Raw genomic sequence first — 57,671 nt, forward strand, 5'->3', positions numbered from 1 at the left:
GCGGGTAAAGGGGACATTCGGGAAGAATCGCTTCGCAAGCTCTTTCGACGGCGTGTTGGCCGAGACCGTGTCATTGGCGGCGTTGAACACCTGGTAGCCGAGGCCGTCCTTCTCGATGCAGAGATGGCAGATCTGACCGAGGTCGCGGGCGTCGATATAACTCCAGGCGATGCGCTTGCGCATTTCGGGATGGGCGAAATAGGTGGGAAACTTCTCATATTCGTGCGGCTCGATGACGTTGCCGATGCGCAGCGCATAAATGTCGAAGCCCGAACGCTCGGCAAACGCGCGCGCCGTCTTTTCGTTGACCACCTTGGAAAGGCCGTAGGAATCCATCGGATTGACGTCGTAATCCTCCTCCAGCGGGAACTGGTGGAAGTCACGATGCCCCTCGGCAAAACAAACGCCGTAGGTCGTCTCACTCGACGCCACGATGATCTTCCGGATGCCGAGCTTCACCGCCGCCTCGATGACATTGTAGGTGCCCATCGTGTTGATGCGGAAGGTCTCGTTGTCGGGTTTGATCAGGATGCGCGGGATGGCGGCGAAATGCACGACGGCATCGAAGGGCTGGACGCCCCTGCCCGCGTCGAGATCGGGAAAATCGCGATGCATGGAGAGCGCGTTGAAGACCTGACCGCTATCGGTAATGTCGGCGATGAGATTGGTTACGCCGGGGCTATCCAGCGGCACTAGATCGAGGTTGTGGACCTCATAACCTGATTTGACGAGCCATGGCACGGCATGGCGACCCGCCTTGCCCGAACCGCCTGTGAACAGGATTCGTTTCTTCATGGAATATCCTCCGCGTCATTCGGAGGCATAGTTAGACGCTTCCGCGCGAAGAGCAAGCGAGCATCCTGCGTTCACCCCCGCCTCATCAGGCCGCCTGCATCCGGCGCCTGATCATTCATTTCCAATCACCGCCGAATCCGGCGATGATTTGCAGGGCCGTCACTTGACGACACTGACCTCGTCGATCTGCACGCCGGCCGATTGAACAACCTCTTGCGGAATCGCAGCGATGAAAAACATCGTGAAAACATACATTGCGAATATCGTCGCAACAAATGTGGCCTTTGGAATCATGCGAACTCTCCTCTCTACAAAGAGGAGTCTGAACTAAAATGAGCCAATCACAAACCGGTTTCTGAACGTGAGATGAACAAAATACTGTGACGGGCCTGTTTAACGATATTTTTACAACACCTGTTAATCCGTCGATCAGGCATCAAAACGAAAAAACCCCGCTGTCGCCAGCGGGGTTTTTCCTGAATTGCAGGTAATCCCAGGATTACTCGACGATCGAGGCGACGATACCGGCGCCGACGGTGCGGCCGCCTTCGCGGATGGCGAAGCGCAGCTTTTCTTCCATCGCGATCGGAACGATCAGCTCGACGGCAACCGTGACATTGTCGCCCGGCATGACCATTTCCGTGCCTTCCGGCAGCGTGACGATGCCGGTCACGTCGGTCGTGCGGAAGTAGAACTGCGGACGGTAGTTGGTGAAGAACGGCGTATGACGGCCGCCCTCTTCCTTCGTCAGGATGTAGGCTTCAGCCATGAACTTCTTGTGCGGCTTGACCGAACCCGGCTTGCACAGGATCTGGCCACGCTCGACGCCGTCACGGTTCACACCGCGAACCAGTGCGCCGATGTTGTCGCCGGCCTGGCCCTGGTCGAGCAGCTTGCGGAACATTTCAACGCCGGTCACCGTCGTCTTCGAGGTCGGACGGATGCCGACGATCTCGACTTCTTCGCCAACCTTGACAATGCCACGCTCGACGCGGCCGGTCACGACCGTGCCGCGGCCCGAGATCGAGAACACGTCTTCAATCGGCATCAGGAACGGCTGGTCGATCGGACGCTCGGGCGTCGGGATGTAGGAGTCGACCGCTGCCATCAGCTCGCGGATCGCGTCTTCGCCGATCTTCTTGTCGCTATCTTCAAGAGCGGCAAGCGCCGAACCCTTGACAACAGGAATGTCGTCGCCCGGGAAGTCGTAGGACGACAGCAGTTCGCGAACTTCGAGCTCAACCAGTTCGAGCAGCTCGGCGTCATCAACCTGGTCGACCTTGTTCAGGAACACGACGATCGCCGGAACGCCGACCTGGCGGGCCAGCAGGATGTGTTCGCGCGTCTGCGGCATCGGGCCGTCAGCAGCCGAGCACACCAGGATCGCGCCGTCCATCTGGGCAGCACCGGTGATCATGTTCTTCACGTAGTCGGCATGGCCGGGGCAGTCGACGTGCGCGTAGTGGCGGTTCGGCGTCTCATATTCGACGTGTGCCGTCGAGATGGTGATGCCGCGCGCCTTCTCTTCCGGAGCCGCGTCGATCTGGTCGTACGCCTTGAACTCACCGAAGTACTTCGTGATCGCTGCCGTCAGAGACGTCTTGCCGTGGTCAACGTGGCCGATCGTGCCAATGTTGACGTGCGGCTTATTGCGCTCAAACTTACTCTTTGCCATTTGAATGCTTCCTGTGAACGAAATGGTGGCCCCGGCGAACCGGTTTAGTGCCGCCGTTTAAGGCTTTCGGCGAAATTGCGCAAGACTTAATTACAGACGCCATTCTTGGCGTGACAGCGCATATGGGAGACAATTCGCCGCCTGCAAGGCGATTCGCCCAAGCCCCCTCAAAAATCGCTGAAATTCCAGAGAAAACTGCCTGCCTAACAGGAGAACAGCGCTGGACGCCAGGCGTCGAGCGCCCTCACCTGCCAGACTATCGCCGCCATTGTCGGCGTCCGAAACATCATCGGCATCGCCGCGGCAGCGGTCGCATCAACGGACTTCGGGAAAACTGGAGCGGGTAGCGGGAATCGAACCCGCGTATTCAGCTTGGAAGGCTGCTGCTCTACCATTGAGCTATACCCGCGGGATGGTCCGATCCGATGACGAATGGTGGAGAGAGTTGGATTTGAACCAACGTAGGCTGAGCCAACGGATTTACAGTCCGTCCCCTTTAACCACTCGGGCATCTCTCCAGTTTTCGTCCGGATCGTTCGACCAAGTTCGTCAGACTTCGAAGCGTTGCCGCCCGTCGTCTGCGCCGCGTATATGACCGGAGCATTTCTGTCTGTCAACACGATGACCACGGAAAAAACACGAAAATTTTCATTCGCCGCCGAAAGCCCGCATATGAAAGAAAGCCTATGCGGCAGCCAACGCCATAGCTATAAAGCCGCATGAGCAAAGACAAGAAATCCAGCGGCAAGGCCGCAGCAGACCCATCCGCCAAGGATACGCATTACGCCAATCTCAGGCGTGCGCACCGCGACGCCAAGCGCGAACGCGGCGAGATCCCGACACCTCAGCCGCAGAAGCGCAAGCGTGGGGCCGAAGATTGGAAGCCGCCGGCGCTGGCGCCCGACCAGGTCTATCTCTACGGCCTGCATACGGTACGCGCGGCGCTCGACAATCCCGAGCGCAAGAAGATCAAACTCTCCGTGACGCAGAACGCGCTCGCGCGGCTTGAAATCAACATCGAAACGCTCGGCATTGCCTTCGAGATCGTCCCGCCGCACGAGATCGACAAAGTGCTCGGCCCCGAGGCGATCCATCAGGGGGTCATGCTGGAGACACGGCCGCTGCCGGTGCGCCGGCTCGAGGCGCTGAAGGACAGCCCTCTCCTGCTCGTCCTCGACCAGGTGACCGATCCGCACAATGTCGGCGCGATCATGCGCTCGGCAGTCGCCTTTAATGCCGGGGCGGTGATCACCACCCAGAGGCACAGCCCGACCGAGTCGGGCGTGCTCGCCAAATCCGCCTCCGGCGCACTGGAACTGATCCCTTATATACAGATCACCAATCTCGCCGATGCGCTCGGCGAATTGCACAAGCTGGGTTTCGCCACCATCGGGCTCGATTCGGAAGGGCCGGCGCCGCTCGAAGGCACGTTTTCGGGCGACAAGGTGGCGCTGGTGCTCGGCTCGGAGGGCAAGGGGCTCAGGCAGAAAACACGCGAGACCGTGACCGCGCTTGCCCGCCTCGACATGCCGGGCGCGATCAAATCGCTCAACGTTTCGAACGCAGCGGCGATCGCGCTTTATGCGGCGCGGCTTTACTTAAAGGCATAGGCTGGACTTAAAGGCGGGCTTACGGGCCGCGGCAAAGGGATTGCCATGAATCGTTCTATGCTTCGGCTGACAATTCCAGCAACCGCGCTGCTGGCCTACGGTCCGGCTGGCGCGCAGGATATCGATCCCGATATTCTCAGAGCGCAAGCGGGAAGCTATCTGGTCGCGCCGGAAGGCGGAGGCGCCGGGTGCCGGCTGACGCTCGAAACCGACCTTGCGATCGGCGGCTATTCGCTCTCGGGCCAAGACAGCTGTTCCAAGTCATTGCCGGCGCTTGCTGAAGCCGCTTCCTGGAATTTCAGCGGCAATGGCGGCCTCATCCTGATTAATCCGACGCGCAAGATCGTCGCCCGTTTCGTCGAGAATGAAGGCTCGCCGATGAAGACGGAAGGCGAAACGCCTCTCCTGCTGGTCTCGGCTCCCGACGGGGTCGATCGTCTGCCGACCTTCAGCAGCCTTGCCGGGAAATGGGTAATGCAAAGACCGGACGGCGAAAAACTCTGCAGCGTGACACTCGAGGGCACTGCAAATACGGACGGCATTGCGCCGTTGTCAATCTCCGGAGACTGCGCCGCCAATGTCGCCCGGTTGAAACTCGCCATCTGGCATATCGACGGTTTCAGTCTGACGCTGATGAGTCATGACGGTGCGTCGCTTGACTTCCACATGCGCGCCGACGGCAATTTCGACAAGTCCCGGGAAGAAGGCGGCAAGCCGCTTTCACTCGTGCGCCGCGACGCGCGTTAGCTCTTTGTCTTTTGCATGTCGTTATCCCGGAACCGGTGTACACTTCCGGGCAACATGCATTAGGCAGCAGAAATCCACTTTTGCCTTGGAATGACCTTCTGGAGCACTATGATCGGGCGGCGATCGATCGTAGCGACCGGTCACAAGTAAGAAGGAGTGATCCCCGTCATGGCCATTCGACCGCTGATTTTCGGTATCCTGTTCATCGCGGCCTTTGTGGGAATCATCCTCAGCATCATCTGGGTGGACACCTCGCATCCCGTCCACCAGCCCGATCCTCTGTCGCCGACGGCGCCCGGCCCCGCGACGCCGGGACCGGTGCAATAGGCCGAGAGGAACGCGGACGGCGATTGTGCGTTAATCCCAACCGAACGAGGATTGAACGCTCATGCGCATAATGATCGCCGTCGTCGCCTTCATGGTCGCCTCCGTGCTCAGCATAGCGATGATCTCGCCTTCCGGCGCCGGCCAGCCCGGCAAGGGCGACAGGATCGAGGCCAGCGTCAACGAACCGGTCGCTCATTGAGCTGACGGTGCTGAGCGTTCGCAGCTGCGCTCAGCCGCGATAAAGCCAGAAGGGGATATCACGATCGCGATGGCGCCACTCGCGGCGTTCCTGCCACCGCTCGGCACGCCACCGCCGCCAGCGGCGGTCATCATCGCGCCAGTCGGAGCGGCGCCAATCGCGCCCATCGCGCCAGCCACGGTCGCCACGCCAGTCACGGTCGGCGCGCCAGTCACCGTCATCACGCCAACGATTATCTCGCCAGCTGTCGCGAATCTGGACAATATCTCCTTGCGCCGTCATCGCCGGCCGTCCGGCCGGCATGGCGGATGCAGGGGCGACGGCGACGAAAGCCGCAGCGGCGGCAATGGTTGCGGTAAGAATGATGTGTGCGAGCTTCATGGCTGCGTCCTCATTGATGGTGAGGAGACAATGCCCCGAAGCGGCTGAACTGCCGCTGAAGCAGCCCTTCAGGCAGGGTTCATCAATGGACAGCGTATCGGAGAATAGGGATGGTGCCCCCGCCAGGGTTCGAACCCGGGACCCCCTGATTACAAATCAGGTGCTCTACCAACTGAGCTACAAGGGCAATAGCTGCCCAACTAACAGATTCTGCGCTCCTGTAAAGGAAAATCCGATCCCTGCGGACGGTCCGGCTTGGCGGCAAAACGCCGGGCCGTGCAAAACGGCCTTGTCGCAACGGCCTTTTATCCTTTAGCTAGAGCAGCTTCACAAAGGGCATTGCATGGGCCGTTCATTTCAGACGCTTTCGTTTATCGCCTCGCCGACGATGGAGGCGCTCGCCGCACGCGAAGAGCTGATTCGCATCTATGGCGACGTGCCGCAGGACAAGGCGGACGTTATCGTCGCGCTCGGCGGCGATGGGTTCATGCTGCAGACGCTGCACAGCACCATGAATTCCGGCAAGCTGGTTTACGGGATGAATCGCGGCTCGGTCGGTTTCCTGATGAATGATTACAGCACGGAGCGGCTTCAGGAGCGCATCTGCGTCGCTGTCGAAAACGCCTTCCGGCCGCTGAAGATGACGACGGCCAATGCCGACGGCACCAATTCAACGGCCCTTGCCATCAACGAGGTCTATCTGTTCCGCCAGTCATATCAGGCCGCCAATCTCAGGGTCGTGGTCGATGGGCACGTGCGCCTGGAGGAGCTGATTTGCGACGGGCTGATGGTGGCCACCCCAGCCGGATCGACAGCCTACAATCTTTCCGCCCATGGCCCGATCCTGCCCCTCGAGGCGCCGCTGCTCGCCATGACACCGGTCAGCGCTTTCAGGCCGCGGCGCTGGAGGGGGGCGCTGCTTCCCAACAAGGTGACCGTCGATATCGACGTGCTCGAGCCGGTGAAGCGGCCGGTGAATGCGGTAGCCGACAATACTGAGGTCAAGTCGGTGCTGCATGTCCGCATCGCCCAGTCGGAGCATATGACGGCGCGCATCCTCTCCGATCCCGACCGCTCCTGGTCCGACCGTATCCTCGCCGAGCAGTTCAAAGATTGAGGCGATGGCAATGCGACGGATATTGATGACCACGATTTTCCTCGTCGGATGCTCGGCCGCCACCGCCGCTCCCGCTCAGGACCCCATTCTGCCGGCTACGGTGATCTTTGCCACCAGCACCGGCTACTGGGAGGACGACGGCAACGCACCTGAAATCGAGCGGGCGCCTTCCGCCACCGAGAATGTTTCCGCCCCTCAGGGAAAGCGCCATGGCTACTACAAGCTCTTTGCCGTGCGCCAGCCGGATCGGACCTCGAAGGTTTATCTGCAGCAAATTGCCCAGACGGAGACCGGCCCGGCGATCGCCTCAAACATCGAGCTGCAGGAGATCAGCGACCTGAAGCCCTACGTGACCGACATACGCCCGGAGAATTCGAGCGGCATCAGCAAGCAACCCGGCCTCTTCGCCACCATCTATCTGAAGACCGACCCGGCGGCCGAGCCGGACGGCTGGACGGTGCTGATCGACGAATTCGGTGACATCACCATCGAGAAGGCGACCAATTGAACAGCGAGACGCTGTTTGCACAGGCTTTGAAGATGAAACTCGGCTTTCGCGACGGGGTACTTTACGATGACCAAAGACCGGACTGGGACGCATTCGGTCCGCGGCCCGTCAGCTGGTCTCTGTGGTATCCGGCTGCCGATGATGCGCGGGAAAGCGATGTTCGGGAACGAAGCTGGTTTCGCAAGGCGGTGGTCGCCCGCGACGCGCCGATTCGGCCGGCAAACAGACCTTATCCGCTCGTCCTGCTGTCGCACGGCACCGGCGGATCTGCGGCAGGGCTGGAATGGCTGGCGCGGCGCCTGGTCGAACGCGGGTTTGTTGCGCTCGGCGTCAACCATCACGGCAATACCGGCATCGAGCCCTATCGGGCCGAAGGTTTTGCCTGTCTCTGGGAACGCGCGCCTGACCTAAGCCTGATGCTGGATCGCAGTCGCGAATGGCTTGGCGATCTCGCCGGTCGGATTGATACAGCCCGTGCGTTCGCGGCCGGATTTTCGGCCGGAGCCTATAGCGTCATGCTCCTTCTCGGCGCCATCGCCCAGTTCTCGCAGTTCGAACCGTCGAGGCTGAAACCGGGTGGTCCGCGCGGCCCAAGGGAATTTCCCGACCTTGCCGATCATATTCCCTCGTTGCTGCGCGAGAGCGATGTGTTTCGCCGGTCATGGTCCCGCATGTCGCGATCCTATCGGGACAACAGGATCAAGGCGGCGCTCCTCTGTGCGCCGGGGCGCTCCATTTTCGCTTTCAGCGAGGAAAGTCTGAAAACGATCGAGGCCCCTGCTCTTATCCTGGTAGGCGATGCCGACAGGGCGGCACCGGCCGAAGAATGTTCTGCATGGCTGCATGCTCGGCTGGCGCGCAGCGCGCTGAAGATTTTCGACGGCGGCCTCGGGCATTATGTCTTCGTACCGGAGGGTACGGGAATAGGCTTTGCCTTTGCGGCCGAGCTCTTCACCGATCCCCCTGATATCGCGCGCGCAGCCATTCATGACGAAACCGCCGATCTGTCGGCAGCGCTGTTTCAGGGCGGCGACATCCGCGCCATCGTCTGAACGAAGAAGGCCCCGTCTCCGGAGCCTTCTCGTCATTCGATCTCGCTGCTGCCTGTCAGTCGACATCCTCGACGACCGCGTCGGCGGCGCCGCTGATGCGGTGGGCAAGGGCCGCTTCCATGAATTCGTTCAGATCGCCGTCGAGTACGTCATCAGGAGCGGTGCTGGCGACGCCGGTGCGCAGGTCCTTGACCAGTTGGTAGGGCTGCAGCACGTAGGAGCGGATCTGATGGCCCCAGCCGATGTCCGTCTTGGAGGCGGCTTCGGCGTTGGCAGCCTCTTCCCGCTTCTTCAGCTCGGCTTCGTACATGCGGGCACGCAGCATTTCCCAGGCCTTGGCGCGGTTCTTGTGCTGCGAACGTTCCTGCTGGCAGGCAACGACGATCCCGGTCGGGATATGGGTAATGCGCACGGCCGAGTCGGTCGTGTTGACGTGCTGGCCGCCGGCGCCCGACGAACGATAGGTGTCGATGCGGCAATCGCTTTCATTGATGTCGATATTGATCGAGTCGTCGACAACAGGATAGACCCAGATCGACGAAAAGGACGTATGGCGACGCGCATTGCTGTCGTAAGGCGAGATGCGTACCAGGCGATGCACGCCCGATTCCGTCTTCAGCCAGCCATAGGCGTTGTGTCCCTTGATGAGCAGGGTGGCGGACTTGATGCCCGCCTCTTCGCCGTCGTGAACTTCAAGAAGCTCGACCTTGAAGCGCTGGCGTTCGGCCCAGCGGGTGTACATGCGCAACAGCATGTTCGCCCAGTCCTGGCTTTCGGTGCCGCCGGCGCCGGAATGAACTTCGAGATAAGTATCGTTGCCGTCGGCCTCGCCGGAGAGCATCGCTTCCACCTGGCGGCGCGCAGCCTCGGCCTTCAAGGCCTTCAAGGCGTCCTCGGCCTCTTTGACGACGCCTCCGTCGCCTTCTTCCTCGCCGAGTTCGATCAGTTCGACATTGTCTTTCAGCTGCTGTTCGAGCTGCCGGACGCCGTTGATGCCGTCATCGAGCTGCTGGCGCTCCCGCATCAGCTTCTGCGCTTCGGTGGCGTCATTCCAGAGGTTCGGATCCTCTGCCTTGTTGTTCAACCAGTCCAGTCGTCTTACTGCCTGGTCCCAGTCAAAGATGCCTCCTCAGCAGGGTGATAGCCTGCTTGGTTTCATCGACCACGTTTTCGATTTCGGCTCGCATTTTCCTGCTTCTCTGTCTCGGTCTTTCAAGTGCTGGTGACATAGAGACGCCAGCCGCCGATGTAAAGGCCCGCGGCAGGCGTTCAAAGATTACGACGACGGTCAGAACAGGCCGGGTGTGCCGGTCTGGACGGCCTGGTTAGCCTGCGGCGAGGTCTTCAGGATCTCCTCCGGCGCCATGGTGCTGTCCATGCCGATGACGGAGAAGCTGTCGGCCGGGCCGGTGCCAGGCTTGAAGGCCTCGATGATGGTGTTCGGATCGCCGTCAACGGCGGCCATACCGGTCTTGCGGTCGATCGGGATCAGGTTCATGCCCGGCGGAATGACGAACTTCGATTCCGGCGTGTCCTTGACGGCGGCCTGCATGAATTCGTTGAAGATCGGCGCGGAGAGACCGCCGCCGGTGCCGCCGCGGCCGAGCGGGCCCGGCGTATCGAAGCCCATATATAGGCCGGCGACCAGATCCGGCGTGAAGCCGACGAACCAGGCATCTTTCTCGTCGTTGGTGGTGCCGGTCTTGCCGGCGACGTCGCGGCCGCCCAGATCGATCTTGCCGGCGGCGGTGCCGCGCTGAATGACGCCCTGCATCATCGAGGTGATCTGATAGGCAGTCATCGGGTCGAGAACGGTTTCGCGGTTGTCGACGACATTCGGCTCTTCCTGGTTCTGCCAGTCGCCGGCATTGCAGCCCTCGCACAGACGCTCCTCATGCTTGAAGATCGTCTTGCCGTAGCGGTCCTGGATTCGATCAATCAATGTCGGCTTGATCTGCTTGCCGCCATTGGCGATGACCGAATAGGCCGAGACCATGCGCAGCACCGTCGTGTCGCCGGCGCCGAGCGACATGGAGAGAACCGGCAGCATGTGATCGTAGATGCCGAAGCGCTCGGCATATTCGGCGACGATGTTCATGCCGAGATCGTTGGCGAGGCGCACCGTCATCAGGTTGCGCGAATGCTCGATGCCCGAACGCAGCGTCGACGGACCGCCGGATTCGCCGCCGTAGTTTTCCGGCCTCCAGACCTGGCCGCCCGAGACGATTTCGATCGGCGCGTCCATGATGACGGATGCCGGCGTATAACCATTGTCCATCGCCGCCGCATAGACGAAGGGTTTGAAGGAGGAGCCCGGCTGACGCATCGCCTGGGTGGCGCGGTTGAATTCGGACTGGGCATACGAGAATCCGCCGACCATGGCGAGCACGCGGCCGGTCTTCGGATCCATGGCGACCAGGCCACCCTGCACCTTCGGCGGCTGGCGCAGGCGATAGGAGGTCGACGCCTCGTCACCGAGCTTCTCGACATAGACGACGTCGCCCGGGTTCAAGACGCCGGCCGGCGTTTTTGCGGTCTTGCGGGAGCCGTCCGCCGAACGGTAGGCCCATTGCATGTTCTTGGCGTCTATCGTGCCGCGCTGCCGGTCAGCCGCGACCTTGCCGCTGCCGTCCTTGGGCGGCTGCAGGCCGATGTCGACATTGCTATCCGATACGGCGAGCACGACGGCGAGGCGCCATTCCGGCACGTCGGACAGAGCGGGAACATCGGCAAGCGCCTTGCCCCAGTCACCGCTTGCATCGATCTGTTTGATGGGCCCATGGAACCCGCGGCGCTCGTCATAGGTCACGAGGCCATCCTGCAGGGCCTTGCGGGCAGCAAGCTGCATCTGCGGATCGAGCGAGGTGCGCACCGAAAGGCCGCCCTCGTAGAGGACCTTCTCGCCATATTGATCGATCAACTGACGGCGCACGGCTTCGGCAAAATAATCGGACGCGAAGAGAGAGGGACCAGTGCTGCGGGCGGTAACGCCGAGCGGCTGCTTCTTGGCGTCCGCGCCGTCGCTCTGGCTGACATAGCCGTTCTCGACCATGCGGTCGATCACCCAGTTGCGGCGCTCGAGGGCAGCTTCGGGATGGCGGAAAGGATGATAGTTGGCCGGACCTTTCGGCAGCGATGCCAGATAGGCGGCTTCGGCAACTGTCAGTTCGGTAACGGATTTGTTGAAATAGGTGAGTGCCGCGCCGGCGATACCATAGGAATTCAGGCCGAAAAAAATCTCGTTAAGGTAGAGCTCGAGAATCTTGTCCTTGCTGTAGGCCTGCTCGATGCGGAAGGAGAGAATTGCTTCCTTGATCTTGCGGTCGATCGTCTGGTCCGAGCTCAAAAGAAAGTTCTTGGCCACCTGCTGGGTTATCGTGGACGCGCCGACCGGGCGGCGGCCGGAACCGAAATTCTGCAGATTGACGAGGATCGCCCGGCCGAGGCCGGTCAGGTCGACTCCCGGATGGTTGTAGAAATTCTTGTCTTCAGCCGACAGAAAAGCAGCCTTGACGCGGTCGGGGATGGCCTGGATCGGCAGGAAGAGACGCTTTTCCTTGGCATATTCAGCCATAAGAGCGCCGTTGCCGGCATGCACGCGCGTCGTCACCGGCGGCGCGTAGCTGTTCAGAACGGCATAGTCCGGGAGGTCCTTCGCGACATTGGCGAGATAGATGGCAACACCCGCCGCCGCGACCAGAAACAGGACGCAGGCCATTCCGAAGAAATATCCAAGAAGTCTAACCATATTTTCAGCTACCGGTCTCTTCGATCTTCAATCGGCACAGACGCAACGATTGCACAGATCAAGGCAATTTGCACGTTGCGCGCGGCTTACTCCATGAGCGCTACCGCTACAAGCCGATTCCGCGCTTCAGGCTGTGAAACATAGGCCGGAGTAACGGCGTGAATGTGAGCAAAATAGGGCCCTGCCCGCCGCATTCATCGCTGCGGCCGCGTTTCATCGGAACTGTCACATCCAAGCAACGCCCCTACCCGCCGCCGATCCGCAGCGCGCGGCTGCGAAATTGATTCAAGCCGGACACTCAACTTTTTGTTTTTATAGGTATCGACCTTAATCAACCGGCCTGCGCCCCGGGCCGCGCGCCTCTTCAGAGATGCAAGCGACACCGTAACACTTCTGCACGCTCAACCGCCATTCGCAACCACGCCGCTGCGATACCGCTTGACGGCGTCGGTCAGCAGATCGGCCATCTTGCCGCGCCAGCTCTCATCGAGCAGCAGTTTCTCATCCTCGGCATTCGAGAGAAATCCAAGCTCGAGCAGGATCGACGGCACGTCGGGGGCCTGCAGCACGCGGAAGCCGGCGTGGCGGTGCGGATTGTTAATGGTACCGACCTGATCCTTGAAGGAATTCAGCACGCTCTCGGCCAACGAGATCGAGAAGGCCTGCGTCTCGCGCCGCGTCAGGTCGAGCAGGATGTCGGCGACCTCGGGAGGCTCGGCGACCGTCTCCTTGCCGGCGATCTGGTCAGAAAGGTTCTCGCGTTCGGCAAGGTCGGCGGCGAGCTTGTCGGAGGCCTTGTCCGAGATCGTATAGACGGTCGCGCCGCGGATATCCTTCTGCTTCAGCGTGTCGGCATGCAGCGAGATAAACAGGCCGGCATGGTTCTGGCGGGCAATCAGCACGCGCTGGGAAAGCGACAGGAACTCATCGTCATTGCGCGTCAGGAAGGCTTTGATGCCCGGTTCCTTGTTCAGCCGGTCGGCCAGAGCCTTGGCGAAGGCGAGCGTCACCTGCTTTTCCTCGGTCTTGGTATCGACGCCGATCGCGCCGGTATCAATGCCGCCATGGCCGGCGTCCACAGCGATGACGAAATCCCCGGGGGCGGTTTTCGCAGGCGCGGGGATGGCGCTCGTCGTCTGGGTCGCGGCTTCCCGAGCGTTCCAGGGCCGGTCGCTCCATGATTGCGTCTTGATCAGTTCGGCAAAGGCCTGCTTGTCGATCATCTCGGCCTCGAGCACCAGCCGATGGCCCTTGCCGGCCTCGTCGGCTTGCACCTTGGCGAGGGAAAGCTTCGCCGGCTGTGCCGCTGTCAGCACGATGCGGGCGCTCTCCTCGTCCATCTTGCCGTAGCGGATGTCCCTGAAGAGGCCGCGGGCGGCCAGATCCTTGCCCGGAAAGCCGAAGGCGGTCGCCGGCAGGTCGATGACGATGCGCTCAGGATTGGCGATATAGTGAACGGAGAACCGCGGTTCGCGGTCGAAATCGATCACAATACGTGTTCTGGCGTCGTCGCCGATGATGCGCGCGCCATAGGCGAGCAGCGGATCCCTCGTCTCGACCGAACTCGCCACATCAGGCAGAATACAACCGGCGACAAGCACCGCCGTCATCAGCCGCCTTACCACTGTCGATCGCCGCGTTGCGGACTGCGCCGCGATCCGAGCCCTCTTAAACAATAAACCGCCACATCCTATTTATAGCGCGATGGGCTCGACATGGCCGGGCGGACGCCCGAGAGCGAAACGCCTTTGTCGCCTGCCGAATCGCAATCGCTGGCCCCCAGCTTCTATGTGTTCCGAAATCCATCAATATTATGGCACATTTGGCTTTTCCCTTGCTATTGTGACAGAGAAAACATACAACGCATTTTAGGGTAGAAGTGTTGACGGGATAGAGTCGCCGCAAGGGCTGCCAGCCAGATCTGGACCTGGCGCCACATCGGTCATCGTCCGCCGTCTCATGGGCTTCAACCCGAGAACTGGATCCTGATTTTCCGGCTTCTGGTCGGAACTTCATTGGTGGATCAGCCACCACGCTCTCAGGGAGCAACCTCATCGGACCCGAAAAGGGTCTTCATATTTGTCGATCACGCTTGGTTGTTGATGGTTTCGCAGCAGGTTTTATCTGAAGTGTACAGGCCCCGGACCGAAACGGTTCCGGCTGCGGTCTGGCTGCTGCTCTCCTCTTCGCGCCAGGTGCGACTTTCATTATCCGGCGCGGCCACTTTGGACCGCATTCTTTCTGTTTCTACAGCAGTCGGGAATGCGCTCTCGCGGCCACGCCGAGGAGCACAGCTTACATGGCAGACAAAATGCTTATCGATGCGTCTCACGAGGAAGAGACGCGCGTCGTTGTCGTTCGCGGAAACCGCATAGAAGAATTTGACTTCGAGTCGCAGCACAAGAAGCAGATCCGCGGCAATATCTATCTCGCAAAGGTAACGAGGGTCGAGCCCTCGCTGCAGGCCGCCTTCGTCGATTACGGCGGCAACCGGCACGGCTTCCTCGCCTTCGCCGAAATCCACCCCGATTATTACCAGATACCGCTCGCCGACCGTCAGGCGCTGCTTCGCGCCGAGGCCGAGGAGCATCGCCGCGACGAAGACGTCGAGCATGTCGAAACCGCGCCGATGGTCGACCTTTCGACTCAGGACCAGCCGGATGTCGGCATCGTGCCGGCAGAGGCGCCGGAACCGGCTGCCGTAACGGAAGAGGCAACGGCAGAAGATGTAGCCGTAGCGGCAGAAGCCGCCGAGGAAGCGCCGGCCAAGAAGGCACGGCCGCGCCGCAGCCGCAAGAAGGTCACCGAAGCGGCTGCCGAAACGACCGCGACCGAAGACGCCGTTCCCACGGACGTCGAAGCCGAAGGTGCTGCGAGCGTCGACAACGACGATGACGGCTCGACCGGCGGCGCAATGGCCGCGATGGTGGAAACCGACTCGATCTCCGAAGACGTTGACACCAGCAAGCGTCGTCACGATGACGACGATGACGATGACGATCACGGCGAAGAGGAAGTCATCGAATCCGTTGGCGCCGAAGACGCGATGGAAGAAGTGCCGGACCGCGTGCAGCGCAAGCCGCGCAAGCAGTACCGCATCCAGGAAGTCATCAAGCGCCGGCAGATCCTGCTGGTGCAGGTCGCCAAGGAAGAGCGCGGCAACAAGGGCGCGGCGCTGACCACCTATCTCTCGCTCGCCGGCCGCTATTCCGTGCTGATGCCGAATACGGCGCGCGGCGGCGGCATTTCCCGCAAGATCACCAATCCGGCCGACCGCAAGCGCCTGAAGGAAATCGCGCGCATGCTCGAAGTGCCGCAGGGCATGGGCGTCATCCTGCGCACGGCCGGCGCCAACCGCACCAAGGTCGAGGTCAAGCGCGACTTCGAATATCTGATGCGCCTGTGGGAGAACGTGCGCACGCTGACGCTCGCCTCCACCGCGCCCTGCCTCGTCTACGAGGAAGGCTCGCTGATCAAGCGTTCGATCCGCGACCTCTACAACAAGGATATCAGCGAGATCATCGTTGCCGGCGAAGATGGCTATCGTGAAGCCAAAGACTTCATGAAGATGCTGATGCCGAGCCATGCCAAGGTGGTCCAGCCCTATCGCGACATCCACCCGATCTTCTCGCGTTCGGGCATCGAAGCCCAGCTCGACCGCATGCTGCAGCCGCAGGTGACGCTGCGCTCTGGCGGCTATCTGATCATGAACCAGACGGAAGCGCTGGTTTCGATCGACGTCAACTCCGGCCGCTCGACGCGCGAACACTCGATCGAGGACACCGCGCTGCAGACGAACCTCGAAGCGGCGGAAGAAATCGCCCGTCAGCTTCGCCTGCGCGACCTCGCCGGCCTGATCGTCATCGACTTCATCGACATGGAAGAAAAGCGCAACAACCGCGCCGTCGAGAAGAAGCTGAAGGAATGCCTGAAGAACGACCGCGCACGCATTCAGGTCGGCCGGATCTCGCATTTCGGCCTGCTCGAAATGTCGCGCCAGCGCATCCGCGCTTCGGTGCTCGAATCGACCACCCAGGTCTGCTCGCATTGCGCCGGCACCGGCCACGTCCGTTCGCAGTCCTCCGTCGCGCTCCATGTTCTGCGCGGCATCGAGGAATATCTGCTCAAGAATACGACGCATAACATTACCGTGCGGACCACCCCCGACATCGCGCTCTACCTGCTCAACCACAAGCGCCAGACGATCGTCGATTACGAGAGCCGCTTCGGCGTGGCGATCGTCATCGATGCGGACGGCTCGGTCGGCGCGCAGCATTTCGCCATCGATCGCGGCGAGGCCGTCGAAAATCCGGTCAAGATCGAAACGCTGTTCAACTTCGCAGCCATTCCCGAGGATGACGACGACGACATCGTCATCGAGGCGGATGAGGACGAAGACGAGGAACTTGAGGAAAAGCCGGCAGCGGCCGAACGCGCCGCCGCGGCGCGCTCGGAAGGTGACGGAGACGGCAACCGCAAGCGCAAGCGCCGCAGGCGCCGCCGCGGCCGCAACGGCAATGCCGAACAGCCCGTATCGGCCACGGGCGAAGCCGGCGATGAGGACGAGGACGGCGACGACGAAGGCGCCGAAGGCGATGAAACAACCGCAGTTGCGCCCGAGGCCCGTGCCGAGAGCGACGACTCGCAGCGCCGCAAGCGCCGTCGTCGCGGCAAGCGTGGCGGTCGCCGCAACCGCGCCGAAGACGGTTCCGAATTGGCGGCCGGTGATGCCGGCGACGGCAGCGGCGGCGATGAGGACGAAGGCGACGATGTCTCGAATGACGTCGCTCCTGCCGAAGCTGCAATCGTCGAGACGGCTGCCGAACAGCCCGGCGAAGACCAGGCCGCAGCGGCCGCCGTCGAGGGTGCGGCCGTCGTCACCGAGGAAGTGAAGCCCGCCCGTGGCCGCGGCCGTCGCAAGCCCGCCGCATCGCCGGTCGAGGAACCGGTAGTGGAAGCAGAATCAGAAGCAGCACCCGCCGAAGCCGAGCTGGAGGTGGCCGAAGCCTCCGCCGACCTTCAAACGCCCGCCCAGGAAGAGGCAAAGCCGGTTCGCGCCAACCGCGAATCCAACATCGCCTCCTCCGAGCCGACGGTGAAATCCAACCGCAGCGAAAATAGCGAAAGCGACGATGGCAAGCCGAAGAAAGCCGGCTGGTGGCAGCGCCGTGGCTTCTTCTGAACGCTGATTTTTGGACGTAAATGAGAAAATCCGGCCGCGGCGACGCGGCCGGATTTTGTTTAAAGCGGTGCCTCACTAGCAAAGTTGAACCCACAGGGCTCGCAGATCTCGCTGGAATGGGCTGGGAGCGACCTGGACGAGATTGGTTGCGACCAGCCGACGACAGGTAGCGATCGTCCCAGGTGGTCGCCCTCCCCACTCGAGCCGAGCGACAGCGATGCGTCGACGGCTGCCCCTCACCCTAACCCTCTCCCTGTTCTCACGGGGAGAGGGGACGTGCCGCCCCATGAGAGGTCGATGGGGGACGGAGAGCTTACGGCTTGTCCCCTTCGCCCCGCAAGTGGGGAGAAGGTGCCGGCAGGCGGACGAGGGCCCCCGATAGAACCACCTCCGCCGCGCGATCAAGCCGCCGGCGGATAGAGAAGATCGACGATGTAGCTGGCGTCGAAGCGGGAATCGAGCATGCCGTAAGTGGAGCGCCAGCCGCCGGCAAGCCGCGTCTCGATGAAGGCATCGGCAATGCGCCCTGCCCCAAGCCGATAAAGTTCGGCAGCACCGGCGGCGAGCGCCAGCTGCTCGACGAGCAGGCGCGCCGCGCCCTCATCCTGTTCGCAGAGCGCGATGGCGGCACGCAGCACGTCGATCGTCTTCTTGCCAGCCGGACCGAGATCGCGAGCCAAGCCGGCAAAGACCGTCTCGAACAGGTCCTTGCCGCGGTTGAGCACGCGCAGAACGTCGAGCGCCATGACGTTGCCGGAGCCTTCCCAGATCGCATTGACGGGAGCCTCGCGATAGTGCCGGGCGATCGGACGTTCCTCGATGTAGCCATTCCCGCCGATGCATTCCATCGCTTCATAGATCAAGGCGGGCGCGATCTTGCAACACCAGTATTTGGCGACCGGCGTCATGACGCGGGCATAGGCCGCTTCCTCGGCATTGCCGCGCGCCTTGTCGAAGGCATCGGCAAGACGGAAGGACAGCGCGGTGGCGGCGGCAACGTCGAGCGCCATATCGGCAAGCACGCGCGTCATGATGGGTTGATTGACGAGCATCTTGCCGAAAACGCTGCGGCCGCGCGTGTGGTGCACGGCCTCGGCGAGCGAAGCGCGCATGATCCCCGACGAGGCCAGTGCGCAATCAAGACGGGTCAGCGTCACCATGTCAAGGATGGTGCGGATGCCGGCATCGGAGGCGCCGAGCAGGAATCCGAACGTGTCTGAGAACTCCACCTCGCAAGAGGCATTGGAGCGATTGCCGACCTTGTCCTTCAGCCGCTGGAACTGCAGGCCGTTGGCCGAACCGTCCTCAAGAAGGCGCGGCACGAGGAAGCAGCCCATCCCCTCCTTGGTCTGCGCCAGCATAATGAAAGCATCGCTCATCGGCGCGGACATGAACCATTTGTGGCCGGAGAGCCGGTAGATGCCTTCGCTGACCTTTTCGGCGGCGCTTCGATTAGCCCGGACATCGGTGCCGCCCTGCTTTTCCGTCATGCCCATGCCGATAGTCACCGCGGACTTCTGCATGGCGGGGCGGTTGGACGAATCGTATTTGCGCGAGAGGATCTTCGGCGCCCAGTCCTTCTGCACTGCGGGCGAGGCCGAGAGCGCGGCAACGGAGGCGCTCGTCATCGTCAGCGGGCAGAGATGGCCGGATTCCAGCTGCGCCGTCAGATAGAAGCGCGCGGCGCGAACCTTGTGGGCCTCGTCCTTGGCGTCGGTATCGGCCTGCGGATCCCAGACGGAGGAATGCAGGCCGACCGACATGGAGCGGCGCATCAGCGCGTGCCAGGCCGGATGGAATTCGACGACGTCGAGGCGCTCGCCGCGCGGGCCGTGGGTGCGCAGCTGCGGGACGCCCTGATTGGCCATGCGCGCCAGTTCCTGCGCCTCCGGCGAGGTGACGTAGCGGCCCATGTTTTCCAGGTCCTCGCGGATGCCGCGCGGCAGCGCCGCCGTCAGATCGACGATCAACGGATCGGATCGATAGGCATTGATGCCGGACCACAGGCTCGGCTGGTTGAGTTCTGCGAGTTTGTCGTCAGTCCGGTTGGCGGAGGTCATTGTTCGCTTCTAGTGCAAGAACCCGGCAAGGGAAACCGGAAGTTATGATTCGCTTCATCCTGCTCTATCGGAATTCGGGCGAAAATGCATGGGGACATAAGCCTTTGCCCACAGCGCATGCTTGCCCCGGCGGACAGCACTCTTTATAGACCCGCCAGAGACAGCAAGAGGCAGGGTCATGGTCTTTTTCCCCCACCGCCACCTCATCGGCATCAAGGGCCTCACCGAGCAGGATATCGCCTATCTTCTCGACAAGGCCGACGAAGCCGTCAAGATCAGCCGCCAGCGAGAGAAGAAGACGTCGACGCTGCGCGGGCTGACGCAGATCAACCTCTTCTTCGAGGCGTCGACCCGCACGCAGGCCTCCTTCGAGCTTGCCGGCAAACGGCTCGGCGCCGACGTCATGAACATGTCGGTCGGCAACTCCTCGGTGAAGAAGGGCGAAACGCTGATCGACACGGCGATGACGCTGAATGCGATGCGCCCCGACGTTCTTGTCATCCGCCATTCGAGCGCCGGTGCGGCCGCCCTGCTCGCCCAGAAGGTCTCCTGCTCGGTCGTCAATGCCGGCGACGGCCAGCACGAACATCCGACCCAGGCGCTGCTCGACGCGCTGACGATCCGCCGCGCCAAGGGCAAGCTCTCGCGCATCATTGTGGCGATCTGCGGCGACGTGCTGCATTCGCGGGTGGCGCGCTCCAATATCCTGCTGCTCAATGCGATGGGGGCGCGAGTGCGCGTCGTTGCGCCTGCGACGCTCCTGCCCTCCGGCATTGCCGAGATGGGCGTCGAGGTGTTCCACTCGATGCAGGAAGGGCTGAAGGATGCCGACGTGGTGATGATGCTGCGGCTGCAGCGCGAGCGCATGTCGGGCGCCTTCGTGCCGTCGGTGCGCGAATATTATCACTTCTACGGGCTCGACGCCGAAACGCTGAAGGCGGCGAAGGAGGATGCGCTGGTTATGCATCCGGGGCCGATGAACCGCGGCGTCGAGATCGCCTCCGAGGTCGCAGACGGACCGCAGAGCGTGATCGCCGAACAGGTGGAAATGGGGGTCGCGGTGCGCATGGCCGTCATGGAGACGCTGCTCGTCTCGCAGAACCAGGGTCCCCGAACCGACGGAATGAAGGCATGAGCAACCCGATCGTCCTCAAGAACGTCCGCATCGTCGACCCCTCGCGCAATCTCGACGAGGTCGGCACGATCATCGCGAAAAACGGCGTCATCATTGCCGCCGGCAGCGCTGCGCAGAACCAGGGCGCGCCGGACGGCGCCGTCGTGCGCGACTGCGCCGGTCTCGTGGCCACACCCGGCCTCGTCGACGCGCGCGTCCATATCGGCGAACCCGGCGGCGAACACCGCGAGACGATCGCCTCGGCAAGCCGGGCGGCGGCGGCCGGCGGCGTCACGTCGATCATCATGATGCCGGACACCGATCCCGTCATCGACGACATCGCACTCGTCGAATTCGTCAAGAAGACGGCCCGCGATACCGCCGCCGTCAAGGTCTATCCGGCCGCTGCCATTACCAAGGGTCTTGCCGGCGAGGAGATGACCGAGATCGGCCTGTTAATGCAGGCGGGCGCCGTCGCCTTCACCGATGCCCATTCCAGCGTTCACGATACGCAGGTGCTGCGCCGGATCATGACCTATGCACGTGAATTCGGCGCCGTCGTCTGCTGTGAAACGCGCGACAAATATCTTGGCGCCAACGGCGTCATGCATGAAGGGCTTTTCGCCAGCTGGCTCGGGCTCTCCGGCATTCCGAGAGAAGCCGAGCTCATCCCGCTCGAACGCGATCTCAGGATCGCAGAACTGACACGGGGGCGTTATCACGCCGCGATGATCTCGGTGCCGCAATCGGTCGAGGCGATTGAGCTTGCCCGCAACCGCGGCGCCAAGGTGACCTCGGGCATCTCGATCAACAATCTGGCGCTCAACGAGAACGACATCGGCGAATACCGCACCTTCTTCAAGCTCTATCCGCCGCTGCGCCCGGAGGACGACCGGGTCGCCATGGTCGACGCGCTGGCGCGCGGCGCCATCGACATCATCGTCTCCTCGCACGACCCGCAGGACGTCGATACGAAGCGCCTGCCCTTCGGCGAGGCGGCGGACGGCGCAGTCGGCCTTGAAACCATGCTGGCGGCGGCCCTCAGGCTTCACCATAGCGGCCAGGTCAGCCTGATGCGTCTGATCGACGCCATGTCCACTCGCCCGGCTGAGATTTTCGGCCTGGATGCCGGCACGCTGAAGCCGGGTGCTGCCGCCGATATCACGCTGATCGATCTCGATGAGCCTTGGCTTGTCGCCAAAGACATGCTTCTCTCCCGCTCTAAGAACACGCCGTTCGAGGATGCGCGCTTCAGCGGGCGGGCGGTCGCGACATACGTCTCGGGAAAGCTTGTCCATGCACTTTAGGGACCGGCTGGACTGAGGACAGGCCATCGGAGGGCCGAGGGGGCATATGTTATCCAATCTCATGTCATGGCAGATCACGCTGCCGATCGCACTTGCCGCGGCCGTCATCGGCTATCTCCTCGGCTCCATTCCTTTCGGTCTGATCCTCACGCGCGCGGCCGGCCTCGGCGATGTACGCAGCATCGGCTCCGGCAATATCGGCGCAACCAATGTGCTGAGAACCGGAAACCGGAAGCTCGCCGCGGCGACGCTGTTGCTCGATGCGCTGAAGGCATCGGCGGCAGCCTGGATCGTCGGCTATTTCCTTGGTGAAGAGGCCGCTATCATCGCCGGCTTCTTCGCCTTCGTCGGCCATCTTTTCCCGGTCTGGATCGGCTTCAAGGGCGGCAAGGGCGTCGCCACCTATATCGGCACCCTTCTCGGCGTCGCACCGATCATGGTCGTGCTCTTCGCCGCCGTCTGGCTGGCGGTTGCCGTGACCACCCGCTACTCCTCGCTATCGGCGCTCGTCGCCATGCTCGTCATTCCGGTTGCCCTGTTGATCCTCGGCAATGAAAAGGTGGCGGCGGTCATGGCCCTCATGACTATCATCTCCTACTGGAAACATAGGGCCAATATCTCCCGGCTGATGGGCGGGACGGAAAGCAAGATCGGGGCGAAGGGATAATGGACGCGCCGAGCGCGGGATCAAAAGGCACGGTGCTGAGCGAAAGGCAGAGGATTGCCTGGCTGCGCCTGATCCGTTCCGACAATGTCGGCCCTGCGACCTTTCGCGACCTCATCAATCATTTCGGTTCGGCCGAGGTGGCACTCGCGGCGCTGCCGGAGCTTTCGGCGCGCGGCGGCGCAACCCGGGCAATCCGCATCGCCAGCGAGGCCGAGGCGCATCGGGAACTGGAGGCGGCGCATCGTTTCGGCGCCCGCTTTGTCGGCATCGGCGAGCCGGACTATCCGCAGGCGCTCAAACAGATCGACGGCGCGCCGCCGCTGCTTGCTGTCAAGGGCGCGCTTGCGGCCGCCAAGCGGCCGGCCGTCGGCATCGTCGGTTCGCGCAACGCCTCGATTGCCGGCGCTAAATTCGCGGCGATGGTGGCGCGCGACTGCGGCCGGGCGGGTTACACCATCGTTTCCGGCCTGGCGCGCGGCATCGACACGGCAGCGCACCGGGCAAGCCTCGAGACCGGCACGATCGCGGCCCTTGCCGGCGGCCTCGACAAGCCCTACCCGCCGGAGAATCTCAGCCTCATTGAGGAGATCGCCGAGGGCAACGGCTTGGCGATCAGCGAAATGCCGTTCGGCTGGGAGCCCCGCGCCCGCGATTTTCCGCGCCGGAACCGGCTGATAGCCGGCATCGCGCTCGGTCTCGTGGTCGTCGAAGCGGCGACGCGCTCGGGCTCACTGATCACCGCACGCCTTGCCGGCGAGTTCGGCCGCCTGGTGTTTGCCGTGCCCGGCTCACCGCTCGATCCGCGCTGTCACGGCACCAACGGCCTGCTGAAGGACGGCGCTTCGATCGTTACCGAACCTGCCGATGTTATCGAGGCCCTGGCGCCGCTGGCGCAGCTCGAGCTGTTCCCCTCGTCGAGGGCGGAGGAGCCGGCAGGCGATAGCAAGCCAATAACGATGCCGCCCGGCGATTCAGACCGGATGCGCATCATCGATGCGCTCGGACCGACGCCGGTCGAGATCGACGACGTCATCCGCCACACCGGCCTTCCGGCATCCGCCGTCTATCTCATTCTTCTGGAATTCGACATATCAGGCAGGCTGCATCGGCATCAGGGCGGCCTCGTTTCGCTTTCCGATTGAGCTTCGCGCGATATAAGAGAGCCGCCTCGGGAGTTGCAGCAGCCGCGTGTCGAATTCAACAGGCGCGCCATCTTAAATTGTATTCTACGCACGATCTTCCCTCGCTTGCACCGTACGCAAGAAGTAAAATTGTAGCAAACCCCTTGACCACAGCGATTTCCCTGTCCATGTCGGAGGGCCAGTATCCAAGTTGCGTTGCGTGTTGCGCTGGCTTCCACGCCGGCGCGGAGTCTTTTTTAGAGAATCATCATGAATGTTGTAGTGGTGGAATCGCCTGCCAAGGCCAAGACGATCAACAAGTATCTGGGTTCGGGATACAAAGTGCTCGCCTCCTTCGGCCATGTGCGCGATCTGCCTGCCAAGGATGGCTCGGTCCTCCCCGATCAGGATTTCGAAATGCTCTGGGAGGTCGATGGGGCCTCGGCCAAGCGGATGAAGGACATTGCCGACGCAGTGAAATCCTCCGACGGTCTGTTTCTGGCGACCGACCCGGATCGTGAAGGCGAAGCGATTTCCTGGCACGTGCTCGACATGCTGAACAAGAAGCGGGTGCTGAACGGCAAGTCGGTCAAGCGCGTCGTCTTCAACGCGATCACCAAGAAGGCGGTGCTCGACGCGATGGCCGACCCGCGCGACATCGACGTGCCGCTGGTCGACGCCTATCTGGCGCGCCGCGCGCTCGACTATCTCGTCGGCTTCAATCTTTCGCCTGTCCTATGGCGCAAGCTGCCCGGCGCGCGTTCGGCCGGACGCGTCCAGTCGGTGGCGCTTCGTCTGGTCTGCGACCGTGAATCCGAGATCGAGCGCTTCATTTCGGAAGAATATTGGAATCTCTCCGCACTTCTGAAGACGCCGCGCGGCGACGAGTTCGAGGCAAGGCTGGTTTCGGCGAACGGCAAACGGCTGCCGCCGCGCGCCATCGGCAACGGCGAAGATGCCGGCCGCCTGAAGGCATTGCTCGAAGGCGCGAGCTATATCGTCGACACGGTCGAGGCGAAGCCGGTCAAGCGCAACCCGGGACCGCCGTTTACGACCTCGACACTGCAGCAGGCCGCCTCCTCCAATCTCGGCTTCTCCGCCTCGCGCACCATGCAGATCGCCCAGAAGCTCTATGAAGGCGTCGATATCGGCGGCGAGACGGTCGGTCTCATCACCTATATGCGAACCGACGGCGTGCAGATGGCGCCCGAGGCGATCGACGCTGCGCGGCGCGCCATCCTCGACCAGTTCGGCGAACGCTATCTGCCTGAGAAGGCGCGCTTCTATTCGACCAAGGCGAAAAACGCCCAGGAGGCGCACGAGGCGATCCGTCCGACCGATTTCTACCGCTCGCCCGATCGTCTGCGCAAATTCCTCGACGCCGATCAGATCCGGCTCTACGAGCTGATCTGGAAGCGCGGCATCGCCAGCCAGATGGCGTCCGCCGAGATCGAGCGCACAACGGCTGAAATCACCGCCGACAACAAGGGCGAGAAGGCCGGCCTGCGTGCCGTCGGCTCGGTCATCCGCTTCGACGGCTTCATCGCCGCCTATACCGACCAGAAGGAGGACGGCGAGCAGAGCGACGACGGCGACGAGGATGGCCGCCTGCCGGAGATCAATGCGCGCGAGACGCTCGCCAAGCAGAAGATCAATTCGACGCAGCATTTCACGGAACCGCCGCCGCGTTATTCGGAAGCCTCGCTGATCAAGAAGATGGAAGAGCTCGGCATCGGTCGGCCCTCCACCTACGCGGCGACGCTGGCGACGCTGCGCGACCGCGACTATGTGACGATCGACAAGCGCAAGCTGATCCCGCAGGCCAAGGGTCGGCTGGTGACCGCCTTCCTCGAGAGCTTCTTCACCAAATATGTCGAATACGACTTCACGGCCGACCTCGAGGAAAAGCTCGACCGGATTTCGGCCGGCGAGTTGAACTGGAAGCAGGTGCTGCGCGATTTCTGGAAGGATTTCTTCGCGCAGATCGAGGACACCAAGGAATTGCGCGTCACCAACGTGCTCGATTCGCTGAACGAGGCGCTGGCGCCGCTGGTCTTCCCGAAGCGCGAAGATGGCAGCGACCCCAGGATCTGCCAGGTTTGCGGCACAGGCAACCTGTCGCTGAAGCTCGGCAAATACGGCGCCTTCGTCGGCTGCTCGAACTATCCGGAATGCAACTATACTCGCCAACTCTCCTCCGAAAACGGCGGAGAAGCGGAAGGGGCCGCCCTCAATGAGCCTAAGAACCTCGGCACCGATCCGACGACCGGCGAGGAACTGACGCTGCGTTCGGGCCGCTTCGGCCCCTATATCCAGCGCGGCGACGGCAAGGAGGCCAAACGCGCTTCGCTACCGAAAGGCTGGAAGCGGGAAGATATCGATTATGAAAAAGCGATGGCGCTGATTTCGCTGCCGCGCGATATCGGCAAACATCCCGAAACCGGCAAGATGATTTCATCAGGCATCGGCCGTTACGGGCCATTCCTCCTGCATGATGGTTCCTACGCCAATCTGGAAACCGTCGAGGACGTGTTCTCGGTCGGCCTCAACCGCGCCGTGACCGTCATCGCCGAAAAGGCGAACAAGGCGCCGGGCCGAGGTGCCCGTGGCACGCCGGCGGCGCTGAAGACGCTCGGTGATCATCCAGACGGCGGCGCCATCACCGTTCGTGACGGCAAATACGGCCCCTATGTCAACTGGGGCAAGGTCAACGCGACCCTGCCGAAGGGCAAGGATCCGCAGGCTATCACCGTCGAAGAAGCGCTGGCGCTGATCACTGAAAAGGCCGGCAAGGCCCCCGCCGGAAAGCCGGCAAGGGCAAAAGCCAAGCCGAAGGCAGCTGCGGCCGAAGCCAAGACCACCAAGACGGCCGCCAAGCCGAAGGCAACGAAGGCGAAAGCGCCGGCGAAATCGAAAAAGGGCTGAAGTGAGCAGGACACCGCGCGAAAGAACGAACCTCGCGGGCAAACGCCCGGGCAAGATCGGCCGCGCCGGCAAGGATGCTCCCGCCGTCGAGCCGCTGAACATTATCCACGGCGCGCTGCCCTCGCGCGAGGTGATCCTGCGCTTCATCGCCGATCATCCGCAGAAGGCTTCGAAGCGTGAACTCGCCAAGGCTTTCGGGCTGAAGGGCGACAGCCGCGTCGAGCTCAAGCATCTGCTGCAGGAGCTCGAACAGGAGGGCATGCTGCAGAAGAGCCGCAAGTCGCTCATCCGTCCCGGTGCCCTTCCGCCCGTTACCGTTCTCGATATCACCACGCGCGACAAGGACGGCGATCTCATCGGCCGGCCGGCGGAATGGCCGGAGGAGCAGGGTGTCGCCCCTGCCGTCGCCATTCGCCAGCAATCGCCGGCAGGCCGCCAGGGCAAGGGCAAGGCGCCCGTCGCCGGCCTCGGCGACCGTATCCTGGCAAAGATCTTCCCGGCCGTCGATCGCGGCGGGCCGGCCTATACGGCGCGCATCATCAAGGTGATCGACAGGCGCCGCGGCGCCTCGATGGGGGTTTTCCGCACCGCGCCCGGCGGCGGCGGGCGGCTGCTGCCGATCGAGCGGCGCGGCGAGGAGATGGTGATCGATCCCGATTTCACCGGGGGTGCCGCGGATGGCGACCTGGTCGAGGTCGAAATCGCCCGGCTCGGCCGCTTCGGCCTGCCGCGCGCCAAGGTTCTGTCCGTCGTCGGCTCCGTCGGCTCGGAAAAGGCGATCTCGATGATCGCCATCCATGCCCATGGCATCCCGCATGTCTTTCCCCCCGCCGTCATGGCCGAGGCGGAAGCGGCAAAACCGGCGACGATGTCGCATCGTGAGGACTGGCGCGACGTGCCGCTGATCACCATCGATCCGGCCGACGCCAAGGATCATGACGACGCCGTCTATGCCGAGCTCGACCCCTCCCCCGACAATCCCGGCGGCGTCATCGTCACCGTCGCGATCGCCGACGTCTCCTGGTATGTCCGGCCCAATTCGCCGCTCGACCGCGAGGCGCTGAAGCGCGGCAACTCGGTCTATTTCCCGGATCGGGTCGTGCCGATGCTGCCGGAGCGAATCTCCAACGATCTCTGCTCGCTGAAGGAAGGCGTCGACCGCCCGGCGCTTGCGGTGCGCATGAGCTTCTCCGGCGAAGGCCGCAAGATCGGCCATACGTTTCATCGCATCATGATGAAGAGCGCCGCCAAGCTTTCCTACCAGCAGGCGCAGGCGGCGATTGACGGCAAGCCCGATGACAAGACCGGACCGATGCTCGAGCCGATCCTGAAGCCGCTCTGGCACGCCTATGAGGTGATGAAACGCGGACGCGACCGGCGTCAGCCGCTGGAACTCGACATGCCGGAGCGCAAGATCCTGCTGAAGCCCGACGGCACGGTCGATCGTGTCTTCGTGCCGCCGCGGCTCGACGCGCACAAGCTGATCGAGGAGATGATGATCCAGGCGAACGTCGCCGCCGCCGAGACGCTGGAAAAGAAGCGCCAGGCCCTGGTCTACCGCATCCATGACGCCCCGACGCTGGCCAAGCAGGAAGTCCTGCGCGAGTTCCTGGCGACCCTCGGCATCTCGCTCGCCAAAGGCGGCAACGTGCGCGCCAATAGCTTCAACGGCATTCTGGCGAAGGCGGAGGGCACGGCGCACCAGACCATGGTCAACGAGATGGTGCTGCGCTCGCAGAGCCAGGCGATCTACAGCCCTGAGAATATCGGCCATTTCGGCCTCAACCTGATGAAGTACGCCCACTTCACCTCACCGATTCGCCGCTACGCCGATCTCATCGTGCATCGCGCGCTCGTCGGCTCGCTCGGCTTCGGCGAGGGCGGCATCACGCCGGACGAAGAAGCCGCTCTCGACGATATCGCCGCCGAAATTTCGACCTTCGAGCGCCGGGCGATGGCGGCCGAGCGCGAGACCATCGACCGGCTGATCGCCCATCACTTGAGCACCCGGGTCGGCGAGGAATTTGCCGGCCGTGTCTCGGGGGTGACGAAATCCGGGCTTTTCATCGTTCTGCCGGACTATGGCGCCGATGGTTTCGTCCCCATATCGACGCTCGGCAGCGACTATTTCATCTATGACGAGGCGCATCAGGCGCTCTCGGGTGAACGCACGGGGCTCGGCTATCGGCTCGGCGACAGCGTTACCGTGAAGCTTGCCGAGGCGATACCGCTTGCCGGCGCTTTGCGTTTCGAAATGCTGAGCGAGGGGCGCGAGATGCCGACGGCGATGCGCTCCTTCCACAAGGCCGGCCGCCGCGACAGAGGCGAGGTCCGCAAAAAGCCCGGCACGAGGCCGCCGCGCGGACGGCGTTAATGCATCTCCAGCATCGAGCCTGATTCAGGAGCCCTACGCTTTCGGGCTGAAAAGGAACATGCGATGGGCACACAGACCGATCCGACGGTCCGCTACGGGGGCACGCCCGAGAACGAACGTCCGCTCCGGCGCTCGATCCTGCGCGGGCTGATGAACCGCTGTCCGGCCTGCGGCGAAGGCAAGCTCTTTCGCGCTTTCCTGAAACCGGTCGATCACTGCGCTGCCTGCGGCGAGGCGATGCATCATCATCGCGCCGACGATCTGCCGCCCTATATCGTCATCCTCGTCCTCGGCCATGTCCTCGTCGGTGGTTACATGTTGACCGACATGGCCTTCGTTCTGCCGGTTTGGGTTCATCTCGCCATCTGGGCGCCGATCACCATCGTCACCGCGCTTGCCTCGATCCAGCCGATCAAAGGCGGCGTCATCGGCCTGCAATGGGCGCTGCGCATGCACGGTTTCGGCGGGGAGAGCGATGGCCCCGATGATTACGACCTTTCCCGGCGGCCGGATTGAATGCCTTCACCTTCCAGACATATTTAACGTGTAGTGGCTGCCCTCCACCGACCACTACCGACACGCGGGCGTCGTCGATCCTCAACGACTTGACATGGTAAGCTTTTCTTGTCTGAACAGGCTTTACATTCTGCAGGCGGTCACTCACATCGGAAATACTGCGAAACGCTGCTCGTCACCAGGATTTGGCACGTCCGTGTCTTTCTATGCGGAGCGACCGGCCGATTCGCTCGCGAAGCTTTCTAAGGATGGATAAATGTCTCAGCCGAGAAACGGCACACCGGGCGATGTCGAAGAAATCCATTGGCCTTCTCTGGTGGCAGCCATCTCGTCCATATCAGCCGTCGGCATCGCAATCGGTCTCGGACTTCCGCTGCTCAGCATCATCCTCGAAAAACGCGGCATCTCATCGACCCTGATCGGGCTCAATACCGCGATGGCAGGCATCGCGGCGATGGCCGCCGCGCCTGTTACCACCAAGCTCGCCCATACATACGGTGTTGCACCGACAATGCTGTGGGCTGTGCTGATTTCGGCGCTCAGCGCGCTCGGTTTCTATTATGCCCAGGATTTCTGGATGTGGTTTCCGCTGCGTTTCGCCTTCCACGGCGCAACGACGACGCTGTTCATCCTCTCCGAATTCTGGATCAATGCCGCCTCGCCGCCGTCCAAGCGCGGCTTCGTTCTCGGCATTTATGCGACCGTGCTTTCGCTGGGCTTTGCTGCCGGGCCGCTGCTGTTTTCGTTACTCGGCAGCGATGGCATCTTCCCCTTCCTGGTCGGCGCTGGCGCCATCCTGCTTGCCGCCATTCCGATCTACATCGCCCGCTACGAGAGCCCGATCCTGGAAGAAAAGCCGGAGCTGCATTTCATGCGCTACGTTTTCCTGGTTCCGACGGCGACCGCGGCGGTTTTCATCTTCGGCGCCGTGGAAGCCGGCGGGCTGTCGCTTTTCCCAATCTTTGCCGTGCGCGCCCATTTTACCGAATCGCAGGCCGCACTTCTGCTGACCATGATGGGCGTCGGCAACGTCATCTTTCAGATCCCGCTCGGCCTGCTTTCCGACCGCATCCCCGACAAGCGGCCGCTTCTCGCCGGCATGGCGCTGATGGGCTTCACCGGCTCGATGATGCTGCCGTTGCTGGTCGACAACTGGCTGCTGATGGCCGGACTCCTGCTTTTCTGGGGCGGCTGCGTCTCCGGCCTCTATACGGTCGGCCTCAGCCATCTCGGCTCGCGTCTGACCGGTTCCGATCTAGCGGCGGCCAATGCCGCCTTCGTCTTCTGTTATGCGATGGGAACCGTGGCCGGGCCGCAGGCGATCGGCGCAGCAATCGATGTCGCCGGAAATAACGGTTTCGCCTGGGCGATTGCCGCCTTCTTCGGCTTTTACGCCATGCTTTCCGGCATCAGATTGATGTTCATTCGAAAACGGACTTGACTTTTCGGGCGGGATTCGTAGTTTCGCGCCAGAATTTGCCGTGGAGCCCGATCCGGCTTCCACGGCTTTCATTTTCTTAAAGGCAGGACGACCATGGCCAAGGCTACAACAATCAAGATCAAGCTGCTGTCGACAGCCGACACCGGTTTCTTCTACGTCACGACGAAGAACAGCCGTACGATGACGGACAAGATGACGAAGACGAAGTATGACCCGATTGCTAAGAAGCATGTCGAGTTCAAGGAAACCAAGATCAAGTAATCACTTGGCCTAACGGATTTCAAAAAGCGCGCGCTCTCGGGTTGCGCGTTTTTTATTGTCCGGAACGATTGCGTTTGAGAGATGATAGCGCAAACAAGAAACGCCGCCCTTCCATTTTCGGGAAGTGACGGCGTTTTCCTGAAAGGGGGTCGGCCAGCATGCAAAACGGCACGAGGAACCGTTATGACTTGCCTACCAGCCGACCGACCCCACGACCCAGGAGATGCGGCGGACCTGAGCATCATGGGGTATCGGACAGCTCCTCCATGGGAGCGCTTCTGTTATGAAGCCGATAATTTGCGCAGAAATGAAAGAAAATCAACAAATTCTTAATGATGAATTTTCTCAGCTTGATTCTATGGTTAAAAGTCCAGTTTTGGCACACACAAAGATTTGACGCCTCTGCTTGCCTCAGAAGCCTAGTGCCGAACGCCCAGAAGATATTCGACAATATAACTTAATAACTTAAGCCGCCCTTCCCCTTACGTGAGGTGACGCCGCCGCACTCTATTTGACCCTCTTGTCAGCAGACATTCTTTTATAGTCCCCATTTCATTCCGAGCGCCGCCCGGCATTCCGGAAACTGTCGCACGCCGCAGTTATCCACAGCAACGCCTGGAGTCCATTTTTGGGCCATTGAGTTGCAAATTTTTAGGGCTGCGTCGCGTCGGCGAAGCTTAAAAATCGGTAATAATTCGCTTACGGCGGTGGAAAACCCGCAAACAGCCGTAGAGGGTGCGGGTGATTCGTCACGCAGCCGCGGCAACCACACGATTGCGGCCGGTATTCTTGGCTTCGTAAAGAGCAAGATCAGCCTGCTTCATCAGCTGGTCCGGAGTCAGGACCGAGCCCATCCGCGAGGCGATGCCGAAGGAAGCGGTGACTTTCAGCGCTTCTCCGGAGTGCTTCAGCATGAAAGGGGCACTCTCGACCGCAGCGCGCAAGCGCTCGGCGACAGCGGCAGCCACTTCCGGCGATGTGTCCGGCATGGCGACAACGAACTCTTCCCCGCCGTAGCGGCAGGCGAGATCGGCGCCGCGAATGGTCGAACGGACGCGGTTTGCGAATTCGCGCAGGACTTCGTCGCCGCCGTCATGGCCATAAGTGTCGTTCACCTGCTTGAAACGGTCGATATCGGTGATCAGCACCGAAAGCGGACGGCCCCGCGCCATCGAGCGATTGAAGAGCACGCTCAGGTGATTGTCGAGATAGCGCCTGTTGTAAAGGCCGGTCAGGGGGTCGGTCACGGCAAGCTCGATCGTCTGCTTGACGCTGGCGCGCAAACGGTCGTTATAGCGCTTGCGACGGATCTGCGTCAGGCTGCGGGCGACCAGCTCGTTCGGATCGACCGGACGGATGATGTAATCGTTGACGCCGAGATCGAGGGCGCGCACGACCATCTCATCAGCCCCCTGCTCGGTGATGATCAGGATCGGCAGGAAGCGTGTGCGCTCCAGCGACCGCAGTTGCGAGCAGAGGCGAAGCGGATCGTAATCGTCGAAATTGGCGTTGACGATGACGAGGTCGAAGACGTTCTCGGCTGCTTCGAAAAGAGCTGCCTGCGGATCGGAGAGGGCGAGCACATCGGCGACGGGCTTCAGCGCCCTGACGATGCGTTCCTGCGAATTGGCGCGGCCATCGACCAGCAGCACCTGGCCGGCCTCGTCGGCGCGACCCTCGCCTGTTCGCATCAGATCACCCATGCCCATCGTATGGGCGGTGTCGGCGCGGATGCGCAGCTCATCGCTCAACGTTTTCAGCCGCAGCAGGCTCTTTACCCGGGAGATCAGCTGCAGATCATTGACCGGTTTGGTGAGGAAATCGTCGGCGCCGGCCTTCAGGCCACGCACGCGGTCGGCCGGCTGGTCTAGCGCGGTGACCATGACAACGGGGATATGGGCGGTCTTCTTGCTGGCCTTCAGCCGCTCGCAGACCTCGAAACCATCGATGCCGGGCATCATGATGTCGAGCAGGATCAGATCGACCTGATTGCGCTCGCAGATTGCCAGCGCCTCGTGGCCGTCGGCGGCGGTCATCACGTCGAAATACTCCGCGAGCAGCCGCGCTTCGAGCAGCTTCACGTTGGCCGGAATATCGTCAACCACCAGTATTCGCGCAGTCATAAGCGTCTTTCCGATGCGTCAGGCATCGCCCAGATAGGTCTTGATCGTCTCGATGAATTTCGGAACCGAGATCGGCTTGGAAACATAGGCCTCGCAGCCGCCCTGGCGGATCCGCTCCTCGTCGCCCTTCATTGCGAAAGCCGTGACGGCGATGACGGGAATCACGTGCAGCTCATCGTCTTCTTTCAGCCATTTGGTGACTTCCAGGCCGGAGACCTCGGGAAGCTGGATATCCATGAGGATCAGGTCGGGGCGATGCTTGCGCGCCAGATCGAGCGCCTCCATGCCGTTTCGCGTCTGGATCGTGGTATAGCCGGACGCCTCGATGAGGTCGCGAAAGAGCTTCATGTTGAGCTCGTTATCTTCTACAATCATCACCTGTTTGGGCATGACAAGCTGTCCCTACGTCCGTTCGCGAAACGGTTCGTCCCATGATCAAGACACATGCGGATGAAGAGCTCCGTGAAACCGATAGCGCACGCTAGCGGTATTTGGTTGAAGAAAAGGTAACTTACCCCTCGAAATGCAAAGCAACTTCAAGACTTCGAAACAACTGGCGGCCGACCCGCACGAGACGGCGATCGCTGTGCTCGGCTGGCTTGCCGGCGATCCCGACATGTTCGGCCGCTTCCTCGCGCTCACCGGCGTGGCGCCGGAACAGGTGCGCGGCGCCGTCAACGATCCCGGCTTCCTCGCCGGCATGATGGATTTCCTGATGAACCACGAACCGACGGCAATGGCCTTCTGCGCGGCGAGCGGCCTCAGCCCGGAGACGGTGACCGCCGCCTGGCGGCATTTCTCCTCGCCGGGTCTCGATTCCGGGGAATACTGAGCGTGACCGACCTCGATATTTCGCATATCCGCCTCGGCGAGCGGCCGCTGATCGTTTGTGACGTCGACGATGTGGTGCTGCAGTTCATCGATCCGTTCCAGCTTTTTCTTCAAAGCCTGGGTCATGCGTTCCTGCCGCGATCGTTCCGGCTGCACGGCAACATCGTCTCGACCGCGGACGGTGCGGAGATCGAGGGCAACCAGGTGAGCCGGCTGATCGAAGAGTTTTTCGAAACGCAGGAACTGTGGCAGACGCCGGTCGACCACGTCGTCGAAACGCTCGGCCGGCTTTCGCAGGCGGCCGATATCCTTTTCCTGACGGCGATGCCGCCACGGTTCCAGGATCAGCGCCGCCGCCTGCTGGACAGCGCCGGGCTGGCCTTTCCGCTGCTTGCCACTGAGCAGGCCAAGGGGCCGATCGTCCACGCGCTGCATGCCAGCCGCTCCTATCCCGTCGTTTTCATCGATGATATGGCGCACAATCTGGATTCCGTCAGGGAACACGTGGCCGATTGCCTGCTCATTCATCTGATGCCGGATTCACCGGTCCATCGTTTCGCGCCGCCAGCCGCCGACGACATCACCCGCGCCATCGACTGGACGCATGCCGCTGAGCTGATCGAGGCGCATTTCCGTTCCGGCACGTTCAGGCGCACAACTCCAGCCGCATGAGCGGCCGTCCGTCCTTGCGCCTTGCCACAGTCTCGAAGCCGGCCGCAGCAAAGATCGCCGTCGAGCCGATGCAGAGCGTCACGGATTTCGACTGCTTCACGTGGTCGATCGGACATGCCTCCAGCAGCCTTGCGCCCTGGCGCCTTGCGTGATCGATCGCGCCGGCGAGCAGCCGATGGCTCATTCCCTTGCCGCGCAGCCTGGGCAGCAGGAAGAAGCAACTGACGGCCCAGATCAACGGATCATGCGCATCGCCCTCCTCCAGCGGCCGAGAAACGGTGCGCGGCGAGTTGAACTGCGGCACGTCGTGGCGTGGCCCGACCTGCACCCAGGCGACTGGCGCGCCATCGGCATAACCGAGGATGCCCGGCGGCGGCCCCGCATCAATCCGCTCCTGCATATGCGCCTTGCGCTCGTTCCCGGTCATCTTCGTCCTCGCCGCATGCGGCAGACGCAGCGCCACGCACCAGCAATTGTAGAAAGCGCCCTGCGGCCCGAACAGGGTTTCGAAGTCGCACCAGCGTTCCGCCGTCACCGGCTCGAAACGAAGATCGTTATCCAAAGGCAAAGCTCCCCCTGCTCTTGAGACTCGTCAGCTTAAGGCGTAGTGTCGCAACGTTCAACCTTTGTTCTCACCATGACGCCCGCGCCTGACAAGACACCCGGCTTCTGTCGCGACTGCCTTGCCGAGCAGAAGGGCGAGGCGCGCCGTTGCACATCCTGCGGCAGTCCTCGTCTGGTGCGCCATCGCGAGCTCCATGCACTGACGCTGGCGCATATCGATTGCGACGCCTTCTACGCGGCTGTCGAGAAGCGCGACAATCCTGAGCTTGCCGACAAGCCCGTGATCATCGGCGGCGGCAAACGCGGCGTCGTCTCCACCGCCTGCTACATCGCCCGCATCCACGGCGTGCGCTCGGCGATGCCGATGTTCAAGGCGCTGGAGGCATGCCCTCAGGCCGTCGTCATTCGTCCTGACATGGAGAAATATGTTCGGGTCGGGCGCCAGGTGCGGGCGCTGATGCAGGATTTGACGCCTCTGGTGCAGCCGCTGTCGATCGACGAGGCCTTTCTGGAGCTTGGCGGCACCGAGCGGCTGCATCACGACCCGCCGGCACGCACGCTCGCCAAATTCGCCCGGCGCGTCGAAAGGGAGATTGGCATTACCGTTTCGGTCGGACTTTCCTACTGCAAATTCCTCGCCAAGGTCGCTTCCGACCTGCAGAAGCCACGCGGCTTTTCCGTCATCGGCCGCGAGGAAGCGGTCGAATTCCTGGCGCCGCGGCCGGTCACCACGATCTGGGGTGTCGGCAAGGCCCTTGCCGCGACGCTGGAAGCGGATGGCATCCGCACCATCAGCCAGTTGCAGCAGATGGAGGAGAACGACCTGATGCGCCGCTACGGCAGCATCGGCCAGCGGCTCGCCCGCCTGTCGCGCGGCATCGACGACCGCGAGGTGCATCTCAACGATGCCGCCAAGAGCGTCTCGGCCGAGACGACCTTCTTCGACGACATCTCGCGCTACCACGATCTGGTGCCGATTCTGCGCAATCTTTCCGAAAAGGTCTCCTGGCGCCTGAAGAAAGGCGACATCGCCGGCCACACCGTCGTGCTGAAGCTGAAGAGCGCCGACTTCAAGACGCGCACCCGCAACCGTAAGCTCGAGGACCCGACCCAGCTGGCCGACAGGATCTTTCGGATCGGGCTCGAGCTGCTCGAAAAGGAAACGGACGGCACGAAATTCCGGCTGATCGGCATCGGTGTCACCGACCTCGGCGATGCCGCCCGCGCCGATCCGCCCGATCTCATCGACCGGCAGTCGGGCCGGCGGGCGGCGGCCGAAGCGGCGATGGACAAGCTGCGCGACAAGTTCGGCAAGAACACGGTCGAGACCGGCTACACCTTCGGCAGCAGAAAGCGCGATCACTAAAGCGTGTCGCGATCTTTCAGATTCGCTTGCAGGCTTTAGGTCTTTATTTTCTCGCATGTCTTTATCGCAAAACCGCGCACACTTTTGCGAGACATGCTCTAACACGTGAGGCGGGCAACCGGCTCAGCTCATAAAATCTTCCTTAAACTTCGTCCCATAATGTGCCGGACCAGTATTGCGTATGGTTGGGTAATCATGGTCTCGCGTTTCGTCTTCGGCCTCGGCTTGCTGTCGGCCACCGCACTCGTGCACCCTGCTTTTTCCGCGGATGTGCGCACGCTGCAGATCTTCGTTTCGAAGAACAAGCAGTCGCTCGCGGTCTATGACGGCACCGAGGTCATCGCGACCTCGAAGGTCTCGACCGGCAAGGACGGGCACACGACGCCGAGCGGCATTTTCTCGGTGCTCGAAAAGCGGAAATACCACGAATCCAATCTCTATTCGGCCGCCCCGATGCCCTTCATGCAAAGGCTGACCTGGTCTGGCATCGCCCTGCATGAATCGAATTCCGTCCCGCGTTACCCGGCCTCGCACGGCTGCGTGCGCATGCCCGGGGCCTTTGCGAAAATGCTCTATGGGATGACCGAGCCCGGCATTCCCGTCATCATCAGCGACGGCGAGCTGGCGCCGCAGCCGATCGACCATCCGACCCTTTTCCATCCCGATGCGCCGGCGGCGATGCCGCTGCTTTCGGATGTCGAATTGCGGCCATCCATGCCCGACAGCCCGCAAAAGCCGGTGCAGGTGGCGATGAACGATACCACCGCCATGCCGATGCCGATGCCGATGGTGCAGCCGCATGCGACGCATGAGACCGAGTCGCCAACCGAGCCGATCAGCATGCTTATCACGCGCCGGACGCTGCGCGAGACGGTGATCGACATTCAGACCCTTCTCAATCAGCTCGGTTTTTCCGCCGGCGATATGGACGGCTTGCTCGGTCCGGCGACCGTGCAGGCGGTCACGGCCTTCAAGACGCTGCGTCCGGCGGAATTTACCGGCGATAAGAGCCTGATCTCCGACAGGCTGCTAAAAGCCGTCTATGCCGCGGCTGGCAAGGGCGAGCCACCGAACGGCGTCATCATGGTTCGAAAGGCGTTCAAGCCGGTCTTCGAGGCGCCGGTGGCGATCGCCGATCCGGGGCTGGCGCTCGGCACGCATTTCTTCACCCTGCAGGCGGTCGATGAAAAGACCGGCACGGCGGACTGGCTCGGAATCACGCTCGAAAACAATCTCTCCCGCGAGACGATGAAGCGGCTCGGGATCAGCAATCAGGAAAGCTCGATCGTCACCGGCAAGCCGATTGCCCGTTCACTGAGCCGGATTTCCATCCCCGACGAGACCCGCCGCAAGATTGACGCGCTGATCGCGCCTGGCTCGACGCTGACGATCTCCGATACCGGCCTCGGCCGGGAGACCGGCGAAGGCACGAATTTCATTACCATCACCCGCGGCTGACGGCCATCACCTTGGGTGATGTGAATCACCCCGGGTGAGGTTCATTACCCCCGGCGATCCACTTCGCCGCTGGCGATCTACCTCGCCCCCCGGGGCGATCGCGTCGCTATCACACAAGCTCGACGTCGACGACGCCGGGGGCAGCGCGAAGAGCGGCGGCGATCTCCGGGGTGATGCGGTATTTCTCCGGCAGCGCCACTTCAACCTCACGCTTGCCCTCTTCCTTGATGACGATGAAGGAAACCAGGCCGTCGCCCTTGGCGTTCAGGTGGCCGGCAACCATTTTCAGCGGCCCGGAATCGCGGACATAGACCCGCAGCGCCTTCTGCATCTGCAGCGACTTTTCCTCCAGCGACTGGATCGTCTGGATGCGCAGACCGATGCCCTCTGGCCGCTCCTCGCCGGTCGCGGTCAGCAGGAAGGATTTTCCGGACTCCAACATGTCGCGGTATTGGTTCAGCATTTCCGAAAACAGCACGGCCTCGAACTGGCCCGACGAATCCGAAAAAACGATGATGCCCATCTTGTTGCCGGTGCGGGTCTTGCGCTCCTGCTTGGAGATGACGGTGCCGGCAAGTCGCGCATTGGATGCGCCCTGTTTGATCGCTGCGGAAAATTCGGCAAAGGTCTGCACCCGCATCTTCTGCAGGATATTGCTGTAGGAATCGAGCGGGTGGGCGGTCAGATAGAAACCCAGCACCTGGAATTCCTTGAGCAGCCGCTCCGAGGCAAGCCAGGGAGAAAACGGCGGCAGGGCAATCTTCTCGGGCCCCGAGGTCAGGGTGCTGCCGAAAATATCCGACTGACCGCTCAACTTGTTCTCTTGGGCGCGCTGGGCGTAACCAAGGATACGATCTAGCCCGGCCGAAAGCTGGGCGCGATCCATACCGAAACAATCGAAGGCACCGGCAAAGATCAGGCTTTCCAGCACGCGGCGGTTGACCTGGCGCGGATCGATGCGCAGGCAGAAATCCTCGATGCCGGCAAAGGGCTTGTCGCCGCGCACCTCGACGATATGGTCGACGGCGGATTCGCCGACGCCCTTGAGAGCGGCGAGCGCATAATAGATGCGGTTGTCGCCGGTTTCGAACTGGCGGAAGGAGGTCTGCACCGACGGGGCGATCACCTCGATGCCGAGGCGCTTGGCGTCTTGGCGGAAGTCGTTGACCTTTTCGGTGTTGGACATGTCGAGCGTCATCGAGGCGGCAAGGAATTCGACCGGATAATGCGCCTTCATATAGGCCGTCTGGTAGGAGACGATGGCGTAGGCGGCGGCATGCGACTTGTTGAAGCCGTAATTGGCGAACTTCGCCAGCAGTTCGAAAATATTGTCGGCTTGCGGCTTCGAGACGCCGTTCTTGATGGCGCCATCGACGAAGCGTTCGCGCTGCTGGTCCATCTCGGCCTTGATCTTCTTACCCATGGCGCGGCGCAAAAGATCGGCCTCTCCGAGCGAATAACCGGACAGGACCTGGGCGATCTGCATCACCTGTTCCTGATAGACGATGACCCCTTGGGTTTCCTTGAGCAGGTGGTCGATCATCGGATGGATCGATTCCAGCTCTTCGTCACCGTGCTTGCGAGCGTTGTAGGTCGGGATGTTCTCCATCGGACCCGGACGATAGAGCGCCACCAGCGCGATGATGTCCTCGATGCAGTCCGGCCTCATGCCGATCAGCGCCTTGCGCATGCCGGCACTTTCCACCTGGAACACGCCGACCGTCTCGCCGCGTGACAGCATCTCGTAGGTCTTCTTGTCGTCCAGGGGAATGGCCGCAAGGTCGACACTGATGCCGCGCTTGGCGACGAAATCGACGGCGACCTTCAGGACGGTCAGCGTCTTCAGGCCGAGGAAGTCGAATTTGACCAGGCCCGCCTGCTCCACCCATTTCATGTTGAACTGGGTGACCGGCATGTCGGAGCGCGGATCGCGATACATCGGCACCAGCTTGGACAGCGGTCGGTCGCCGATGACGATACCGGCGGCATGGGTCGAGGCATGGCGGTAAAGCCCCTCGATCTTCTGAGCGATATCGAGCAGGCGCGCAACCACCGGCTCCTTGGCCGCCTCCTCCTGCAGCTTCGGCTCCTCCTCGATCGCCTTGGAGAGCGGCGTCGGATTGGCCGGATTGTTCGGCACGAGTTTGCAGATCTTGTCGACCTGGCCGTAGGGCATCTCCAGCACGCGGCCGACGTCGCGCAGTGCTGCGCGCGCCTGCAGCGAACCGAAGGTGATGATCTGGGCCACCTGTTCGCGGCCGTACTTGGCCTGGACGTATCGGATCACCTCTTCGCGGCGGTCCTGGCAGAAGTCGATGTCGAAGTCCGGCATCGAGACGCGTTCCGGATTGAGGAAGCGCTCGAACAGCAGCGAAAACCGCAAGGGATCGACGTCGGTGATCGTCAGTGCGTAGGCGACCAGCGAACCGGCGCCCGAACCGCGGCCGGGACCAACCGGAATGTCATGCTGCTTGGCCCATTTGATGAAGTCGGCAACGATCAGGAAGTAGCCGGGAAAGCGCATGCGTTCGATGACGCTGAGCTCGAATTCCAGTCGCTCGCGATAATCCTTTTCCTCGTAACCCGGCGACATGCCGAGGGTCGAAAGCCGCATGTCCAGCCCTTCGACCGCCTGGCGGCGCAATTCACCCGCCTCGGCGCGTTCGGCTTCCTCGGGGTCGTCGGTCGCACCCGTGAAGCGCGGCAGGATCGGTTTGCGCGTCTTCAATACGAAGGAGCAGCGCTTGGCGATCTCGATCGTGTTCTCCAGCGCTTCCGGCAGGTCGGCAAAGAGCTTGGCCATCTCGGCGCGGCTCTTCAGATAATGATCCGGCGTCAGACGAAAGCGGCTGTCGTCGGAGACGATGGCATTATGAGCAACCGCCATCAGCGCATCATGGGCGTCGTAATCGTCGCGCGTGGGAAAAAAGGCTTCGTTAGTGGCGACCAGCGGCAGGTCGTGGGCATAAGCGAGCCCGACGATCTTCTGCTCATGCCGTTTGTCGTAGGTGCCATGACGCTGCAGTTCGACATAGAGCCGGTCGCCGAAGAGACGCTTCAGCATGAGCAGCCGCGCTTCGGCCTGAGCGGGATGGCCATCCCTGATCGCCCCGTCGACCGGCCCTGTCAGGGCGCCGGTCAAGGCGATAAGCCCTTCCGTGCCCGCCTCCTCCAGCCAGGAGGTTCGGACATGGACGGCCTGATTGCCTTCACCGCCGAGATAGGCGCGGCTGATGAGGTCGACCAGCCTTTCGTATCCGGCCTCCGTCGCTGCGAGAAGAACGATCGACGGCAGCTTGACCAATGCCTGCTGGCCGCCGCGTTTCTCGGTCTCCAGCCCGTCTTCCATGTCGATCGAGACTTGGCAGCCGATGATCGGCTGCAGACCGTCGTCCATTGCCTTCTGCGAGAATTCGAGGGCGACGAACAGATTGTTGGTGTCGGTAATCGCGATAGCCGGCTGATTGTCTGCGGTCGCCTTGTAGAGAATCTTCTTCAGCGGCAGCGCGCCTTCGAGAAGCGAATAGGCGGAATGGACTCTCAGGTGAATGAAGCCCGGCGTGTCGCCGATCGCCTCACCCGTCGAAGCCTTTACCGTATCCGCCATGACATGCCTTCCCAATCACCGATTGAATCAGATGCATTGTCGGGTATGGAGGGCGATGATGTCCAGAAGAAGTCCCGGGTTCGAACCGCATGCTGACCATGCAGTCCCCTGAAAACTTTAGATCGCGATGACGATGAGCGAGAAGCTGGCAACGAACATTGCGATGGAGGTGAATGCTGCGATATCACGGATCATGTCAGTCATTTGGCTCTCCTTTACTCGTTATGTTTTCAATTTGTTCGATCTATGTTCCGATGTCAACAGGAATCTTTTCCTTCTTGCTTGCGTTTGAAAAACGCCCCGGCGACGCAACGATTCGGCGATGAGCTTGAGATGCCGAGCCGCGGCCTCGCAAGCCCGCCGTGCCGCAAAGGACGTAGACACACCCCGCCGATGACAAAAGCACCGCGCATTTGTTCTATTTATGTTCTGCGCATCCTGCTATATCACAACTGACGAGTCAGGCGGAGTACCCTATGCCCGAGACTGCGATGCTGAACGAATTCGTCGTCGAAGCCAAAGCTGCCAGCTATGTCGGCGGCGGCGTGCCGCGCCCGCCCTGCCGTCCGGGGTCTCACGATATCGGCTACGAGCGCGGCGACTGGCGCTATCTCGACAGCTACTTCGGCGGCACCGATTTCGCCGGACAGGAGGTGGTGTGGTTTGCCGACGAGCCGATCTGGGCGATGAATTATTTCGGCTGGGTCATTGCTCCCGATCTCATCGATGCCAGCGCAGCGGGAACAGTGATCAAGGCGGCGCTGTCTGCCCTGTACCGGCAGGGCCGCTTTCTCGGCGGAATTGAATTCGACCATCCGTTCGGCCGATATGTCGATCGCAGCGAAGGCGGCTGTGAACGATTCAGCGGTCATGAATGCATCATGGTCGACGGACGGAAGGCTTACGCGTTCGACTATCGCGGCGGGCTGATCATCCCATGACGGAGCCGGAGGCGGTCGATTCGAATCTGCCGCCAGACGCGTCATCTCGTCGTATTTATCCCGGAACCGATGCGCACGTCCGGGCGACATCGATCAGAAATCGACGACCTTGCCGTCGGAGATCGTCACGCGCCGATCCATGCGGCGGGCGAGTTCGTGGTTGTGCGTGGCGATAAGGGCGGCGAGGCCGGACTGGCGCACCAGGGCCTCCAGCGCGTCGAAGACGTAGCTTGCTGTTTCCGGGTCGAGATTACCGGTCGGCTCGTCGGCGAGAAGCAGGGTCGGTGCATTGGCGACGGCGCGGGCGATCGCAACGCGCTGCTGCTCGCCACCCGATAGTTCGGCCGGGCGGTGCGAGCCGCGATGGCCAATGCGCATATAGTCGAGTAGCTGGCCGGCCCGCTCTCCGGCTTCCTTCCAGGACAGGCCGGCGATCAGCTGCGGCATCATGATGTTTTCGAGCGCGGAAAATTCCGGCAGCAGGTGATGGAACTGATAGACGAAGCCGATCTCGCGGCGCCGGATCGCCGTGCGCTTCTCATCGCTCAGCCCGTCGCAGGCATGTCCGTTGATGGTGACTTCGCCGCCGTCGGGATGCTCGAGCAGACCGGCGACATGCAGCAGCGTCGACTTGCCCGTGCCGGAGGGCGCAACAAGGGCGACGATCTCGCCTTTCGACAGCGAGAAATCCGCTCCCTTTAGGATCGAGAGCAGCGTATCGCCCTGCCCGTAATGGCGCTCGACGCCGGTAAGCTTGAGGACGACGTTGCGATTCATGAATGCGGCATTCCTTATTCGTAGCGCAGGGCCTGCACCGGATCGAGCCTGGAGGCGCGCCATGCCGGGAACATGGTGGCGATGAAGGAGAGGCTGAGCGCCATGACCACGACCGAAATCGTTTCGCTGAGATCCATCTCGGCCGGCAGCTGGCTGAGGAAATAGACCTGCGGGTTGAAGATCACGGTGCCTGATATCCAGGAGAAGAACTGGCGGATGGATTCGATGTTGACGCAGACGAGGACGCCGAGCAGCACGCCGGCGATTGTTCCGACGATACCGATCGCCGCCCCGGTCATGAAGAATATGCGCATGATGGCGCCGGCGCTGGCGCCCATCGTGCGCAGAATGGCGATATCGCTGCCCTTGTCCTTCACCAGCATGATGAGGCCGGAGATAATGTTCAGCGCCGCGACAAGCACGATCAGCGTCAGGATCATGAACATGACGTTGCGCTCGACCTGCAGCGCCGAGAAGAAGGTCTGGTTGCGCTGGCGCCAGTCGGTAAGGTTGATCTGGCGGCCGGCCGCCTCTTCCACCTTCGGCCGCAGAGCGTCGATATCGTCGGGATGATCGACGAAGAGCTCGATCGACTGCACCAGCCCCGCCGCATTGAAATAGAGCTGCGCTTCCTCGAGCGGCATGAAGATGATCGAGGAATCATATTCCGACATGCCGATCTCGAACAGCCCGGAGATCTTGTAGGATTTGACGCGCGGGTTGACGCCCATCGGCGTGACGTCACCTTCCGGCGAGGTCAGCGTGATGAGGTCGCCGACGCGCAGACCCAGTTGGTCGGCCATGCGGGTGCCGATCAGCACGCCCTCGCCGGAAGCATAGCCCACCATGTCGCCGGATTTGATGTTGTCGGAGATCGTCTTGAGCTTGGTCAGGTCTTCGGCGCGGGCGCCGCGCACCAGGGCGCCGGTGCTTCCGCCGGCCTGGGCGGAAGCCAGCACCTGACCTTCCACCAAAGGCAGCGCCATCTTGACGCCGGGCACGGCGGCAAGCCTGCCGGCAAGGTCGGGATAATCGGTGAAGGGGCCATCGACCGGCTGGACGATCATGTGGCCGTTGATGCCGAGGATGCGCGAGACGAGCTCGGTGCGGAAGCCGTTCATGACGGCCATGACGATGATCAGCGTCGCGACGCCGAGCATGATGCCGACGAAGGAGAAGCCGGCGATGACCGAGATAAACGCTTCCTTGCGTCGGGCGCGCAGATAGCGCCAGGCCACGAGGCGTTCGAAGGTGGAAAATGGCTTGCCAGCCGGACCCAAGCCGGATGTTGAACTCCGGTCCACTGCTGCCTCTGCCATTTCGCCTCCGTTTCCTTAAGCCACGAACCTGTTGATCGCCGCTTCGATGGTCATCGTTTCGCGGGCGCCGGTCTTGCGGTCCTTCACTTCGACCTCGCCGTTCGCGACCGCGCGCGGGCCGGCGATGATCTGGACGGGCACGCCGATCAGGTCGGCGGTTGCGAATTTCGTGCCGGCCCGGTCGTCGGTGTCGTCGTAGAGCACATCCTTGCCGGCCTTGGTGAGCGCGGCATAGATCAGCTCGCAAGTATCGTCGCAGGCCTGATCGCCCGCCTTCATGTTGATCACCACGATATCGAAGGGCGCGACCGAAGCCGGCCAGATGATTCCGTTGTCGTCATGCGATGCTTCGATGATGGCGGGAACAAGGCGTGTCGGGCCGATACCGTAGGAACCCATGTGAACGAAGTGTTCCTTGCCGTCAGGCCCCTGCACTTTCGCGCCCATCGGTTCGGAATATTTCGTGCCGAAATAGAAGATGTGACCGACCTCGATGCCGCGCGCCGAAAGACGCTCGCCTTCCGGAACGGCGTTGAAAGCCGTCTCGTCGTGCATTTCCGAGGTCGCCGCATAGAGCGAGGTCCACTTGTTGAAGATCGCCTTCAAACCCTCGACGCTGTCGAAATCGGTGCTCTCACCAGGAATATCGAAGCCGACGAAGTCCTTGTGGCAGAAGACCTCGGATTCACCGGTATCGGCGAGGATGATGAATTCATGGCTGAGATTGCCGCCGATCGGGCCGGTGTCGGCACGCATCGGAATGGCGCGCAGGCCGAGCCGATCGAAGGTTCTGAGATAGGCGGCGAACATCTTGTTATAGGAATGCTCCGCCCCCTCGCGCGTCAGATCGAAGGAATAGGCATCCTTCATCATGAACTCGCGCGAGCGCATGGTGCCGAAGCGCGGACGGATCTCGTCGCGGAACTTCAGCTGGATGTGATAGAGATTGAGCGGCAGGTTCTTGTAGGATTTGACGGAGGAACGGAAGATATCCGTCACCATCTCCTCGTTGGTCGGACCGTAGAGCATCGGCCGATCCTGACGGTCCTTGATGCGCAGCATCTCCTTGCCGTAGGCGTCGTAACGGCCGCTTTCCTGCCAGAGTTCGGCCGACTGCAGGGTCGGCATCGAAAGCTCGATGGCGCCGGCACGGTTCTGCTCCTCGCGAATAATGGCGTTAACCTTGTCGAGAACGCGCTTGCCGAGCGGCAGCCAGGAATAGATGCCCTGCGACTGCTGGCGGATCATGCCGGCGCGCAGCATCAACCGGTGGGAGACGATTTCCGCCTCCTTGGGGTTTTCCTTGAGGATGGGCATGAAATAGCGGGACAGACGCATGGCGGATTCCGGAGCAGTTGAGATCCCGCGGAGAAACGGAATCGACGGTACATTGGTAATGTGGGAGCGTTCATAGCCGCTTCGCGGCGGGAAGGAAACCCGCAACTGCCGTCGGCCGCCTCCCGGATACGCATGTTCACGCCGGCAAAATGAAAGGGTGTGAAAAAGCGCGTGTTTATAAGGACTTGAACGAAAATCTTGTCAACAGAAATATTTTGCTAGAGTGTAGCAAAAATGCAAAAAAAGCTAATGACAAAGCCCAATGTTTGAGCTAGCTTTAGCTCACAAAACAGGCAGGAAGCTAAATTCTTGCCGAATTCGCGGTCAAGTCTTGGGAGGATCAGATCTTAGGCGCGCTCGTCGCAGCCCCGGCAACGGTTACAGATCACGCGATACTTAAAACAAGGCTTTCAGCCTTGTTTTTTTTTGGCTTTTGCCTCCCATCCCAACCAGAAACGAGATCGCCTTCCGTAAGGAAATGCGCCCTCATTCCGTTAGGCGAGCTCTTTGCCGCAACAGCATGACGCCGATATGACGAAATCGACTTTTTGTGAATTTTACATCTGCTCAAACTTTGAGCAAAAGCTACCTCAATAGAAGCTAGGCCCTAGTTGTGGAAGGGCGTCGAAGCCCCAGCCGAAATAGGTGTCGCAGACATACCAGAGGCCGTAGATCAGAGCCGAGATCAGCGTCGTCAGCGAAAAGACGAAGCCGGCGCGAAAGCGGGTGGGCGCGCTGGGAACGGTGCCGAGCACGATATCATCGTCTTCCGCCTGGGTGCGCAGGCCGATCGGCAGGACGGCGAAAAGCGTCATCCACCATACGATGAAGTAGACGGCAAATCCCTGAAGGAAGATCTGAAGCATTATGGTTCCCGTGATGTCGCGCCGCCATGTGGCGAAGGCGTCCTCTCACTTTCAATTGCGCGCCTTTATACGGCGGAATGGCGGTCAATTCAAAGCGAACGAAACATTTTGCCGCCTTCGGGTCACTCTGCCGCAGCGCAAGCGCTTCACATGAATTCGGTTCAGGCCTGTTCAAGCTCGATCAGCGTGCCGAAGAAATCCTTGGGGTGCAGAAAGAGCACCGGCTTGCCGTGCGCGCCGGTCTTCGGCTGGCCATCGCCCAGCACCCGCGCCCCCGCCTCGACCAGCCGGTCGCGGGCGAGGATGATATCGTCCACTTCATAACAGATGTGGTGCATACCGCCGGACGGGTTCTTGTCGAGGAAGGCTGCAACCGGTGAGGCTTCCCCCAGCGGCTCAAGCAATTCGACCTTGGTGTTCGGCAATTCGACGAAGACGACGGTGACGCCGTGTTCCGGCAGCGCCTGCGGCTGCGACACGGCAGCGCCCAGCGTGTCGCGATACGCAGCCGCCGCCGCCTTCAGGTCGGGGACGGCGATGGCAATATGGTTCACCCGGCCGAGCATGATCAAACCTTGGTGACGAAGGCGGTAACGACGGGTTTCTTGCCCCAGCTCTGGTTCGCAGCGGCGCGGATGGCGCGGCGCACGGCCTCTTGCAGCATGTCGATATCCTTGCGGCGGGCGCGCGGAATGCTTTCGATGGCGCTGATCGCCGCGTCGAAGAGCGTGTCCTCCATCTCATCGCCCTCGTCGTCATAGACCGGCAGGCCGATCGAGACGAGATCGGGATCGCCGACAATATCATAACGGGCGTCGAGCACGACGCTGACCGCGACATGGCCGACATAGGAGAGCTTCTTGCGCTCGCCGATCCCCATCTCGTCGAAATCGCCGATCAGCATGCCGTCCTTGTAGATGCGGCCGTGCGGCGCTTCGCCGATCACCTCGACCGGACCTGGCGCCAGCCGCAAGATATCGCCGTTGCGCACCCGCGGGACGATCGCGATGCCGGATTGCTCGGCAAGCTCCTTGTGCGCCGTCAGATGCGTCGCCTCGCCATGCACCGGCACGACGACCTTCGGCCGAGTCCACTCGTACATCCGCTGCAGCTCGTTGCGGCGCGGATGGCCGGACACGTGGACCAGGGCTTCAGTATCGGTGATGATGTGCACGCCCTGCTCGACGAGGCCGTTCTTGATGTCCTGGATCGCCTTCTCGTTACCGGGAATGGCGCGAGAGGAAAAGACGACGATATCGCCCGCCGCGAAGGCCACATTGCGCATTTCGTCGCGGGAAAGCTTGGCAAGCGCTGCCCGCGCCTCGCCCTGGCTGCCGGTCAGGATGACGACGACCTTGTCGCGGGGGATGTAGCCGTATTCTTCCTCGGAGATGAAGGGCTTCACGCCTTCCATCAGGCCGATATCCTGGGCGACGTCGACGACCCGCTTCAGCGAGCTGCCGAGCAACAGCACTTCGCGGCCCGCCGCCTCGGCAGCTTCGGCAACGGTGCGAATGCGCCCGACATTCGATGAGAAGGTGGTGATCGCCACCCGGCCTTCGGCATCCTCGATGATCTTGCGCAGGCTTTCGGACACATCCTTCTCGGACGGCGAAACACCGTCACGCAAGGCATTGGTGGAATCGCACATCAGCGCCAGCACGCCCTCGTCGCCCAACTGGCGAAAGCGCGTCTCATCGGTCAGCGGCCCGAGCGAGGGCTCGTGGTCGATCTTCCAGTCGCCGGTGTGGATGACATTGCCGGCAGGCGTGCGGATCATCAGCGACATCGGCTCGGGGATCGAGTGATTGACGGCCACACCTTCGATGCTGAACGGGCCGACATTGATCGTGTCGCCCGCCTTGAACGGCGTCACCGGCACCTCGCCGATCCTCGCCTTCTCGAAATTGCGTTTGGCTTCGAGCAGACCCGCGGTAAAGCCCGAGGCATAGACCGGCACGTTGAGCCCGGGCCAGAGATCGGCGAGCGCGCCATAATGATCTTCATGGGCATGGGTGATGATGATCGCCCTGAGGTTTTTGCGTTCGCTGGCGAGGAAGCGGATGTCGGGCAGGACCAGGTCGACGCCCGGCAGATCCGGGCCGGGAAAGGTGACGCCGCAATCGACCATGATCCACTGGCGATGCTCGGGCGGGCCGTAGCCATAGAGAGCGAGATTCATGCCGATCTCGCCAACGCCGCCCAGAGGCAGGAATACCAACTCGTCCTGTTTCGCCATAATTTTCGTTTTTTCCGCTATCCAAAAAACACATCACCGGCGGCAATGGGCATAATCCTGCCAGCGCCGGTATCGAGCATCAACAAGCCATTATCATCAATTCCGGCGAATTGGCCGGAAATCGATCGGTCCGGTAAATTCACCGTGATCTTTTCGCCGATGCCACAGGCGATGGTGCGCCAGCGCGCCGTGATCTCGGCAATGCCGCAACCCTGGTCCCATTGATCGAGCACATCCGCCATCGCCGCGAAGAGATGGGCGAAGAGCTCCTCCGGCGAAGCCGCGCTTGCATGCTGACGCAGACAGGTGACGGGATAGAGCGGATTATCAGGCATGACCGAGACATTGATGCCGATGCCGACGATCAGCGCGTAGCGGCCGTCAGGCAACTGCTCGCCCTCGACGAGGATGCCGCAGGTCTTCTTCCGGCCGATGAGGATATCGTTCGGCCATTTGACCTCGAGCGGTTCGGCGCCCGGCGGCAGCACCTGGCGGATCGCCTGGTGCACGGCGACGGCAACCGCCAGCGGCAGCGAGCCGAGGCGCTCCATGGGCGCCGGGTCGATCAATAGAAGGGAAGCGTAAAGATTGCCGCGTTCGGACACCCAGAGGCGGCCGCGGCGGCCGCGGCCGCCGGTCTGCCTCTCGGCCGTCACCCAGAGATTTCCGGGATCGCCCGCCCGCGCCCGGGCGAGGCATTCGCTATTGGTGGACGATGTTTCCGACAGCGCCTCGTGCCTGAAATCGCCGAGCGATATCCGGCGCCGTCTGTCGGAAACCATTAGAAGAGTGTCGCGGCGGCAAGCTCTGCCGCACCGCCGATCGGCCCGCCGATGAGCACATAGGCGGTGACGAAGAGACCGGAAAGACCGAAGACCAGACGCAGGGCGCCGGAGACCCGGGCGAATTCGCCGGTCGCCTCATCGAACCACATCAGCTTGATGACGCGCAAATAATAATAGGCGCCGACGACCGAGGCGAGAACGCCGATGATGGCAAGCGCATAAAGCTTGGCTTCGATCGCCGCAACGAAGACGAAGTACTTGGCGAAGAAACCGGCGAGCGGCGGAATGCCGGCGAGCGAGAACATGAGCGCTGTCAGCACCACGGCCATGAACGGGTTGGTCGCGGAAAGGCCGGCGAGATCATTGACGTCTTCGACGACGGTGCCGTCCTTGCGGCGCATCGACATGATGATTGCAAAGCTGCCGAGGGTCATGACCATGTAGATGACCATGTAAAGCATGACGCCGGAAACGCCGGTCTGGTTGCCGGCGGCAAGGCCGACCAGCGCATAGCCCATATGGCCGATCGAGGAGTAGGCCATCAGCCGCTTGATGTTCTTCTGGCCGATCGCCGCAAACGAGCCGAGCAGCATCGAAGCGATCGAGATGAACACGACGACCTGCTGCCAGTCCGCCAGAACCGGCTGGAAGGCGGTGATGACGATGCGGGTCATCATCGCCATCGCGGCAACCTTCGGGGCCGCGGCCAGGAAGGCGGTGACCGGCGTCGGCGCGCCCTCATAAACATCCGGCGTCCACATATGGAAAGGAACGGCCGAGATCTTGAAGGCGATGCCGGCGAGGATGAAGACCAGGCCAAAGACGAGGCCGAGCGACCGCGCGCCCTCCACGGACAGGGCCTGGGCGATCTCGGAGAAGTGGGTGTGGCCGGTGAAGCCATAGACCAGCGACATGCCGTAGAGCAGCATGCCGGAGGAAAGCGCGCCGAGGACGAAATATTTCAGGCCGGCTTCCGTCGACTTCAGGCTGTCGCGGTTGATCGCGGCGACGACATAGAGCGCCAGCGACTGCAGCTCCAGCGCCAGATAGAGCGAAATCAGGTCGTTGGCCGAGATCATCAGCAGGATGCCGAGGGTCGCGAGCACCAGCAGAACCGGGAACTCGAACTTGTCGAGCTGATTTTCCCTAGCGTGGCCCATCGTCATGAACAGGGCGACCAGCGAGCCGATGAGCGCCACCAGTTTCATGAAGCGGGAGAAGCCGTCGGCCATGTAGACGCCGCCATAGGCAAGGCCTTCGGCCGGCACGAAGAGCAGCCAGACGCCGGAAGCCAGCAGCAGCACGATGGCGAGGCCGGTGACGACGAGGCCCGACCGCTCGCCTGAGAAGACGCCGACCATCAACAGGAACAGGGCGCCGACCGCTAGGATCAGTTCCGGCGCGGAAAGATGCAGACTGAGGAGGATTGTTTCAGCGGTCATGTCCGATAAGTCCCGTCATCAATTCATAGACAGCGCAACATTCTGCGCTGCGTGCACGGCGGCCGTGTAGTTATTGACCAGCAGATCCACCGAGGCGGCCGTGGCATCGAAGACCGGAGCCGGGTAAACGCCGAAGAAGATGGTCAGTGCGACCAGCGGGTAGAGGATCAGCTGTTCGCGGGGCGAAAGGTCGAGCAGCGCCTTCAGCTTTTCCTTCTCCAGCGCGCCGAAGATCACGCGGCGATAGAGCCAAAGCGCATAGGCGGCCGAGAGAATGACGCCGGTGGCGGCAAAGAGCGCGACCCAGGTATTGACCCGGAAGACGCCGATCAGCGTCAGGAACTCACCGACAAAGCCCGAGGTGCCGGGAAGCCCGACATTGGCCATGGTGAAGACCATCATGGCGACGGCATATTTCGGCATGTTGTTGACGAGACCGCCATAGGCATTGATCTCGCGCGTATGGGTGCGGTCGTAGACGACGCCGACGCAGAGGAAGAGCGCGCCCGAGACGATCCCGTGCGACAGCATCTGGAAGATCGAACCCTGAACGCCCTGCGTGTTGGCGGCGAAGATGCCCATGGTCACGTAGCCCATGTGCGCCACCGAGGAATAGGCGATCAGCTTCTTGATGTCGTCCTGCATCATCGCCACCAGCGAGGTGTAGATGATGGCGATGACGGACATGGCGAAGACAAGCGGCGCGAAATAATCGGACGCCACCGGGAACATGCCGAGCGAGAAGCGGATGAGACCGTAGCCGCCGAGCTTCAGCAGGACGCCGGCCAGGATCACCGAGCCAGCCGTCGGCGCCTGAACGTGGGCATCGGGAAGCCAGGTATGGACCGGCCACATCGGCATCTTCACCGCGAAGGAGGCGAAGAAGGCAAGCCATAGCCAGGTCTGCAGCGCCGGCGGGAACTTGTAGGCGAGCAGCGCGGTGATATCCGTCGTTCCGGCCTGCCAGTACATCGCCATGATGGCGAGCAGCATCAGCACCGAGCCGAGCAACGTATAGAGGAAGAACTTGTAGCTCGCATAGACGCGATCCTTGCCGCCCCAGACGCCGATGATCAGGAACATCGGAATGAGGCCCGCCTCGAAGAAGACGTAGAACAGCACGATATCGAGCGAGACGAAGACGCCGACCATCATCGTTTCCAGGACGAGGAAGGCGATCATGTATTCCTTCAGGCGCTTCTCGATCGAGAGCCAGCTCGCCAGCACGCAGAAGGGCATGAGGAAGGTCGACAGGATGACGAACAGCATCGAGATGCCGTCGACGCCGACATGGTAACCGATGCCGGTACCGAGCCAGTCGTGCTTTTCGAGCATCTGGAAGCCCGGATTGGCGTTGTCGAAGCCGACCCAGATGACGAGGGAAACGAGGAAGGTGAAGACGGTGGTGATCAGCGAGATCCACAGCACGTTCTTGCGGCCGCTCTCGCTCTCGCCGTTCATCAGCAGCAGGAGCACCACGCCGACGAGCGGCAGGAAGGTGACCGTTGAAAGAATAGGCCAATCGGTCATCAGAAGGAACTCCCGAGCATCATCCAGGTAACGAGCGCCGCAATGCCGATCAGCATGGCGAAGGCGTAGTGATAGAGGTAACCGGTCTGCAGGCGGACGACGCGGTCGGTGACGGCGACGACGCGGGCGGCCACGCCGTTCGGGCCGTAGGTGTCGATGACGCCAACGTCACCCTTCTTCCACAGGAAGCGGCCAAGCGCTCTGGCGGTGCGGACGAAGAGGAAGTCGTAGAGCTCGTCGAAGTACCACTTGTTCAAGAGGAACTGGTAGAGAACCCGGTGCTGCTTGGCGAGGACGCGCGGCGTCTCCGGCGAGCGGATATACATGTACCAGGCGGTGACAAAGCCGAGCACCATGGCGATGAAGGGGCTCAGAGCCACGAGCGCCGGCACGTGGTGGAACTCTTCGACGAGTTCGTTCTCGGCGCCGGTGAAAAGCGCACCCTTCCAGAACTCGGCATACTCCTCGCCGTAGAACCGGCCTTCGAAGAGCACACCCGCCAGCACCGCGCCGATCGCCAGCAGATAGAGCGGCACCAGCATGACCTGCGGCGATTCGTGAACGTGGTGCATGACCTCGTGCGAAGCGCGCGGCTTGCCGAAGAAGGTCATGAAGATCAGGCGCCAGGAATAGAAGCTGGTGAAGAGCGCGGCGATGACCAGCAGCGAGAAGGCAAAGCCTGCGACCGGCGAGTGCGAAGCATAGGTCGCCTCGATGATCACATCCTTGGAGAAGAAGCCGGCAAAGCCGATCGGCGTGAAGGGAATGCCGACGCCGGTGATCGCCAGGGTGCCGATGATCATCAGCCAGAAGGTCACCTTGATGTGCGGCCGCAGGCCGCCCATGTAGCGCATGTCCTGCTCGCCATCGACGGCGTGGATGACCGAGCCGGCGCAGAGGAAGAGCAGTGCCTTGAAGAAGGCATGCGTGAACAGATGGAAGATCGCCGCGCCATAGGCCCCTACCCCGAGCGCCACGAACATGTAGCCGAGCTGCGAGCAGGTGGAATAGGCGATGACGCGCTTGATGTCGTTCTGCACGAGGCCGACAGTCGCCGCGAAGAAGGCGGTGATCGCGCCGATCACGGTGACGACGGTCAGTGCATCCGGCGACAGTTCGAAAAGCGGCGACATGCGGGCGACAAGGAAGACGCCGGCGGTGACCATGGTGGCGGCGTGGATGAGGGCCGAGACCGGGGTCGGGCCTTCCATGGCGTCCGGTAGCCAGGTGTGCAGCAGGAACTGCGCCGACTTGCCCATGGCGCCCATGAAGAGCAGCAGGCAAATGCCGGTCAGCGCATGCGCCTTGTCGAGCTGCATGCCGAAGAGGTTGAGGATGACTTCGCTCGCCTCGCCGCCGCCTTCATGCGGGGCGAAATTCGAGGCATTGGCGAAGATCGTGTCGAGATTGATTGCGCCGAACAGCACGAAGACACCGGCAATGCCGAGCACGAAGCCGAAGTCGCCGACGCGGTTGACGATGAAGGCCTTCATCGCCGCGGCCGTTGCCGAGGGCTTCTTGAACCAGAAGCCGATCAGCAGATAAGAGGCAAGACCGACGCCTTCCCAGCCGAAGAACATCTGCGCCAGGTTGTCGGCCGTCACCAGCATCAGCATGGCGAAGGTGAAGAGCGAGAGATAGGCGAAGAAACGCGGGCGATGCGGATCGGTATGCATGTAACCGATCGAATAGACGTGCACCAGCATCGAGACCGTGTTGACGACGATCAGCATGACCGAGGTCAGCGTATCCACCCGCAGCGACCAGGAGGCATCGATGCCGCCGGACTGAATCCAGCGCAGCACCTCGACCTTGATCGGGCCGCCTTCGGCGTGGCCCATGCCAACGGTGAAGAAGACGTACCAGGAGAGGATGGCGGCGATGATCATCAGGCCGCTGGTGACATATTCCGAAGCCTTGGCGCCGATGGCGCGGCCGAATAGGCCGGCGACGATCGCACCGATCAAGGGAAGAAAGACGATAGCCTTATAGAGGAACATGAGCCACTCAGCCCTTCATCATATTGACGTCTTCGACCGCGATCGAGCCGCGGTTGCGGTAGAAGACAACGAGAATTGCAAGACCGATCGCCGCCTCGGCAGCCGCCACCGTCAGGATGAACAGCGCAAAGACCTGTCCGACGATGTCGTTCAGGAAGTGGGAGAAGGCGACCATGTTGATGTTGACGGAAAGCAGGATCAGTTCGACCGACATCAGGATGACGATGACGTTCTTCCGGTTCAGGAAGATGCCGAAGACGCCGAGCGTGAAGAGGATGGCGCTGACCGTCAGGTAATGGGAAAGACCGATGACCATGTTCTTTGTTCCTTGACCTGCCTTTAGACGCCCTGCCCGGGCTTGACCGAAACCACCTCGACGGCAGTGGCGGGCGTGCGGGCAACCTGCCTGGGGATATTCTGCCGCTTGATGTTGGTGCGGTGCCGAAGCGTCAGGACGATGGCGCCGATCATGGCGACCAGCAGCACCAGGCCGGCGATCTCGAAGAAGTAGACATAATTGGTGTAGAGCACGTCACCGAGAGCGGCCGTATTGGTGCGCTCCGTCAGCGCCGGGATCGGCATGGCGACAGTCTTGGCGATCTCAGGCGAGATGACGCTGCCGCCGATGACGACGATCAGCTCGGCTGCGAGAATGATCCCGATCAGCCCGCCGATCGGCGCATATTCGAGAACCCCTGCCCTGAGCTCGGTGAAGTCGATATCGAGCATCATCACCACGAAGAGGAAGAGCACGGCGACGGCGCCGACATAGACGACAAGCAGGATCATCGCCAGGAATTCGGCGCCGAGCAGCAGGAAGAGGCCGGCCGCGTTGAAGAACACCAGGATCAGGAACAGAACCGAGTGAACCGGGTTCTTCGCCCAGATGACCATGAACGCCGACGCCACCGCGACAAAGGCGAAAAGATAGAAAAATAGAGCCTGCAGACCCATGTTGGTGCCTTTTTCATCTTCCCCCGGGCAGCCGGGAGTTTTTCTGCCCGATAGAGCATTGCGGCTGACCGGCAAAGCTCCTGTGCATATTGACCGCTAGAGGAGCAGCAGAGCTCCATCGCGGCATTTCAAAACCCAATCAGCGGTACGGCGAATCGATCGCGATATTGCGGGCGATTTCGCGCTCCCACCGGTCTCCGTTATCGAGAAGGCGCGCCTTGTCGAAATAGAGCTCTTCGCGGGTTTCCGTCGCAAATTCGAAATTCGGACCCTCGACGATCGCGTCAACAGGGCAGGCTTCCTGGCAGAAGCCGCAATAGATGCACTTCACCATGTCGATGTCGTAGCGTACGGTGCGGCGCGTGCCGTCGTTGCGGCGCGGACCCGCCTCGATGGTGATGGCCTGGGCAGGACAGATCGCCTCGCAGAGCTTGCAGGCGATGCAGCGCTCTTCGCCGTTCGGATAACGGCGCAGCGCATGTTCGCCGCGGAAACGCGGGGAGACCGGACCCTTTTCGAAGGGATAGTTGATCGTCGCCTTCTGGCGGAAGAAATAGCGCATCGACAGAAAGAACGCGCCGAAGAATTCCTTGAGGAACAGCGAGTTGATGGAGCTGGACAAGCTTCCCATCTTCAACCTCCAATTTTGCCGGAAACGAGAGCGGGCGTCATCAAGCCCATCCCATCAGCTTCAGCACGAATGCAACGATGATGACCATGGCGAGCGACAGCGGCAGGAAAACTTTCCAGCCGAGGCGCATGAGCTGGTCGTAGCGGTAGCGCGGAACGAAGGCCTTGACCATCGCGAACATGAAGAACACCAGGCATGCCTTGAGGGTGAACCAGATGATGCCGGGAACCCAGTTGAGGATCCAGATATCGACCGGAGGCAGCCAGCCGCCGAGGAAGAGGATCGTGGTCAACGCGCACATCAGGCAGACGGCCGCATATTCGCCGAGCATGAACATCATGTATGGCGAAGAGCCGTATTCGACCATGAAGCCGGCAACCAGTTCCGATTCGGCTTCCGGAAGGTCGAAGGGCGGACGGTTGGTCTCGGCGAGCGCCGAAATGAAGAAGACGATGAACATCGGGAACAGCGACAGCCAATGCCAGTCGAGGAACGAGGCAGGCAGGCCGAGCATGGTGCCGAGGCCGGTATGCTGTGCATTGACGATGTCGGTCAGGTTCAGCGAACCGACGCAGAGCAGCACGGTGACGATGACGAAGCCGATCGAGACTTCGTAGGACACCATCTGCGCCGCCGAGCGCAGCGCACCGAGGAACGGATACTTCGAGTTCGAAGCCCAGCCGCCCATGATGATGCCGTAAACCTCGAGCGAAGAGATCGCGAAAATATAGAGGATGCCGACATTGATGTTGGCGATTACCCATCCGTCGGCGAGCGGCACCACCGCCCAGGTGGACAGCGCCAGAAGAACCGTCACTAGCGGGGCAAGCAGGAAGACCGCCTTGTTGGCGCCGGCTGGAATGATCGGCTCCTTGAAGACGAATTTCAGAAGGTCGGCGAAGGACTGGAACAGGCCGAAGGGACCGACGACGTTCGGGCCGCGGCGCAGCTGCACGGCCGCCCAGATCTTACGGTCGGCAAGCAGCACGTAAGCAATGAAGACGAGCAGGCAGACAAGAAGCAGCAGCGATTGCCCGATCATGATGATCGCCGGCAAGACATAGGTCGAAAAGAAAGAATCCATGGTCCCCTGCCCTTACT

General features: G+C 61.8%; 49 protein-coding genes and 3 tRNA genes (2 of these 52 cut by a window edge). 22 read left to right on the top strand and 30 right to left on the bottom strand.

Annotated features, from left to right (window positions below; all coding sequences use genetic code 11):
- The 5 genes from GGI60_RS08430 to GGI60_RS08445 form a co-directional block, all read right to left on the bottom strand.
- A protein-coding gene (locus GGI60_RS08430; RefSeq protein ID WP_183914763.1) for an NAD-dependent epimerase/dehydratase family protein crosses the window boundary here: on the bottom strand, positions 1–795 show its 5' portion. The gene continues 99 nt to the left of window position 1, outside the view; only the first 795 of its 894 coding nucleotides appear in the window; the start codon lies at positions 793–795; its stop codon lies off the left edge, out of view.
- A 159-nt stretch (positions 796–954) separates the two neighbouring features.
- On the bottom strand, positions 955–1,089 hold the full coding sequence (locus tag GGI60_RS32445; RefSeq protein ID WP_275593091.1) for a hypothetical protein: 135 nt from the start codon (positions 1,087–1,089) through the stop codon (positions 955–957).
- Positions 1,090–1,294: 205 nt separating this feature from the next.
- A complete protein-coding gene (gene tuf, locus GGI60_RS08435; RefSeq protein WP_004669088.1) occupies positions 1,295–2,470 on the bottom strand; it encodes an elongation factor Tu in 1,176 nt (391 codons plus the stop codon).
- A gap of 335 nt (positions 2,471–2,805) precedes the next feature.
- Positions 2,806–2,879 (bottom strand) — tRNA-Gly (locus GGI60_RS08440).
- 24 nt (positions 2,880–2,903) lie between these two features.
- A tRNA-Tyr gene (locus tag GGI60_RS08445) sits at positions 2,904–2,988 on the bottom strand.
- A 201-nt stretch (positions 2,989–3,189) separates the two neighbouring features.
- Between GGI60_RS08445 and rlmB the strand changes: the two genes are divergently transcribed.
- The 4 genes from rlmB (at position 3,190) to GGI60_RS08465 (ending at position 5,353) form a co-directional block, all read left to right on the top strand.
- Positions 3,190–4,080 (top strand): 23S rRNA (guanosine(2251)-2'-O)-methyltransferase RlmB, encoded by an 891-nt coding sequence (gene rlmB / locus GGI60_RS08450; RefSeq protein ID WP_183914767.1) that lies wholly within the window; start codon positions 3,190–3,192, stop codon positions 4,078–4,080.
- Between the two features lie 45 nt (positions 4,081–4,125).
- Positions 4,126–4,827 (top strand): AprI/Inh family metalloprotease inhibitor, encoded by a 702-nt coding sequence (locus GGI60_RS08455; protein ID WP_183914769.1) that lies wholly within the window; start codon positions 4,126–4,128, stop codon positions 4,825–4,827.
- Positions 4,828–4,995: 168 nt separating this feature from the next.
- Complete coding sequence (locus GGI60_RS08460) at positions 4,996–5,154, top strand: hypothetical protein (protein WP_164517777.1); 159 nt, start codon at positions 4,996–4,998, stop codon at positions 5,152–5,154.
- A 61-nt stretch (positions 5,155–5,215) separates the two neighbouring features.
- Positions 5,216–5,353 carry a hypothetical protein gene (locus GGI60_RS08465; protein WP_183914771.1) on the top strand — a complete coding sequence of 46 codons (138 nt, stop codon included), beginning with the start codon at positions 5,216–5,218 and terminating at the stop codon, positions 5,351–5,353.
- A gap of 30 nt (positions 5,354–5,383) precedes the next feature.
- Here GGI60_RS08465 and GGI60_RS08470 read toward each other — a convergent pair whose 3' ends face one another.
- Together GGI60_RS08470 and GGI60_RS08475 are read right to left on the bottom strand one after the other, a co-directional pair.
- Complete coding sequence (locus GGI60_RS08470; RefSeq protein WP_183914773.1) at positions 5,384–5,734, bottom strand: hypothetical protein; 351 nt, start codon at positions 5,732–5,734, stop codon at positions 5,384–5,386.
- Between the two features lie 111 nt (positions 5,735–5,845).
- Positions 5,846–5,921, bottom strand: a tRNA-Thr gene (locus GGI60_RS08475).
- A gap of 156 nt (positions 5,922–6,077) precedes the next feature.
- Here GGI60_RS08475 and GGI60_RS08480 point away from each other — a divergent pair.
- The 3 genes from GGI60_RS08480 to GGI60_RS08490 are packed head-to-tail and all read left to right on the top strand — an operon-like array spanning position 6,078 to position 8,411.
- Positions 6,078–6,851, top strand: coding sequence for an NAD kinase (locus tag GGI60_RS08480; RefSeq protein WP_010059525.1), 774 nt, complete (start codon positions 6,078–6,080; stop codon positions 6,849–6,851).
- A gap of 4 nt (positions 6,852–6,855) precedes the next feature.
- The gene (locus GGI60_RS08485) at positions 6,856–7,359 is read left to right on the top strand and encodes a hypothetical protein (RefSeq protein ID WP_183914774.1); all 504 of its coding nucleotides are present in this window, start codon (positions 6,856–6,858) and stop codon (positions 7,357–7,359) included.
- A 32-nt stretch (positions 7,360–7,391) separates the two neighbouring features.
- On the top strand, positions 7,392–8,411 hold the full coding sequence (locus tag GGI60_RS08490) for an alpha/beta hydrolase family protein (RefSeq protein ID WP_183915456.1): 1,020 nt from the start codon (positions 7,392–7,394) through the stop codon (positions 8,409–8,411).
- Positions 8,412–8,466: 55 nt separating this feature from the next.
- Here the strand turns inward: GGI60_RS08490 and prfB are convergent.
- The 3 genes from prfB to GGI60_RS08505 all read right to left on the bottom strand — a co-directional run bounded on the left by prfB (position 8,467) and on the right by GGI60_RS08505 (position 13,835).
- A protein-coding gene (gene prfB / locus GGI60_RS08495; RefSeq protein WP_183914776.1) for a peptide chain release factor 2 occupies positions 8,467–9,598 on the bottom strand; the annotation gives its coding sequence in 2 pieces (ribosomal slippage) (positions 8,467–9,528 and positions 9,530–9,598; 1,131 coding nt in all).
- A 101-nt stretch (positions 9,599–9,699) separates the two neighbouring features.
- The gene (locus GGI60_RS08500) at positions 9,700–12,159 is read right to left on the bottom strand and encodes a penicillin-binding protein 1A (protein WP_183914778.1); all 2,460 of its coding nucleotides are present in this window, start codon (positions 12,157–12,159) and stop codon (positions 9,700–9,702) included.
- Positions 12,160–12,560: 401 nt separating this feature from the next.
- Positions 12,561–13,835, bottom strand: a complete 1,275-nt coding sequence (locus tag GGI60_RS08505) for an N-acetylmuramoyl-L-alanine amidase (protein WP_183914780.1) — start codon at positions 13,833–13,835, stop codon at positions 12,561–12,563.
- Between the two features lie 623 nt (positions 13,836–14,458).
- Between GGI60_RS08505 and GGI60_RS08510 the strand changes: the two genes are divergently transcribed.
- Positions 14,459–17,341 (top strand): ribonuclease E/G, encoded by a 2,883-nt coding sequence (locus GGI60_RS08510; RefSeq protein WP_183934454.1) that lies wholly within the window; start codon positions 14,459–14,461, stop codon positions 17,339–17,341.
- 401 nt (positions 17,342–17,742) lie between these two features.
- Here GGI60_RS08510 and GGI60_RS08515 read toward each other — a convergent pair whose 3' ends face one another.
- Positions 17,743–19,401: an acyl-CoA dehydrogenase family protein gene (locus GGI60_RS08515; RefSeq protein WP_183914784.1), complete on the bottom strand. Its 1,659-nt coding sequence runs from the start codon at positions 19,399–19,401 to the stop codon at positions 17,743–17,745.
- 178 nt (positions 19,402–19,579) lie between these two features.
- Between GGI60_RS08515 and GGI60_RS08520 the strand changes: the two genes are divergently transcribed.
- The 9 genes from GGI60_RS08520 to rpmG all read left to right on the top strand — a co-directional run bounded on the left by GGI60_RS08520 (position 19,580) and on the right by rpmG (position 31,127).
- The gene (locus tag GGI60_RS08520; protein ID WP_183914786.1) at positions 19,580–20,536 is read left to right on the top strand and encodes an aspartate carbamoyltransferase catalytic subunit; all 957 of its coding nucleotides are present in this window, start codon (positions 19,580–19,582) and stop codon (positions 20,534–20,536) included.
- Positions 20,533–21,822: a dihydroorotase gene (locus GGI60_RS08525; protein WP_183914788.1), complete on the top strand. Its 1,290-nt coding sequence runs from the start codon at positions 20,533–20,535 to the stop codon at positions 21,820–21,822. Before GGI60_RS08520 ends, GGI60_RS08525 begins: the two co-directional genes overlap by 4 nt.
- A gap of 46 nt (positions 21,823–21,868) precedes the next feature.
- Positions 21,869–22,489, top strand: a complete 621-nt coding sequence (gene plsY / locus GGI60_RS08530; protein ID WP_183914791.1) for a glycerol-3-phosphate 1-O-acyltransferase PlsY — start codon at positions 21,869–21,871, stop codon at positions 22,487–22,489.
- Entirely contained in the window at positions 22,489–23,631 is a 1,143-nt protein-coding gene (gene dprA, locus GGI60_RS08535; RefSeq protein ID WP_183914793.1) for a DNA-processing protein DprA, read from the top strand. The genes plsY and dprA overlap by 1 nt, the downstream gene beginning before the upstream one ends.
- Positions 23,632–23,880: 249 nt before the next feature.
- Positions 23,881–26,535: a type I DNA topoisomerase gene (topA, locus tag GGI60_RS08540; protein ID WP_183914795.1), complete on the top strand. Its 2,655-nt coding sequence runs from the start codon at positions 23,881–23,883 to the stop codon at positions 26,533–26,535.
- Between the two features lies 1 nt (position 26,536).
- Positions 26,537–28,909, top strand: a complete 2,373-nt coding sequence (gene rnr, locus GGI60_RS08545) for a ribonuclease R (protein WP_183914797.1) — start codon at positions 26,537–26,539, stop codon at positions 28,907–28,909.
- A 63-nt stretch (positions 28,910–28,972) separates the two neighbouring features.
- Positions 28,973–29,425 carry a DUF983 domain-containing protein gene (locus tag GGI60_RS08550; protein ID WP_183914799.1) on the top strand — a complete coding sequence of 151 codons (453 nt, stop codon included), beginning with the start codon at positions 28,973–28,975 and terminating at the stop codon, positions 29,423–29,425.
- Positions 29,426–29,681: 256 nt separating this feature from the next.
- A complete protein-coding gene (locus tag GGI60_RS08555; protein ID WP_183914801.1) occupies positions 29,682–30,866 on the top strand; it encodes an MFS transporter in 1,185 nt (394 codons plus the stop codon).
- Positions 30,867–30,959: 93 nt separating this feature from the next.
- Positions 30,960–31,127, top strand: coding sequence for a 50S ribosomal protein L33 (gene rpmG, locus GGI60_RS08560; RefSeq protein ID WP_003587245.1), 168 nt, complete (start codon positions 30,960–30,962; stop codon positions 31,125–31,127).
- A gap of 749 nt (positions 31,128–31,876) precedes the next feature.
- Here rpmG and GGI60_RS08565 read toward each other — a convergent pair.
- Entirely contained in the window at positions 31,877–33,250 is a 1,374-nt protein-coding gene (locus tag GGI60_RS08565; RefSeq protein ID WP_183914803.1) for a PleD family two-component system response regulator, read from the bottom strand.
- A gap of 18 nt (positions 33,251–33,268) precedes the next feature.
- Positions 33,269–33,640 carry a response regulator gene (locus GGI60_RS08570; RefSeq protein ID WP_003547430.1) on the bottom strand — a complete coding sequence of 124 codons (372 nt, stop codon included), beginning with the start codon at positions 33,638–33,640 and terminating at the stop codon, positions 33,269–33,271.
- A gap of 133 nt (positions 33,641–33,773) precedes the next feature.
- Between GGI60_RS08570 and GGI60_RS08575 the strand changes: the two genes are divergently transcribed.
- Both GGI60_RS08575 and GGI60_RS08580 read left to right on the top strand, forming a co-directional pair.
- Positions 33,774–34,082, top strand: a complete 309-nt coding sequence (locus tag GGI60_RS08575) for a DUF3572 domain-containing protein (RefSeq protein ID WP_183914805.1) — start codon at positions 33,774–33,776, stop codon at positions 34,080–34,082.
- A 2-nt stretch (positions 34,083–34,084) separates the two neighbouring features.
- Positions 34,085–34,753: a hypothetical protein gene (locus GGI60_RS08580; protein ID WP_409527252.1), complete on the top strand. Its 669-nt coding sequence runs from the start codon at positions 34,085–34,087 to the stop codon at positions 34,751–34,753.
- Here GGI60_RS08580 and GGI60_RS08585 read toward each other — a convergent pair.
- Complete coding sequence (locus tag GGI60_RS08585) at positions 34,728–35,315, bottom strand: GNAT family N-acetyltransferase (RefSeq protein ID WP_183914807.1); 588 nt, start codon at positions 35,313–35,315, stop codon at positions 34,728–34,730. The two genes, GGI60_RS08580 and GGI60_RS08585, sit on opposite strands and share 26 nt — an antisense overlap.
- Before the next feature lie 75 nt (positions 35,316–35,390).
- Here GGI60_RS08585 and GGI60_RS08590 point away from each other — a divergent pair, with 75 nt between their 5' ends.
- The gene (locus tag GGI60_RS08590; RefSeq protein WP_183915460.1) at positions 35,391–36,683 is read left to right on the top strand and encodes a DNA polymerase IV; all 1,293 of its coding nucleotides are present in this window, start codon (positions 35,391–35,393) and stop codon (positions 36,681–36,683) included.
- Positions 36,684–36,878: 195 nt separating this feature from the next.
- Positions 36,879–38,141, top strand: coding sequence for a L,D-transpeptidase family protein (locus GGI60_RS08595; RefSeq protein WP_183914809.1), 1,263 nt, complete (start codon positions 36,879–36,881; stop codon positions 38,139–38,141).
- Between the two features lie 109 nt (positions 38,142–38,250).
- On the opposite strand, the gene dnaE is transcribed toward GGI60_RS08595, so the two are convergent.
- Positions 38,251–41,748, bottom strand: coding sequence for a DNA polymerase III subunit alpha (gene dnaE, locus GGI60_RS08600; RefSeq protein ID WP_183914811.1), 3,498 nt, complete (start codon positions 41,746–41,748; stop codon positions 38,251–38,253).
- 476 nt (positions 41,749–42,224) lie between these two features.
- Here dnaE and GGI60_RS08605 point away from each other — a divergent pair, with 476 nt between their 5' ends.
- The gene (locus GGI60_RS08605) at positions 42,225–42,689 is read left to right on the top strand and encodes a DUF5680 domain-containing protein (RefSeq protein ID WP_183914813.1); all 465 of its coding nucleotides are present in this window, start codon (positions 42,225–42,227) and stop codon (positions 42,687–42,689) included.
- Positions 42,690–42,782: 93 nt separating this feature from the next.
- On the opposite strand, the gene GGI60_RS08610 is transcribed toward GGI60_RS08605, so the two are convergent.
- The 15 genes from GGI60_RS08610 to nuoG form a co-directional block, all read right to left on the bottom strand.
- On the bottom strand, positions 42,783–43,466 hold the full coding sequence (locus tag GGI60_RS08610) for an ABC transporter ATP-binding protein (protein ID WP_097581582.1): 684 nt from the start codon (positions 43,464–43,466) through the stop codon (positions 42,783–42,785).
- A gap of 14 nt (positions 43,467–43,480) precedes the next feature.
- Positions 43,481–44,785: a lipoprotein-releasing ABC transporter permease subunit gene (locus GGI60_RS08615; RefSeq protein ID WP_183914814.1), complete on the bottom strand. Its 1,305-nt coding sequence runs from the start codon at positions 44,783–44,785 to the stop codon at positions 43,481–43,483.
- Between the two features lie 15 nt (positions 44,786–44,800).
- A complete protein-coding gene (gene proS, locus GGI60_RS08620) occupies positions 44,801–46,123 on the bottom strand; it encodes a proline--tRNA ligase (RefSeq protein WP_183914817.1) in 1,323 nt (440 codons plus the stop codon).
- Between the two features lie 590 nt (positions 46,124–46,713).
- The gene (locus GGI60_RS08625) at positions 46,714–46,989 is read right to left on the bottom strand and encodes a DUF1467 family protein (RefSeq protein WP_183914819.1); all 276 of its coding nucleotides are present in this window, start codon (positions 46,987–46,989) and stop codon (positions 46,714–46,716) included.
- A gap of 161 nt (positions 46,990–47,150) precedes the next feature.
- Complete coding sequence (gene mce, locus GGI60_RS08630; protein WP_183914821.1) at positions 47,151–47,555, bottom strand: methylmalonyl-CoA epimerase; 405 nt, start codon at positions 47,553–47,555, stop codon at positions 47,151–47,153.
- 2 nt (positions 47,556–47,557) lie between these two features.
- Positions 47,558–49,228, bottom strand: a complete 1,671-nt coding sequence (locus GGI60_RS08635) for a ribonuclease J (protein WP_183914823.1) — start codon at positions 49,226–49,228, stop codon at positions 47,558–47,560.
- A gap of 17 nt (positions 49,229–49,245) precedes the next feature.
- On the bottom strand, positions 49,246–50,010 hold the full coding sequence (locus GGI60_RS08640; RefSeq protein WP_183914825.1) for a biotin--[acetyl-CoA-carboxylase] ligase: 765 nt from the start codon (positions 50,008–50,010) through the stop codon (positions 49,246–49,248).
- Positions 50,010–51,455, bottom strand: a complete 1,446-nt coding sequence (gene nuoN, locus GGI60_RS08645; protein WP_183914827.1) for an NADH-quinone oxidoreductase subunit NuoN — start codon at positions 51,453–51,455, stop codon at positions 50,010–50,012. Before nuoN ends, GGI60_RS08640 begins: the two co-directional genes overlap by 1 nt.
- A gap of 18 nt (positions 51,456–51,473) precedes the next feature.
- Positions 51,474–52,985 carry an NADH-quinone oxidoreductase subunit M gene (locus GGI60_RS08650; protein ID WP_183914830.1) on the bottom strand — a complete coding sequence of 504 codons (1,512 nt, stop codon included), beginning with the start codon at positions 52,983–52,985 and terminating at the stop codon, positions 51,474–51,476.
- A complete protein-coding gene (nuoL, locus tag GGI60_RS08655; protein ID WP_183914832.1) occupies positions 52,985–54,985 on the bottom strand; it encodes an NADH-quinone oxidoreductase subunit L in 2,001 nt (666 codons plus the stop codon). The genes GGI60_RS08650 and nuoL overlap by 1 nt, the downstream gene beginning before the upstream one ends.
- 7 nt (positions 54,986–54,992) lie before the next feature.
- On the bottom strand, positions 54,993–55,301 hold the full coding sequence (nuoK, locus tag GGI60_RS08660) for an NADH-quinone oxidoreductase subunit NuoK (protein WP_012483438.1): 309 nt from the start codon (positions 55,299–55,301) through the stop codon (positions 54,993–54,995).
- A gap of 23 nt (positions 55,302–55,324) precedes the next feature.
- On the bottom strand, positions 55,325–55,939 hold the full coding sequence (locus GGI60_RS08665; protein ID WP_183914834.1) for an NADH-quinone oxidoreductase subunit J: 615 nt from the start codon (positions 55,937–55,939) through the stop codon (positions 55,325–55,327).
- A 139-nt stretch (positions 55,940–56,078) separates the two neighbouring features.
- Positions 56,079–56,570, bottom strand: a complete 492-nt coding sequence (nuoI, locus tag GGI60_RS08670) for an NADH-quinone oxidoreductase subunit NuoI (protein WP_003573902.1) — start codon at positions 56,568–56,570, stop codon at positions 56,079–56,081.
- A 40-nt stretch (positions 56,571–56,610) separates the two neighbouring features.
- Entirely contained in the window at positions 56,611–57,654 is a 1,044-nt protein-coding gene (gene nuoH / locus GGI60_RS08675) for an NADH-quinone oxidoreductase subunit NuoH (RefSeq protein ID WP_020921009.1), read from the bottom strand.
- A 12-nt stretch (positions 57,655–57,666) separates the two neighbouring features.
- A protein-coding gene (nuoG, locus tag GGI60_RS08680) for an NADH-quinone oxidoreductase subunit NuoG (RefSeq protein WP_183914836.1) crosses the window boundary here: on the bottom strand, positions 57,667–57,671 show its 3' end. It continues 2,077 nt past the right edge of the window; the window shows 5 of its 2,082 coding nt (coding positions 2,078–2,082); its start codon lies off the right edge, out of view — the gene reads right to left on this strand; its stop codon occupies positions 57,667–57,669.

This window comes from Rhizobium lentis (assembly GCF_014200175.1).
Lineage (GTDB): Bacteria > Pseudomonadota > Alphaproteobacteria > Rhizobiales > Rhizobiaceae > Rhizobium > Rhizobium mulingense.

Excerpts from the sequence above, each read along its gene's own strand:
- GGI60_RS32445 (WP_275593091.1), bottom strand. The coding sequence starts at position 1,089 with ATGATTCCAAAGGCCACATTTGTTGCGACGATATTCGCAATGTATGTT.
- tuf (WP_004669088.1), bottom strand. The coding sequence starts at position 2,470 with ATGGCAAAGAGTAAGTTTGAGCGCAATAAGCCGCACGTCAACATTGGC.
- rlmB (WP_183914767.1), top strand. The coding sequence starts at position 3,190 with ATGAGCAAAGACAAGAAATCCAGCGGCAAGGCCGCAGCAGACCCATCC.
- GGI60_RS08455 (WP_183914769.1), top strand. The coding sequence starts at position 4,126 with ATGAATCGTTCTATGCTTCGGCTGACAATTCCAGCAACCGCGCTGCTG.
- GGI60_RS08460 (WP_164517777.1), top strand. The coding sequence starts at position 4,996 with ATGGCCATTCGACCGCTGATTTTCGGTATCCTGTTCATCGCGGCCTTT.
- GGI60_RS08465 (WP_183914771.1), top strand. The coding sequence starts at position 5,216 with ATGCGCATAATGATCGCCGTCGTCGCCTTCATGGTCGCCTCCGTGCTC.
- GGI60_RS08470 (WP_183914773.1), bottom strand. The coding sequence starts at position 5,734 with ATGAAGCTCGCACACATCATTCTTACCGCAACCATTGCCGCCGCTGCG.
- GGI60_RS08480 (WP_010059525.1), top strand. The coding sequence starts at position 6,078 with ATGGGCCGTTCATTTCAGACGCTTTCGTTTATCGCCTCGCCGACGATG.
- GGI60_RS08485 (WP_183914774.1), top strand. The coding sequence starts at position 6,856 with ATGGCAATGCGACGGATATTGATGACCACGATTTTCCTCGTCGGATGC.
- GGI60_RS08490 (WP_183915456.1), top strand. The coding sequence starts at position 7,392 with ATGAAACTCGGCTTTCGCGACGGGGTACTTTACGATGACCAAAGACCG.
- GGI60_RS08500 (WP_183914778.1), bottom strand. The coding sequence starts at position 12,159 with ATGGTTAGACTTCTTGGATATTTCTTCGGAATGGCCTGCGTCCTGTTT.
- GGI60_RS08510 (WP_183934454.1), top strand. The coding sequence starts at position 14,459 with ATGGCAGACAAAATGCTTATCGATGCGTCTCACGAGGAAGAGACGCGC.
- GGI60_RS08515 (WP_183914784.1), bottom strand. The coding sequence starts at position 19,401 with ATGACCTCCGCCAACCGGACTGACGACAAACTCGCAGAACTCAACCAG.
- GGI60_RS08520 (WP_183914786.1), top strand. The coding sequence starts at position 19,580 with ATGGTCTTTTTCCCCCACCGCCACCTCATCGGCATCAAGGGCCTCACC.
- GGI60_RS08525 (WP_183914788.1), top strand. The coding sequence starts at position 20,533 with ATGAGCAACCCGATCGTCCTCAAGAACGTCCGCATCGTCGACCCCTCG.
- plsY (WP_183914791.1), top strand. The coding sequence starts at position 21,869 with ATGTTATCCAATCTCATGTCATGGCAGATCACGCTGCCGATCGCACTT.
- dprA (WP_183914793.1), top strand. The coding sequence starts at position 22,489 with ATGGACGCGCCGAGCGCGGGATCAAAAGGCACGGTGCTGAGCGAAAGG.
- topA (WP_183914795.1), top strand. The coding sequence starts at position 23,881 with ATGAATGTTGTAGTGGTGGAATCGCCTGCCAAGGCCAAGACGATCAAC.
- GGI60_RS08550 (WP_183914799.1), top strand. The coding sequence starts at position 28,973 with ATGGGCACACAGACCGATCCGACGGTCCGCTACGGGGGCACGCCCGAG.
- GGI60_RS08555 (WP_183914801.1), top strand. The coding sequence starts at position 29,682 with ATGTCTCAGCCGAGAAACGGCACACCGGGCGATGTCGAAGAAATCCAT.
- rpmG (WP_003587245.1), top strand. The coding sequence starts at position 30,960 with ATGGCCAAGGCTACAACAATCAAGATCAAGCTGCTGTCGACAGCCGAC.
- GGI60_RS08565 (WP_183914803.1), bottom strand. The coding sequence starts at position 33,250 with ATGACTGCGCGAATACTGGTGGTTGACGATATTCCGGCCAACGTGAAG.
- GGI60_RS08570 (WP_003547430.1), bottom strand. The coding sequence starts at position 33,640 with ATGCCCAAACAGGTGATGATTGTAGAAGATAACGAGCTCAACATGAAG.
- GGI60_RS08575 (WP_183914805.1), top strand. The coding sequence starts at position 33,774 with ATGCAAAGCAACTTCAAGACTTCGAAACAACTGGCGGCCGACCCGCAC.
- GGI60_RS08590 (WP_183915460.1), top strand. The coding sequence starts at position 35,391 with ATGACGCCCGCGCCTGACAAGACACCCGGCTTCTGTCGCGACTGCCTT.
- GGI60_RS08595 (WP_183914809.1), top strand. The coding sequence starts at position 36,879 with ATGGTCTCGCGTTTCGTCTTCGGCCTCGGCTTGCTGTCGGCCACCGCA.
- dnaE (WP_183914811.1), bottom strand. The coding sequence starts at position 41,748 with ATGGCGGATACGGTAAAGGCTTCGACGGGTGAGGCGATCGGCGACACG.
- GGI60_RS08605 (WP_183914813.1), top strand. The coding sequence starts at position 42,225 with ATGCCCGAGACTGCGATGCTGAACGAATTCGTCGTCGAAGCCAAAGCT.
- GGI60_RS08610 (WP_097581582.1), bottom strand. The coding sequence starts at position 43,466 with ATGAATCGCAACGTCGTCCTCAAGCTTACCGGCGTCGAGCGCCATTAC.
- GGI60_RS08615 (WP_183914814.1), bottom strand. The coding sequence starts at position 44,785 with ATGGCAGAGGCAGCAGTGGACCGGAGTTCAACATCCGGCTTGGGTCCG.
- proS (WP_183914817.1), bottom strand. The coding sequence starts at position 46,123 with ATGCGTCTGTCCCGCTATTTCATGCCCATCCTCAAGGAAAACCCCAAG.
- GGI60_RS08625 (WP_183914819.1), bottom strand. The coding sequence starts at position 46,989 with ATGCTTCAGATCTTCCTTCAGGGATTTGCCGTCTACTTCATCGTATGG.
- mce (WP_183914821.1), bottom strand. The coding sequence starts at position 47,555 with ATGCTCGGCCGGGTGAACCATATTGCCATCGCCGTCCCCGACCTGAAG.
- GGI60_RS08635 (WP_183914823.1), bottom strand. The coding sequence starts at position 49,228 with ATGGCGAAACAGGACGAGTTGGTATTCCTGCCTCTGGGCGGCGTTGGC.
- GGI60_RS08640 (WP_183914825.1), bottom strand. The coding sequence starts at position 50,010 with ATGGTTTCCGACAGACGGCGCCGGATATCGCTCGGCGATTTCAGGCAC.
- nuoN (WP_183914827.1), bottom strand. The coding sequence starts at position 51,455 with ATGACCGCTGAAACAATCCTCCTCAGTCTGCATCTTTCCGCGCCGGAA.
- GGI60_RS08650 (WP_183914830.1), bottom strand. The coding sequence starts at position 52,985 with ATGACCGATTGGCCTATTCTTTCAACGGTCACCTTCCTGCCGCTCGTC.
- nuoL (WP_183914832.1), bottom strand. The coding sequence starts at position 54,985 with ATGTTCCTCTATAAGGCTATCGTCTTTCTTCCCTTGATCGGTGCGATC.
- nuoK (WP_012483438.1), bottom strand. The coding sequence starts at position 55,301 with ATGGTCATCGGTCTTTCCCATTACCTGACGGTCAGCGCCATCCTCTTC.
- GGI60_RS08665 (WP_183914834.1), bottom strand. The coding sequence starts at position 55,939 with ATGGGTCTGCAGGCTCTATTTTTCTATCTTTTCGCCTTTGTCGCGGTG.
- nuoI (WP_003573902.1), bottom strand. The coding sequence starts at position 56,570 with ATGGGAAGCTTGTCCAGCTCCATCAACTCGCTGTTCCTCAAGGAATTC.
- nuoH (WP_020921009.1), bottom strand. The coding sequence starts at position 57,654 with ATGGATTCTTTCTTTTCGACCTATGTCTTGCCGGCGATCATCATGATC.